29 protein-coding genes and 3 pseudogenes are annotated in these 45,983 nt (G+C 48.7%); 16 read left to right on the top strand and 16 right to left on the bottom strand.

Going from position 1 to position 45,983, the window contains the following annotated elements; genetic code table 11:
* The 3 genes and pseudogenes from EC843_RS20710 to EC843_RS20700 all read right to left on the bottom strand — a co-directional run.
* Positions 1-3,440: AIDA repeat-containing protein (locus EC843_RS20710; RefSeq protein WP_133522992.1), on the bottom strand; the 3,440-nt coding region annotated here is incomplete at its 3' end.
* Positions 3,425-3,922, bottom strand: a pseudogene (locus tag EC843_RS20705) (autotransporter strand-loop-strand O-heptosyltransferase); the annotation flags it as partial. The gene EC843_RS20710 and the pseudogene EC843_RS20705, both read right to left, overlap by 16 nt.
* Before the next feature lie 2,443 nt (positions 3,923-6,365).
* The gene (locus tag EC843_RS20700) at positions 6,366-6,992 is read right to left on the bottom strand and encodes a TetR/AcrR family transcriptional regulator (protein WP_133522991.1); all 627 of its coding nucleotides are present in this window, start codon (positions 6,990-6,992) and stop codon (positions 6,366-6,368) included.
* A 192-nt stretch (positions 6,993-7,184) separates the two neighbouring features.
* Between EC843_RS20700 and EC843_RS20695 the strand changes: the two genes are divergently transcribed.
* Both EC843_RS20695 and EC843_RS20690 read left to right on the top strand, forming a co-directional pair.
* Positions 7,185-8,324 carry a hypothetical protein gene (locus EC843_RS20695; RefSeq protein ID WP_208111335.1) on the top strand — a complete coding sequence of 380 codons (1,140 nt, stop codon included), beginning with the start codon at positions 7,185-7,187 and terminating at the stop codon, positions 8,322-8,324.
* Between the two features lie 947 nt (positions 8,325-9,271).
* Positions 9,272-9,901: a helix-turn-helix domain-containing protein gene (locus tag EC843_RS20690; protein WP_133522990.1), complete on the top strand. Its 630-nt coding sequence runs from the start codon at positions 9,272-9,274 to the stop codon at positions 9,899-9,901.
* Between the two features lie 418 nt (positions 9,902-10,319).
* Here EC843_RS20690 and EC843_RS24600 read toward each other — a convergent pair whose 3' ends face one another.
* The 10 genes and pseudogenes from EC843_RS24600 to EC843_RS20640 form a co-directional block, all read right to left on the bottom strand.
* A complete protein-coding gene (locus EC843_RS24600) occupies positions 10,320-10,673 on the bottom strand; it encodes a PapG chaperone-binding domain-containing protein (protein ID WP_166642084.1) in 354 nt (117 codons plus the stop codon).
* Positions 10,674-13,149: 2,476 nt separating this feature from the next.
* Positions 13,150-15,366: pseudogene (gene vgrG, locus EC843_RS20680) on the bottom strand (type VI secretion system tip protein VgrG); the annotation flags it as partial.
* A gap of 4 nt (positions 15,367-15,370) precedes the next feature.
* Positions 15,371-15,514, bottom strand: coding sequence for a hypothetical protein (locus EC843_RS24910; protein WP_243739172.1), 144 nt, complete (start codon positions 15,512-15,514; stop codon positions 15,371-15,373).
* Positions 15,515-18,681: 3,167 nt separating this feature from the next.
* Positions 18,682-19,260 (bottom strand): type 1 fimbrial protein, encoded by a 579-nt coding sequence (locus EC843_RS20670; protein ID WP_133522988.1) that lies wholly within the window; start codon positions 19,258-19,260, stop codon positions 18,682-18,684.
* Positions 19,261-19,895: 635 nt separating this feature from the next.
* Positions 19,896-20,477, bottom strand: coding sequence for a fimbrial protein (locus EC843_RS20665; protein WP_166642083.1), 582 nt, complete (start codon positions 20,475-20,477; stop codon positions 19,896-19,898).
* Positions 20,478-20,490: 13 nt separating this feature from the next.
* Positions 20,491-21,000, bottom strand: coding sequence for a pilus-assembly fibrillin subunit (locus EC843_RS20660; protein WP_133522986.1), 510 nt, complete (start codon positions 20,998-21,000; stop codon positions 20,491-20,493).
* A gap of 41 nt (positions 21,001-21,041) precedes the next feature.
* Positions 21,042-21,767, bottom strand: a complete 726-nt coding sequence (locus tag EC843_RS20655; RefSeq protein WP_133522985.1) for a molecular chaperone — start codon at positions 21,765-21,767, stop codon at positions 21,042-21,044.
* 77 nt (positions 21,768-21,844) lie between these two features.
* Positions 21,845-24,430 carry a fimbria/pilus outer membrane usher protein gene (locus EC843_RS20650; RefSeq protein WP_133522984.1) on the bottom strand — a complete coding sequence of 862 codons (2,586 nt, stop codon included), beginning with the start codon at positions 24,428-24,430 and terminating at the stop codon, positions 21,845-21,847.
* 66 nt (positions 24,431-24,496) lie between these two features.
* Positions 24,497-25,090 carry a fimbrial protein gene (locus EC843_RS20645; RefSeq protein ID WP_166642082.1) on the bottom strand — a complete coding sequence of 198 codons (594 nt, stop codon included), beginning with the start codon at positions 25,088-25,090 and terminating at the stop codon, positions 24,497-24,499.
* 57 nt (positions 25,091-25,147) lie between these two features.
* Entirely contained in the window at positions 25,148-25,672 is a 525-nt protein-coding gene (locus EC843_RS20640) for a fimbrial protein (RefSeq protein ID WP_133522983.1), read from the bottom strand.
* A 1,338-nt stretch (positions 25,673-27,010) separates the two neighbouring features.
* Here EC843_RS20640 and EC843_RS20635 point away from each other — a divergent pair.
* The 3 genes from EC843_RS20635 (at position 27,011) to EC843_RS24905 (ending at position 29,893) form a co-directional block, all read left to right on the top strand.
* The gene (locus tag EC843_RS20635; protein WP_133522982.1) at positions 27,011-27,760 is read left to right on the top strand and encodes a winged helix-turn-helix domain-containing protein; all 750 of its coding nucleotides are present in this window, start codon (positions 27,011-27,013) and stop codon (positions 27,758-27,760) included.
* Positions 27,744-28,202 (top strand): hypothetical protein, encoded by a 459-nt coding sequence (locus EC843_RS20630; RefSeq protein WP_133522981.1) that lies wholly within the window; start codon positions 27,744-27,746, stop codon positions 28,200-28,202. The genes EC843_RS20635 and EC843_RS20630 overlap by 17 nt, the downstream gene beginning before the upstream one ends.
* 1,460 nt (positions 28,203-29,662) lie before the next feature.
* On the top strand, positions 29,663-29,893 hold the full coding sequence (locus EC843_RS24905) for a type II toxin-antitoxin system Phd/YefM family antitoxin (RefSeq protein WP_133522980.1): 231 nt from the start codon (positions 29,663-29,665) through the stop codon (positions 29,891-29,893).
* Between the two features lie 142 nt (positions 29,894-30,035).
* On the opposite strand, the pseudogene EC843_RS24900 reads toward EC843_RS24905, so the two are convergent.
* Positions 30,036-30,204, bottom strand: a pseudogene (locus tag EC843_RS24900) (IS110 family transposase); the annotation flags it as partial.
* Between the two features lie 335 nt (positions 30,205-30,539).
* Positions 30,540-30,851, bottom strand: coding sequence for a helix-turn-helix transcriptional regulator (locus EC843_RS20620; protein ID WP_133522979.1), 312 nt, complete (start codon positions 30,849-30,851; stop codon positions 30,540-30,542).
* Between the two features lie 99 nt (positions 30,852-30,950).
* On the opposite strand from EC843_RS20620, the gene EC843_RS20615 reads away from it, so the two are divergent.
* Complete coding sequence (locus EC843_RS20615; protein ID WP_133522978.1) at positions 30,951-31,520, top strand: hypothetical protein; 570 nt, start codon at positions 30,951-30,953, stop codon at positions 31,518-31,520.
* Positions 31,514-32,902, top strand: a complete 1,389-nt coding sequence (locus EC843_RS20610; protein WP_133522977.1) for a DEAD/DEAH box helicase family protein — start codon at positions 31,514-31,516, stop codon at positions 32,900-32,902. The genes EC843_RS20615 and EC843_RS20610 overlap by 7 nt, the downstream gene beginning before the upstream one ends.
* Before the next feature lie 567 nt (positions 32,903-33,469).
* Here EC843_RS20610 and EC843_RS20605 read toward each other — a convergent pair.
* The gene (locus tag EC843_RS20605; RefSeq protein WP_064540613.1) at positions 33,470-34,522 is read right to left on the bottom strand and encodes a LacI family DNA-binding transcriptional regulator; all 1,053 of its coding nucleotides are present in this window, start codon (positions 34,520-34,522) and stop codon (positions 33,470-33,472) included.
* A 187-nt stretch (positions 34,523-34,709) separates the two neighbouring features.
* On the opposite strand from EC843_RS20605, the gene EC843_RS20600 reads away from it, so the two are divergent.
* The 9 genes from EC843_RS20600 (at position 34,710) to EC843_RS20560 (ending at position 45,565) form a co-directional block, all read left to right on the top strand.
* Positions 34,710-35,684, top strand: coding sequence for a TRAP transporter substrate-binding protein (locus tag EC843_RS20600; protein WP_133522976.1), 975 nt, complete (start codon positions 34,710-34,712; stop codon positions 35,682-35,684).
* Between the two features lie 62 nt (positions 35,685-35,746).
* Entirely contained in the window at positions 35,747-36,232 is a 486-nt protein-coding gene (locus EC843_RS20595; RefSeq protein ID WP_064540619.1) for a TRAP transporter small permease, read from the top strand.
* The gene (locus tag EC843_RS20590; RefSeq protein ID WP_064540622.1) at positions 36,225-37,532 is read left to right on the top strand and encodes a TRAP transporter large permease; all 1,308 of its coding nucleotides are present in this window, start codon (positions 36,225-36,227) and stop codon (positions 37,530-37,532) included. The genes EC843_RS20595 and EC843_RS20590 overlap by 8 nt, the downstream gene beginning before the upstream one ends.
* A gap of 12 nt (positions 37,533-37,544) precedes the next feature.
* Positions 37,545-38,402 (top strand): sugar phosphate isomerase/epimerase family protein, encoded by an 858-nt coding sequence (locus EC843_RS20585; RefSeq protein WP_133522975.1) that lies wholly within the window; start codon positions 37,545-37,547, stop codon positions 38,400-38,402.
* A 1-nt stretch (position 38,403) separates the two neighbouring features.
* Positions 38,404-39,558 carry a Gfo/Idh/MocA family oxidoreductase gene (locus EC843_RS20580; protein WP_133522974.1) on the top strand — a complete coding sequence of 385 codons (1,155 nt, stop codon included), beginning with the start codon at positions 38,404-38,406 and terminating at the stop codon, positions 39,556-39,558.
* Positions 39,559-39,713: 155 nt separating this feature from the next.
* On the top strand, positions 39,714-41,663 hold the full coding sequence (locus tag EC843_RS20575) for a protease modulator HflK (protein ID WP_237931986.1): 1,950 nt from the start codon (positions 39,714-39,716) through the stop codon (positions 41,661-41,663).
* Complete coding sequence (locus tag EC843_RS20570; protein WP_208111334.1) at positions 41,660-42,637, top strand: protease modulator HflC; 978 nt, start codon at positions 41,660-41,662, stop codon at positions 42,635-42,637. The genes EC843_RS20575 and EC843_RS20570 overlap by 4 nt, the downstream gene beginning before the upstream one ends.
* Entirely contained in the window at positions 42,630-43,670 is a 1,041-nt protein-coding gene (locus EC843_RS20565) for an SPFH domain-containing protein (RefSeq protein WP_133522973.1), read from the top strand. Before EC843_RS20570 ends, EC843_RS20565 begins: the two co-directional genes overlap by 8 nt.
* The gene (locus EC843_RS20560; RefSeq protein WP_133522972.1) at positions 43,667-45,565 is read left to right on the top strand and encodes a heavy metal translocating P-type ATPase; all 1,899 of its coding nucleotides are present in this window, start codon (positions 43,667-43,669) and stop codon (positions 45,563-45,565) included. Before EC843_RS20565 ends, EC843_RS20560 begins: the two co-directional genes overlap by 4 nt.
* Positions 45,566-45,983: the final 418 nt, after the last annotated feature.

Raw genomic sequence — 45,983 nt, 5'->3', positions numbered from 1 at the left:
ATGGAAAGCACCGCTGCCGTACTTGGCGATATCGTCATTTCTGACGGCGGTGCTGGCTCTACCGGGACCACTGGTGGGGTTGTCGGGTCTACCGGTGGTGCCGTCGGGTCTACAGGCGTCGTCGGATCTACTGGTTCTGTCGGTGGCACGATCTCAATAGGGTGCGTCGGTGTACCTGGTTCTGCCGGTCCCACTGACGGTGTAGTCGGTTCTACAGGAGGCACCACCTCAAGAGAGTGCGCAGGGTCTTGTTGTTCTATGGAGTGCACAGGTGCATCCGGTGTCGAATTGAGTGACCAGGTATCATTGCCGTTGTCCACCAGATAATACTGATACGTCCCCACATCCACGACCCCACCGGGGTTCGCCAGGGTGAATTCCGCCTCACCGCCACCGGTCTGTATCATCTGCATACTACTGTCTGACGTCGGACTCACCCCGGTATCGGCGATAAACACATCAAAGTCGCCGTTAGCCTCTCCCGTCACTGTCAGGGTGTCGCTCTGCAGCGTCGCGACTTCGGTGTTCATATAAAATGTTCCCGTCCCCTCCAGACTCGTCATGGTCAGGTCGGCATAGCCACTTTGTTCATAGTAAACACTGCCGCCATCCATGGTCATGGCACCCATGCTGTACTGCGTATTGCTGCCACTGACTGCTGAGGTGTTGTCCAGATACAGTGCACCGGAATCCGACAGGGTCATATTCGCACTGTCCGTCATTGCGCCAGCCGTCACCGTTAACTGACCACCGGACGTGACGGACACATCACCACCCAGGGTAGCACCGGTATAGATGTAGCCTGCTCCGCCGTTGACCGTCAGGTCTGTGGCTGTGCCATTAACGTTAACTGTTCCCCCGGTGTTCACTGTTGTGTCATTAGCAGTGCCACCGTTGAGGACCTTTTGCTCGCCCGTAGCATTGACTGTCGTGTTATTAGCGATGGCACCGTTTTCGACTTGCTGAAAACCACCATTCACTGTAGTCCCATTCGCTGCAGCGCCAGTGCCAGCTTTGAGTGCTTCATGGCCACCATTTAAAACGGTGTCATTGCTTATGCCATAGACATCAAAACCACCCGCGTTGACTGTGGTGTTATTAGCAACGCCCCCGGCATTAACGGTTACGTAGCCTCCGGTATTAATCGTCGTATCCGTCGCTGTGTCACCGGTGTTGACGATGAAACGTCCACCGTTCTCAAGCAGGACATTACTGGCGGTGCCTGTTGCCGCATCGATGGAAAACGCACCCAGTGCATTCGTGCCACTGACCGTGGCATCGGTATTCGTCTTCAGCGCAGCACCGCTGTTTTGTACAACCCCAACAGCAGTACCACCCGCAACAACCTCAAATAGCCCCCCGCTGTTAACGGTCGTATCGCTGGCAATACCGCCTGCATAGATATATTGCCAGCCACCCTGATTAATGGTGGTCGTAGTCGCTTCACCTGAGACGCCATGAAAAGCACCAGCATTCACCGTGGTATCTATCGCTGTACCGCCAGCCGCAACGTCCTGTCGGCCCTGTGAACCCGTCCCCCAGATAGTGGTCGATATCGCTGTACCGCCGCTATTGACGTTCATGGCGCCACCGGCATTCACAGTGGTACCACTGGCCGTGTCGCCGGTGTTGACGGTGAGACGTCCGCCATTTTCAAGCAGGACATTACTGGCGATGCCCGTTGCTGCATCAATGGAGAAGGCACCCAGGGCATTCGTGCCAACGACGGTGGCATCGGTGTTCGTCTTCAGCACGGCACCGCTGTTTTGCATGACCCCGAGAGACGTACCACCCGTTGCCACCTCCAGTATCCCTCCACTGTTAACCGTAGTATCGCTGGCAATCCCACCTGCATAGGTATATTGCCAGCCACCCTCGTTAATGGTGGTCGTAGTCGCTTCACCTGAGACGCCCTGAAAAGCACCGGCATTCACCGTGGTATCTATCGCTGTACCGCCAGCCGCGATATCCTGTCTGCCCTGTGAACCCGTCCCCCAGATAGTGGTCGATATCGCTGTACCGCCGCTATTGACGCTCATGGCGCCACCGGCATTCACAGTGGTCGATGTCGCCGTACCACCTGTGTTGACGTTCTGGCGCCCCCCGTAGTTAAGAGTGGTCAATATTGCAGCACCACCATCGTTGACGTTTTGAATGCCACCCGTATTGACCACGGTCGTATTGGCTGTACCACCGTCAATAGTTTGCAACCCAGCATTGTTAATTATGGTGTTATTGGCTACGGCATTGCCTTCAATTTGCTGGAAACCACCATTGATTGTGGTGTCGTTTGCTGTAGCACCCGCCTGGACTTCTTGTTTGCCGCCCTCATTAATGGCGGTGCCATTAGCAACACCACCGCTTTCAATAGCTTGCAATCCAGCATTGTTAATTATGGTGTCATTGGCTATACCGCCGTTGAGGATTTTTTGTAAGCCTGTAGTGTTAATTGTCGTGCCATTGGCGATGGCACCGCTTTCGACTTGCTGGAAACCACCATTGACTGTTGTGCCATTGGCTATAGCGCCAGTGCCAGCTTTGAGTGCTTCATAGGCACCATTTACAACTGTGTCATTGGAAACACCGTAGACATCAAAACCTCCCGCGTTGACTGTGGTGTTATTAGCAACGCCCCCTGTTTCGACTGTTGAGCGGCCTCCGGCAAGTGTAGTGCCATTAGCTATACCGCCGGCATGGACTGTTTCAGTGCCATTGTGATTTATAGTGGAATCATTGGTTATCCCACCGGAGTAGACGTGTATCTGTCCACCGTTATTAACGGCACTGTTAGCAATCCCGCCGTTGTTAACGTTAAGGTAGGAAGCTGAAATAAAGGTGAAGTTCGCTACACCACCGCTATTGACATTTTGAATGCCTTCACTATCGATGACGGTGTTGTATGCTACGCCAGCAACATTTTGAATAGCGTAACTGATAGTGGTGTTGTACGAGATGCCTCCACTATTGACATTTTGAATCCCCTCCCCCCAGACAGAGGTGTCGTACGCTACACCACCGCTATTGACATTTTGAATACCGTGCCAATGGACGGTAGATTCGTACGTTATACCGCCACTGTGGACATTTTGAACGCCATCGTACATCATCGTCACGGATGAAGTTGTACCGCCATTATTGACGTTTTGGATGCCACCATAGGCGACTGAAATATGAGATGCATGGCCGCCACTGTTAATATTCTGTGTAGCTCCTTGAAACACATTTTCCCAAGATACCGTCATGCCATCGTTAACGTTCTCAGTGTATGCATTCACCACCCCGGGAAGTACCGCCACCGCCAGCAACGACAGCTTTCCTGTCAGGGCCGCACGACGCGCCACACCTTTGCCGCAACTCTTGCAGTGCTCTGACACCGGCACCCACGCTTCCCTGACATTATCCCAGACCAGACGATAAATATGATTTAAACCACTGTACATTGTATTTCCCTTGTTGCTGTTGTTGTGCCGATAAAATGAGTGTGTGAAGAACGGGAGGAGGCCTCACCGTCTGAGTTCAGAGTGGCAGGCACCGTGGCCTGCCGCAGTCGGGTGATATGCCCGATAACCTGCTTGCCGGTAATAAAGCGACTGCATTCATACTGTCGCTCCGTGCCCTTGTGACGCGGGCACCAGAAAAAATCTTTATGGTCAAAATCAATACGCACGTCATCCCAGCAGCCGTTACACACATGCGGATTAAAGACGCGGTATGCGGTGTCAAACTCGCAGTTCGGCAGCGTAAAGCCGCTTATCATCACCACCGGAATTCGGCAGGCCCAGGCCAGCCAGCTCAGCTCACTGGACAGCCCGATGAAAAAATCGGCGTGCTGTAACAGCGCCACCCGTTCAGGCAGGGGAATATCACCGGTGAAATCTTCTGCACCGTGAGGGGTGTGATCCCAGACAAATCCCTGACCGACAGTGACCCGGAATGCATGGGCAGTTCAGGTGCAGGGACAAACATCACTGGTGGCGAAGTCTCGACGGCAGAAATAGAGGCAGAGGACATTAAAAATGAATACTCTCGCTAATTTGACAATAATAAAAATTGCCATACAGAAAACATATATGGCTTGTACAAATATCCTGGGCGCAGTAATAACCCCGATTAAAATAATTCGGGATTATTAACTGAACATTTAAACCACGAACATGTGCTGACATGAGCAAATGATAATCGGGATAACAGCGCCTTCAGAATAAGAAAGAAACGCCATAATGCAGTACAGTCGAATGAATGACAAAAGCAGGTTTATTTAAATTTAAATTTAAATTTAATATGCATCATCTGTAAAAAATCAGCATAATCAGAGGATTGTAATTACCCACATCTCTCGATAGTCATTTCACATCCGTATGGCGGGCTAGTGGCATAGTTAATTTGGCCACCTGACCAGAGGTGATACCCTCTTCGCAATTCAACCAGGTGATTTATTAACCAGAAAGCAAGACGAACCTTCTCTGAACTGTCCTGGCTCACAAGGACAAGCGAAGGGTTTGCATTACGTCGGCATTGATACAAATTATAAACAAGACCTCCTCAATGAGGACATTTCCAGAAAATTTTTAGTTAAAAATAAATAATTCCGTCTTTGCTGTTTACTACAAACAATCAGAAAATTGCATCTTCTGAAATCTCAGTATTAGCTGAGATTTCGAAGTTATATAATATACCATGGGCACAACACAATGAGAGGCAAGCTATTGCAAGTCAGTTGAATGTTAAATTTTTCTATAAAGAGAGCCAGAACTCAGTCTCTTTTGGGTAGTTGTATTATTTCTTTACTGCTTGCCATTTTTATCTGAATCTAAATTACAATTATTGCTTCATTAAAACTGAAAGATAGTTATGTTGCCTGGCCTGTTTTTTTCTTTGGTACGATGGCATCCATATGACAAATAAATTGTCTTGTTGTGGCTTTGTAACCAGCATTTCTGTCAAAGACTACGATGCCCTGGCTCCATGGATTTGTCTGCAACCAAATACACCAGGATGCTAATTAGTGGAACTAAATAACGTTATGAAAATTAAAAGAAACGATATTTTCTGGGCAGAAAGGCATAGAGCATTGTGGGGGTGGTATGAATGCAGACGGGTTATCTTCGAATTGTACAGAGATATCTTTGTCTGTATTACTATTTCTGTTAGCGGCGTTTTTTTAGTGCAGCGAAGCCTTGTCCTGAAATCTGACCTGCCTTTATATATGGGATGTATGCTCTACGTTATGGCTTTTCCTTTAGCCATACTTACGCATTTTACCGCACTTCAGTATATCACCCAGAAGAGGAAACATTCAAAAATCAGGAAGCGACATTTCTACATCATTCTTTTATTTACTGCCATCGCAATGGTCATTTTGGTGTGCGGGTTGTACAGAGAGTTTGAAGAGTTAGTCCGATGTTTAAAGGTGCACAGAGCGTTATCTTCCTCATAGCATGGATGATATCAGGTTATTGGTGCACTCTGCTGGCACTTTTCAGTATATCAGAACTGATAGCCGTATATCTTATCCAAATACATTCTCATGGTGAATAAAATTGAAATTATCCTGGTTAAAAAATAAAATAAAAAGCATGCTTATTCATCTAATGATGCTGTATTTTGCATCGGCACTAATGTTATTATTTTACCTTCTCAGTGGATGGCCATTCACATGGTAAATATTCGAATAATTTTTTACATTACTGATGTATTGCCTGAGAAATATATTCCTGTACACCACCATTTATTCAGTCAACAAAAGGTGTTTATGGGATAATATCTGTCGCAGGCACTCATCGCTGTTGTGCTGGTTTTTAGCGACACTGCAGCCATAAAAAAGTCATAGCTGAGTTAGTTTCGTCAGCGGATGCCGGTTCGTCTGGTTAATTATGGCATATCCGACATATTGACTCTCGCTAAATATGCACCGCCCTCTTCAGTTTGAACTGCCAGAGAAAACAGCCCCCAAGTCCACAGACAATTCAGCCTTATACTTTGAACATAGAACGTGTATATGACTTACCACAATTCATCCCTGATGTTTAAGAAAGAGAACGTCAGCCAGTTCCCCTCACCTGACGCTTCAGTACGCTCCGGAATGTCGTCATAAAATAGAAAAAGACTCCTGTTGAGTAAGCTTCATTTCAGTCTCGTCTGATGATTTTCTGACAGATCCTACAAAGTGGTATTCAGATCATAACAGAATTGTCAGCGTGACCTGCACCCGTTCGGACAAAATACCCTGACGGCTAACCTTTCCCAGTCAGGTAATGAGAGCCCCTTCATTCCCATCTTATGTTTTATAATTTTTTGCCATGCTGTCCGGCAGATATGGTGGAATGACAGAATTCAGGGGGCCACACAGCCGTCCGCACCTTCCACTACTTAAATGAGCGAAGACCAGCCAGTGAATATTTCTTAAAATACGCAACCAGCTCAGCATGACTCATCGTGTCTGCCAGGGTGTTTATCGGACTGAAAGTGAATTTCCCAGTCACCATCAGCATCATGCAAGGGCCGACGATACTCAGGAAACAGGGTAAAACAAGTGGATCATCTTCCGGTAATTCAGCAATCTGACTGATGAGCTTCAGCATCGTCTGACGCTTACCCATACCTTCTGTTTGCATAAAATCATTGAATAGTGGCGAGGGAGAAAGTAACTCCCGGGTGTACACACATCCATGCCAGCTGTTTTGTTCTGCCCGACGTGGGAGGCAAATTTCGAGGAATGCTTCCAGCTTTTCATCAGGTGCGAGTGTGCTTTCTAGCAGCGATCTCAGCTCTGTACCATCCAGATAGTACTGATGTGCTTCAGACAGTACGGCAAGATAGAGACCATCCCGGCCATTGAAATGGTAATTAATGGCTGCTAAATCCACATCCGCTGCACTGGCAACTTGCTTGCTCGTCGTCTGGGCAAAACCCTGTTTTGCTATCAACGTGCCTGCCGCTTCGAGGATCCTGGCCCGTGTTAATACGCCATCACTGCGGGATGCTCTGCTCATATTTAAACCTTTCTGGCATTAACTCTTTAAAATCAAACTGCGACACAGATCATATTTAAATTTAAACCTATTTGAACTGGTCATACTTTAAATTGAATTTAAACTCCATTTTCTCGATTGTCCAGTGATACTGGCTGTCCTCAGGATTATCACTCACAGATGCCTTTTTTCTCACCCGGAGTTTATGCTTTCATGCCTAGTGCCACTCTCTTCACTGGCTTAACCCTGGCTTTATCGATACTTACATTACCGGCTATCGCTGCCGGAACGTCCCCAGTTGAAGTGAAAAATGACGTAACAGAAGAAAGCCAGAAAGAGGACAGTCCGACAAAGGCAGACAGTCCCTCTCAGTCTCCCTGGCTGTTTGTTCCTTTGTTCAGCTCCAGCCCTAAGCTTGATACGGCGGCGGGTCTGATGGGCGCTTATATGTACAAATTTGATGAGAAGTCACGTCCTTCAATGTTTGGTGTTTCAGCTAAATACACCACTTCCGAATCGCTGATTGCCAACGCATTTGCCAGAACCTCTTTTGGTGAAGATCACCACCGTATCCTTGCGGGCATCATGGTGGGTGATATTAACAATGATTACGCAAATTACCTGGGCTCTGGTAAACCACTGGAGACCAATGACAATTACAGCTTTGCCTTTTTACGTTACCTCTATCGTGTAGAGGGAGACTGGTTCATTGGTGGTCAGGGTGTCTACTCCAACTATGAGATGAGCGGGAAAGATCTGACTTCCGACGAAATCCTCGATGAAATGGGGCTGGTCGGTTACAAATCTGGTGGCGTGGGCGCGGTTGTCATGCACGATTCCCGTGACAGCGACTTCAAAGCAACCAAAGGCTGGTATCTCAATGTGAACAACCTGGCCTATCGGGAAGGTCTGGGCGGTGAGCAGGACTTCGATATTTACCGCGTCGATTATCGTGGCTACTGGCAGCATGGCGATGGCAATGTCTTTGCGGTACGTAGCCGCCACCAGTTTTCCAGCGATGCGCCTGTCGGAGCCTACTCTCCTGTTTATCTGCGGGGTTACACCCCGGGTGAATACCTTGCTCAGAACATGTCTTCGATAGAAGTGGAAGAACGCTATAAACTGGCAGATCGCTGGACAGCGACAGTGTTTGCCGGCGCTGCCTGTCTGTATGGGGACGCCACCAATGGAGAAAGCCTCAATTGCGGCGACAGTGAAAATATCTATCCAGCATGGGGGGCAGGTGTCCAGTATTTACTTAAACCAGAAGCAGGTATCGTCGTTAACCTGGAATATGCGATGGGCAAAGATGACAATCAGGGGATCTACCTGAAGATGGGTTATAGCTTCTGACCTCTGTGGAGCAGATAAAAGTTTAAACGGGTTTGTTTTATATAAATTTTAAAAGTATCGAACACTCTGTAAACACGCCAGTGCCCCGGACAATCATTCATTCCTCCTGTCCATTGTTTTCCGGGGCAGCGATAGTGGTTGCCGTTTAAAACGGTACACCGCAGTTTTGCCCGCTTTGATGCCTGCCATGCCAGCTCCGCTGATTTTTTTCGGGTAATTTATCCCCTGCCCCACAGATCAGCGATCAGTTCACCAGGCTCAACCTGCGGGCGATACGGATGTCAGCCATCAGTGTCGGCCCTTCTGCCGGAGCTAAAGAACGCTTCCACACACTGAATGTCTGCGGCGGGCCTTTAAAGCCGGTACGAAAATGCTACTGGTTGATCCAGAAAAGCAGGATTGTGAGCAAATCGCCAATACGCTTGCGACAAAAGAATGTATCGACACCACATGAGTGCCACTGACACACCAGGGGTGGCCCCGGTGACAGCAAAATAGAAAAAGAAATTAATGTCGTGTTTGTGCTCTATGGCAATCATAGTCAAATTAGCATAAAGAGCTGTGAATTCATGAATACACAATAATACATTGATTTTAAATAAATTATTTTCTGAACTCTTTTGTTTTTTTTCATGTATTGCAAGCCTGAATACGTGAAAATAGCGATCAACCAAAATTGCACAATCGGATATCCATCATACTGCACGGCAAAAACAGGCAAGATAAAATGGATCACTCGATTTCAGAACTGTCGTCAGTCACATCACCATGGTCTCACTCACTGAACAGCCATTTTTGTGCCGATCCTGAAGCCAGAAACTGGCAAAGTAGCATAAAGACCGTCAGTCTCTATAAAATACTGGCGTTAAAGTCTGGAGTTCAGGAACAATGCAGAATTATTGAGGTCTGAACCATCAGCGAAATAGTAAGTACAGTAAGGAAAACAGATGACGACCCCTCTTCACAAGCGCCCCGAAGCCGAGATCAAACGCCTGATTTCCGCACTTGAGCCCTTTAGCACACCTTTGGAGCTTACCTCAGATGAGTCGCTACACTGGGAATATCAGGGCAGGCAGCAATTCTATATTATAAAAAGCGGTGAGCTTTCGGTGCTTAGGGAGGCTGATGGCCTGGTTATTACTACCGTAGATGGTCAAAGCTTGTTCGGGGTTGCAGAGAACCTTCATCCCCTGCGCAAACATATCCTGCGAGCAGAAACTGATTGTCTTCTCCTTCGGCTGGATGCCAGCCTTGGGCATGAATTGATATGCACTGCGGGATTGTGGCAGGATATGGCGGCCATTCTTGCCTACCATACCGCCTTTCTTCTTTATCGCGATACGCAGGTCGTAGGGCAGCGTACTTATTCTGTTATTCGTTCACTTCTCCTGGAAATGAACAATCTGATACTGGATCACCGGTTAAGAGTTTCTGTTCTTGAGTACATTCAGGAAAGAACATTGTTGTCACGCAGTAGTATTTTAAACGTGGTGTCTGCGCTAAAAACCAGGGGATATATTGAGATCACGCGCGGGAGTTATTTACTGCAAGTCATTTGTCTGCCTGAACGCCTGTGAATCAACTGGAATGCCCTGCTCCGGTGTCCACACTGAGAGGGCGGGTATTCTCCAGATAGCTTTTAGCGACCAAAAAATCTGAACACATCCACAGCTCGACGCTATCTATTTGCTGCGTCACAGAGTGATAGTCCATCATTATGGCTGGGGACAATAGCGATTGTCATAACCCGTCCATCGTTTTATATCCCGGACGGCTTTGTTTGGGTCATCATCGGAACCCTTTTGTGGCACCTACTCGTTCTTCAGACTCAACGAGTCCATTGCGCATGCTATTAACCACACGACCAGACATGAACACACAGACTGCAGTCGTTCACTGAAAGGTCAACCGCATACCGGGTCGTGCTGTTCGTCCCCGTGTGCCGAGTGCCGCGGGGTACCGGTGGTAGTCCGGATACCCAAGCGCTTCAGATGATTACAACAGTGTCATGCGTAGTACAAAACTACCAGACAGGGCACCGGGCCTGGAGTCGGCGTGCCTGGTCAGGCCGGCAGAGAGCGTTATCATTTCGCTTGACGACGTCGTGGTTTCATAAGCTGTTCCGGTGCCGGTGTCATCGAACCACACACCCGCGTCCCAACCATTGCCCAGGCCAACATTCATATACTCGGCATCATCGCTTATCGGTGGTGCAGACGGGGAAAGCATTTCCAGGCGGACAGGGACATTGTTAAAATCACAATCCACATCGACGCGTGCACTCACAATAGTGCCATCCGCGTTGTTGATTGGCAGGGAACCAAAGTCGATATGGTCAAGCACAGACATAGTACAATTCGCCTGTTTCGATATTTTAAGTTCGATGTACTCAAATTGCCCACCGGGCCACTCCCATGTTTGCGGAGAGAGCATTTCGGCATCGTCAACCCCAACGCCTTGACCGTAATACGATTTCACTGGTACTGGGATCGTATAGCTCGCCCCCACAGGTAGCTGGTTTAATCCAGCTACCGTCGTACGTATGCTTCCCCAAAAGGTGGTGGCTATATCTGGACGGTACTGGCAGGGATAGTAGTTGTTTGATGTCGACTTTACAGCCTTATGGTAGAGATAGTTTCCACTGGAATCGATGATGCGGTGAGCGTCGGTGAGTTCGGCAGATGATGACAGTGTTACGCTCCCACCCGACGGTAATGTGTATGAAAATGAGGGGCGCAGCATATAGCCCTGTTGATCCACACGGCTGTGGTCCAACTTATCAATTGCACCATTTTCTCGGCAGGTCTGGTCGTACGAATTGTATTTTTGTGGGTAGATTGTGAATGATATGCTGTCCCCGCTGACAGGACCAGGGTTGGCGCTGTTATCTTCCATAGAGAATGCAACCATGGTCAGTTGATGGGTGGCTGCGTACGCGTCTGTGCAAATAAGTAGCAGCATCGTGCGTACTACAGTGTGTAGGGTTCTGGAGAAGATATATGTAGGCATTTAGAAAATCCGTTAAGGGTATGTGTTGTTATCGCACCATAGCGGGTTCTGTCTGTTGCTCAGTCTGGTAGCGATGTACCCGGCGCCTTCCTTTCAGGGTACGAACAACAAGGTGAAATACTGTTGCCCGCGTTTCCCGCTAAGTCCGCATCGGTAATGACCAAACCTGCACCCTGAAGGAACATTGGCTTAGAAGCTATCAACAGCAGCGTCCTGAAATAAGGTTGCTTGTTGTTTTTCAATTAAAGACAAAATGAAATTGAATTTTTGTCAGCAAGAATATGGAAATTACACCAGCCAGGCAGAATTAATTATCCAAAAAAAACAGCATATTAGTCATGAAAAATAAAAAAAATAACATTCAACAATATCAATATCTTACTTATTAAATAATAAATTCATAATTCTCTTTTTTTCACAAATATAGGGACTGAGGTAAGTAGGTTAGCAGCAGATGTAAGTGTAAGCGCAGTGAACGTCGTAACCTCCGCAGCCACCCAGTGTCTCAGTGGAAAAACTAAGACACTGGGTGGCTGCGGAGGGTCTTTGGGTTTTACGCTCACGGCGTAAACTTCGGGTTTATCATCTGCGACAGATACCGGAGTCTTCTGTTCAGGTCTGGCGAATCACTGAATGTAGTGATATGCACATCCGGCTCAAAACCGTTCTGTCAATGAGAGTTCGCCGGATACTTACTAATGAACCGACTGGGGATTCTATCGTCGCCCGGCGATGTGTAGCATGTTTCAGTTGCATGATTGTCATTTTATTGTTACTGAAAAAAATAACGGTAACTTACGGTGTTACTCCGCGCTATATAGATGCTTAATTTTTCCGTTTGTACTTCCCCCCAGATACCATCAAAACAAGCAGCATTACTGGTAGTTTCCCGAAAAGTGTGGCGAATATTGCAGTACCCTACCCATTGACAACCCACCCTGTAATAGAAGTGATTATATCAAAACAGATAATGATACAATGTTAATTACAGTCTCTGTAAGCAGGATATACACCGCGTACAGGAAGGAAGCTGAACTTCTCCGCAAAAATATGGAATAGCTTTCTGTAATGCTTCAGTAAATAAATTACTAAAATTTTTATCTGAACTGCCCGTAAGATCCTTCATGTTACCTGCGTAAAAGGTTTTCATTGACTCATCTTCGGGGATATCTTCAGGGGGCTGGCCGACTCTACCCCCGCAAAAATCCAGCTTGATAATGGCATCTGCAGGCAGGTTCGTTTTTATCAGCGATTCAATTATTTTAAAACTGTATCTTCGTTTTAGAATATTCTCGACCGGTGTCGGGGACAACATATCATCTCCGGGGGAACCATGCCCGACAACATAAATAACCGGCTTCGGCTCTTCACCAAAATGGTACTTTTCTGTTGAACGATGAAAATCAATAAACTTTCCGTACACTGCTTCACTAATATCATCGTCAGAATGTTTATTACGTAGCTTAATTATCTCAATAATAATCATTTTCTCATCAGCAAGCTGGTGAAAAAATTTATCTCTTTGGCTCTTGTTAACAAAAACTATCTCTGGATGATGTTTACCATCAATAAATTTAGCCAGTGAATCGTAAAGCAACACATCAGGATTATTAACAAAAGGTGAATAGATATATCTCTTTTGTGATAATTCAGGGGAGTCCGGTCTGATTACCTCTGCATCTACATCTGGAGCGAGTGGAATATCCTCATCACTCCCTGCACCGGAGCCTGTCACATGGACACAAGTTGCGACCGGGACACATAACAGCTCCGGTAATGGTGCGGCCAGTTGTGTCAGGTTTTCCTCCAGAGAGCAGCTTCCCGCCGCCATGGTCTTTTTCACCTTACGCATATAGCTCGCGGTGGTGCCGTACTCCACCTTCCCTGCTTCCAGCTTCAGGTAACTGCCACCACCCATCAGCGTGATGCGCTTCTTCCCGGCAAACGAGATATCACTTTCTGAGGTCAGGGTCAGTTTCTTCTCTGCAAACAGCCGCAGGCTGGCGTTCTGGGCCTGCACATCCACAGGGCCTTCCCCTGCCTTCAGGCTCAGTTGCCCGGTGCGGGCAAACAGCCCCAGTTTCTCTCCGGCCAGCGCCGTCATATTGCCCATCACGCCAGCGCTGATGTCCCCACCGGCATTAATCGCCACGTTTTTCGTGGCGGTCATTTGCAGGTGCTCACCACTGGTGAATGCCATCCCGGCTGGGGCGGAGAAGTGAATGATTTCGTTAAGCGGTTTCAGCCGTTGTTCAAACATCCGTATCTGGCTGTCGATATCAGCTTTCAGGGCTTCTGCCTGCTCTGCCGCCATTTCAAGCTGTTGCAGGTGCTGGTTTAACTGGTCAATTTCCTTAAGTGCCGCGTCCATATCCAGCACCTCACCCCGGGCTTTGCCCTGCTTGTCCGCACTGACAAACAGCCCTTTTCCGGCGCGGATAGTGCCGCGTTCATCGGTGCGCAGCTCGGTGCCTTTACCTCGGGGTTTTCCCTGCGCATCCACCAGATAGCCACTGCTGAGCTGGGTTTTGCCGTATTCCGTGGCGAGCTTGATATGTTCTTCGCCGCGCTGGTCTTCCATCCGCAGTTTGTTGTTGGCAGGCGTGCGCAGAATATTGCGGGTGTGGTTGTCGCGGTTAACGTGGTCCGGGTGTTCTGAGTCGTGCATCGCATGAGCGATATACGGCAGGTCGATGTCGCCGTTGCTGTAGGCTATCGCCACTTCCGTACCGTCGGTGAGCGGCGTATGCCAGCCGAGGGTGTCACCGGAATACGGTTTTGCCTGGCGCAGCCACAGGTAACCGTAACCCTGCTCTGTTCCTTCCCGGTCAAAGTCCAGTTTTACGCGGTAGCGGCCCAGTTCATCCAGGTGGGCGTAAATATCGTTCTTCTCGCGGCTTTCAATTCGCGCAGGCAACGTGCCGTGGATTTCCGGGCGCGAGATTTCAACCGGGCGAAAGCTGTAGCGTTCGCTGTAAGGCATGCCCCACACGGAGACATGCAGACGCGAATCCCGTGAAGCAGCAAAAGTGACCAGCGTGAGAATGACACCTTCCTGCAACGCAGCAATCACACTGCCCTGCGGCTCCAGCACCTGTCCCGGCGTCAGGTTTGACGCATTGCTGAACAGGTGAATACGCGCAGACCGGTTCAGTTCACGTTCATGGTGCAGACGGGCGTAAAACGCCCCACTTTCGGTGGCCGGCTCCGGATCGGTATCATCACCGGCTTCGCGGTACGGTGCGGCGTAGCGGTAATGTTCGCCCGTGGTCACCGCCTCATGACGCACGCTGACCGTGCTGTCCAGCGGTGTGCTGGCTGTACGGTAGTTGTAGTCGCGGGTGGCGACGCTACCGGTGACCAGATGGTGCCAGATGCGCACGTCCCACACCGATTCCGCTGCACCATCGAACAGACCGGAAGGTTCACTGTACGGCAGGCGCACATCAAACTGATAATTCAGCTGGCTGTCGGCAAAAATATACATGTCCAGTTCACGGGTGTTGTCCATCTCCGTGCGCCAGTAAATCCCCACTTCAGACAGAATGCGCTGAACAAACGCCAGGTCCGTTTCCCGCCACTGGGTGATGACTTCACGCGGCGGATAGGTGCGTTCCAGACGAAATTCGAAATCAGCCCCTTCCAGCCCGTGTTTACGCAACACCTGCTCCACCACTTCCGGTACCGACTGGTTCTGGAAAACCGCACACTGGCGACTGTAGGACATCAGCGCCAGGCGCGAGCTGAGCGTAGCTTTATAGTGCGACTGGTCAGCGGAGGTAGACAGCCATTCCAGACGGGTCATGATGCCATGCACCGTTTTGCCACTGCGCATCCGGAAGGTGGCGTACTTCATCAGCACCTGTTCCGGGGCAATATTTGCCTGCGGGGTGGTGAATTCAATGTCCCATGTGAACGGCTCGCTTAATGCTTCCCGCCCGCGAAACTTCAGCACTTCAGGCTGGACGGTGCTGTCATTAATCGCCAGCAAATAGCGGGTCTGCCCGTCAAATAGCGCTAACCAGTTATCCATCACTTCACTCCTTTACCGGTACCAGGCTGAGCCAGCCATCGCCCGGTTCAATGGTGCGCGGCTCATCCGGGTCGATGATCGTCACACTACCTTTGGATATCACCAACAATACTTTCAAAATCTGCACACCCACAATTTTCAGCACCATATCGGCAATATGAAACTGCGAACTTTAATCTGATAGTTGTCATTTGGGCCAGTTCATCGCTGAGTTTGCCATTTTTCAGGCAAGGAAAATCTGTTCGCACCAGTTGCATACGCCGACCTTTTCCCATTAGCTGCTCAGGCAACAGCCGAATCAGAACGATGAGACGCAACCGTCCATGTACATCTATTCCTGTACTCACACCACACATCGGGTTTGAGTGCGTGGAATGCGGTCATTACATTCCTCTTCGTCTTAGTTACTCTATTTAAACTTTCCCCCTGTAGCTCAGGGACAAGGGCTCTCAGTTCATTATGTAATTTCTGGTCATAGTGGGGACGATTAGAGTTTTATCTGGTTTTTTCGGAAAACATCATCATCCAAAAAATAAGACGTCAAAGTGAAAAGTAAATTATTTATGGCAAACACAATGCTGACACGGGGCATTTTGTAAGCAATTTTCTCTGATTATAAATTTTTTCATTTATTTGAAATAATGTATGACCCCTCAAAAAAGCCATTGAAAAAATATTTTTTACAAAAAATTTAACTCCAGGGTTTGATTCAGGCTGGTCTCTATTAAAGTTATTGTTACTAACATCTACTTTATTTTTTAATAGCAGGTGGTTAATTTTCTATTCCCCCAAACTGCTAGTGGCTTCGGAAGTAGGCTCTCCCCCACTGGATGTTAACGTGTGTTTTTAGTCTCTCGCATTTGAAGGTTGGCTAGTAGTGGTCAACAAAAACTGACCATATCATGGTACTTGTATTGCAGTGATAAATCCCCGAATTTTGCCGTAAGTAAGGATAGAGTAAAGACCCAATCTAGATCAACCTCTCAGATAAAAGATCTGAAATTTTGATTGCATGGAGATTTTCAATCTATGTAAAGGCAGGAAATAATACCGCGCACCCCACAATCAACCTGAATATCGACTGTATTTTACAGAGATAATAGAGGGATCAGCCAAACATAAACAACACAACAGAGATTTATTTCAAGAATGGATTTTTATTGACACATATCAATAAAATTCACATTTTTCGCTTAAGGTGGTATTTCGCATCAAATATTCACCCTATTTATTTAGAATGAAATTTGGCGAACAAATAACCGAATGAAATATGTAAAATTAAACATATAAATTTATTTTAATTTTCTACTAAATATTTCTATCATTTGCGAAGTAAGGATATTACAGAACCATATTATTCGCGTTCTCGTAAAAGTTCACCGACATAAAATGATCATTGCCTTACCCTTGAGGGGGCCAGGATATCCAGGAATCAGTACTTTGCTGGCTTGCCACATTTAAAACAGTTGCATGCCAGCAGAGCGATCATGGCAGTAGTGCTACCGCTGTATGCTTCTTGCCATGTGTCTGGTGTTATATTCTTCTACGTGTATATCCACTTCCTGGTCATCCGCGGTGGATCGATGTTAAACGCGGTACCTGGCGGGAGAGCCAGGCACCTGGGCTGTTACCTGAATCGGCCACAAGTTGCAACATCTCAGCTTCGACATGACAGTGGTGGAGCGGTAGTGTAGCCATAACTACATATAACTCGCACAACTGTCAGCGCCAGTGATATAGAACCCTTAGATAAAAAATTACGCCATCAATTAAATAATCTAAATACCCTGAACTTTGATAATTTGATTTTTATCAATAAATACCAGGTATAAATTGTCACAAAATTCAAAGTATTGATTGATGTGATAACTGATAATCTCCAATAGAATAATCGATTATCTTGCCATTCATTATTGTGAATTGGGAGTAGTCATAACCTGTTCTGATTTTTGACCAGAACAGGCTATGAGACTACATGTCATCCCAATGAGCCGCAGATGGGTCATATCTGAAACAGGTTTGGTTGGCTGGGCATATGGTTCGCAGCCCAATCAACAGGCCGTGACAGACAGGGCTGCATGACGCTTGCGGACATACAACACCACCTCCTGGCTTATAGAAAAGCCCGCGGTCTTCCCCCGTGATGACAGTAAAACAACCGTCTACGCCAAATATGCAGACTGGTAACCATTACGACCACTTTTTTCAGCGGATGAACAAAATGACACTTATAAAACCATTCAATAACCGCGGTGACGGGCAGAATATCGCTGGTGTATGCGAAGCCGCCGTCTGCCGATGGCTTATGATTATTCGTACTAAGGTAAAGCTCAATCTGTTAAACGAACACTGCTTTTATCACGTGCGCTACACACAATACATGCCTTACACACAATCCGGTGAAAAGTTCGCCAGACACATCCCCTCTACAAAAGAAGCAAACGACCTTTACACCAAGTTTGACAACGGTGAATACCCTCTCCGTTTTGTGTCATACCTGGAGAAATTGTTTAGTAGCGACATCGCGGGTAACTCCAGACCTTCGGATGCGCGACGAGTAACTACGTTTGGGTGCAAATGCTCACACTATTCAGGGGAGTTCCTTGCCGGGAACTCTGAAGGATGGTATGACCTAATAGATGACATGCACAATCACGACGTATTGTTTCTTAACCTGCAACATAACAACGACGACGGAAACTTCCGAGAAGGGCACGCTGTAGGTGTTTACAAAGCAGGGGGGAAAGTCTGGATATTTGACCCACTCACAGGCCTCCATGAGTTCCATCACAAGCCTCGCACAGATGCCGGACTTACTGATGACTCCCGACCTCGAGGTTCTACGCCTTCTATCCCAAGTTTTGAGCGCGGGGTAAAGACCTTATCTGAGGATGATGCCATAGACTATATTTGCATGCTGACGCTTCGCTGGAATACGTGTCTATATTATGGATTACACTTAGCACCCGTAGCCAGATTCTTTGCAAACCTCCCGTGAACGGAACACCATGTCTCTTGCAGTTATAGTACTGTAAGTGCTCTGCATTTCTATTGACCATATATGGACGTTCCGGGTAGCGACCCAACGCGGAAAACGGTTCCGTGCCGGTCTGGCTGGCACGGATGAAATCAAGACGCTGCATGGGTCGGGTCTCATCCAGGACACAGTGAGTCGCCAGTGCTATGTCATTTATAACTGTTACCCATGTGGCTGGTCTAAAGTGTTGCTTGTGTGCTCGATTTTTACCATGTGGTTCGCCCACCGTACGACGGTGTATGAGTGGTTTAGTAGCTGTTATTCCAGGAGCAAGGCGATTACACCTGTGTCAAGATCAGTGTCACAGCAGCTGAAAAAGTCCCTTCCTCGATCGTGGTCGTACCCGCATCCACATTGAGAGCGGCAGCGTACATTACTTCGAATTGGCCAGTATAAGGGATATATGCTGGGGTCGTGCTCATTTGGCATACAGAACTGCTATTTACGTGCATCACCGTGGCGATCCCCACCACGCCCGCATTGTTCCCAGTTGTTTTGATTAGCGGACAATTTAGCCCGCTGTATTGTGTGTGTCCGTCGAAGACCCCCTGGAACCCGATCTGCAGGCCCGTGGGAGGGTTGGACCCACAATCGACGGTGTATTGTTTTCTTACTCGCGCGACTTGTGCGTTCGATATGATTTCGTGGTCACGTAACACACCAAAGTCGACGTCGGTGCCGCCGTTTGCGGTTATGCGGCATATGGATGCGGAGATCGTCCCAGTGATGTTCATATCTATCGCCTCTGCAGAGGTGGGGGCGACGTAAGAGAGAGTGATGAGACATATGAGACCGAAAAGGGAGCTGCGGGAACGGTATTTTATCCATTCGTCATTGCTGGCAGTCGTGTTTTGCATTTCGTGTGTTCCTGTATGTTTGTTTGCGTGATGCTAAGGTTGTGTGGTTTTGTAACGGTTTAGTACTGACTACGAAGGTTCCTGCCGCTGTTGCACTCGGATCAGTCCCGCATTCTCGCGGTATTTAATTGACCATCAGTTCATTGTCGCCACCGTCCTCGTAATATTGCCTTCTTTAAACCATGGCTTTCTGACTCAGCCTCTGGCGTAGAAGTTACTCCTCAAGCCGCAGTTATGGAGTCGATGGTTTTCTAACGTTCCTGCCGCTATCCCTGTGGGGCTCTGGTCCGTAAACCAGACACCCAGCCAGTCAAATCCATTTGCCTGGCTGAGCTTTTTCGGAGTAGCACACAGAGCCATAAATTTCAGCAATTGTGTCCAACCTGACGAATGTGCCACCTGCGGTATGAATAGCGCAGCAACATTGACCCAAACAAAAGCCTTAAGACATATCTGCGGCGGATACCCGTCTCAAGGAATGTATTCACCTGTAGTGGTCACGTAATACCAGCCCCGTGACATTCCGGTACACCACTGCATAAAGCTGATCCTTATAGATATACCTTTAATATCTGTCCGGTAGACATACCCCTCCCCATTGGCAAGTACGTCCGTATTTCGCCTCAATGTGTACCTTACAGGTAAGTGATGCCTAATGTTGCTGTAGCCGTGAAAGTGCCCCCCAGCAGTTGAGCCACACCTTCTTTGTAGGGTACTAACGTGAATATGAACTGACTGCTGCTTGCGTTTCCTGTCCAACCCGTATCGGTGATATCAAAACCTGCACCATTACCATTAAGAAGTAATGGTTTAGAAGCATCAACAGCAGGCCCCTGATACAAAGCTACCCCCAGATGGCCCGCATTAGGCCCCGTGGTCACCAGCACATTATCAGTCCCCAGAGTGGTGCTCATTGCATTGCCTGTCACTTTTACTTTCGCCACATTGGTGCTGTAATACGTACAGGTAACAGGAACAGCGTGCGTTTTTGAATGCGTTGTCCCGTTCACGGTAGTCGCATCGATAGTTCCAAAATCAATATTGACAGGCGTGCCATTGTTCACCACACACGGAGGGATCGTTATCTCCCCTGTGATATTTATCTGGACATCATCAGCCTGAACGCCGCCAGATACCAGTAGCGCTAGGGCCAGCAGGCCAGACAAGGTCTGTGGAGAATGAATGGTTCGCCTCGCAAACACTCCCTGTTTCATCATCTGTATCCCCTTCTCATTCATACGCCAGTCGCAGTCGCAGCACGGCATCTTTAGCATCCCACTCTTTCCTGGTGACCTGCTGTTCTTTTCTACTCATCTGATAAGTCAACTGGTTATCACCGCCCCGTAGAGTCACCGCTCCCTGCATAAACAAGTGCGCCGGGCTTAACCTCCACTCACCTTCAACAGGACCTTTCAGCAGAGCTCCATGTACAAGCTGTACTGAACCAGCACTGTTCGCTGTCATCGCTGCTCCCTCACCGCATCCGGTCAGAGTCAGTATCACAGGAACGCGGTCAGCATCAGGTGACAAAGGGACTTCATTGGTGGCCAGCATGCAGGGAGATGACAATAATGCTCCCTGGATTTCCAGAACCCCTGTGCTCGCATAATTTTCGGCAACATCCGTATTTTTGGCAAAATAGCGATCCTGGGTCAGCAACTCATCTGCTCGCAACGTACAACTCATCGACGTTGCCAGAACTAATCCCAGAAAGACCAACATTGACGTGACTCTTTTCATCTCCCTCTTCCTTTAGTCATCAACAGACGTACGGTGGTTTGTCACTTAGCCGGGGCTGACGTACAACGACTCCCACTGCACGTGAAATTCAGAACCGGACGTCCACCATAATCATTGATGTAGGCCAGATAAGGTGACGCGTGAGTGTCAGCTTTCACATTTTGCGTTGACATCGGGGCCAGCATAACCGATTCAAATTTCCCCTCCTGCGCCTGTTTCTCATTCCCGCCGATACCAATAACTGTCACATAATAGGGCGTGGGATTTTCTATCTTGTAACCCGCACTTTCTTTCGTCAGCACCAGTTTGTCCTGCCAGACGGCATTCGGCCTGGCCTTAACTGCATCAGGGCGATAGAACATTTTGACGCGAGTCTGCAGTGCAATCTGCAATACGTTAGCTTTTTCACTGCGAGGAGGTATCTCACGTAAGCTGAAGTAGAATACCGATTCTCTGTCCTGCGGCAGTTTGCTGATGTCGGGGGTTGTTGACAGCCTCAACAGGCTTTTGGCACCCGGCTCCAGACGCTGTACCGGTGGGGTCACCACTATCGGGCCGGTACTGATTTTGTTCTGCTGGGCATCCTCTATCCACGCCTGCGCCAGGTAGGGCAACTGCTTATTATCATTAGCGATATTCAGCGTCATGGACTTATCTCCACCATTAAAAATGACCCGAGTCCTGTCCAGTGAGACGGCTGCATGCGCCGTGGGAACAACACTCAGACTCATTATTGCCAGCAGCAGGTATTTCATTACAGGGTTCATAGCTATCCTTAATCAATACAGTTTTGTTTACGGCCGTCTGCCGGCATGACAGTAGATTTATGGTCGCGCCCGATATCTTATATCTGGCACGGTAATAACAATTGTTGCTCAGGCTTCATCCCGGTAGGGAGGATTACGCTACACTGCATTTTCCCATTCCAGCTCACCTTAAGCTGTTCATCCGGCGCGACACCGCTTAGCCAGGCGAGGCCATCATCACTGATCATGCCAACTTCAGTCCCTTTCTCATTAGTGACACTGGCGCCAAACGGCGGCACAGTACCGTCCTTCAGTTTCATGACGGCGAACAGTTTCGTTCCTTTAAGTACGGCAAACTTACGATAACCAATTGCACCTTCCGTCAGCACAGACTCCACAACGGAACTGGTGGCCTCGATGTCATCCGGCAGCTTATTCAGGTCAATACTCGTGGAGTTACGGTAATAACTACTCACATCTGTCACGACTCCGGTCCCCCAACGGTTGGTATAGACGCGACCACCGTCCACAGGCACCCCTGCGATACCGTCGGTATCAACCAGCAGACGGGTACCACCGTTAATCCCCCCGGAATGCAGCGCAACCCCTTGAGTTGTCAGGGTGGCCCCGCCCGAAATATTAACCCCCAGAGAGCTATACTCCCCCCCAACAACAGCAACGTTGGAGGATACGGTTGCCCGGGAACCATTGTGGCTGTAATAGCCACTAAACTGCCCTTCCGCCGACTCACCGCCCCCTGTTTCCACCCCGGCGTTGATGCTGTAGCTGTCCAGCCCCCCATTCAGGGTATCGCTGTATCCGACGGTCTGACTCAGGCGATCATCTGTAGTATTCAGGCTGTAGCTGGCCGTTCCGCTGCTGCCGGTGGGTACTGACAGGCGGAAATAAACCGAATCATTATCTTCGTCGTAATACTGAGAACGTGATGCAGAAAAACTCAGCGACACACCGCGGAAATCCCCGATATCCATATAATGGTTGACACTAAAGGTGTAGTAGTTAGATTCATCGGTATCATCCCAGTAAGTCTGGTGACTAAGTTGAAGTCCCACGGATGTCCGACCATCCTCCCCTAAATTCTTATTCAGCGTCGCGGTATAAAGCTCTTTTTCCCTGCCAGAAAAATCATCACGATAACGTGCATCAAGGTACTGTTGCATCGTCATGTAGTTCTCTTCCGAGAACCGGTAACCCGCAAAGGTGATATCTGCATTTTGCTCATCAAAACGCTTGGAATAACTCAGGCGCAGGGATTTTCCGCGTTTGGTGCCATGCTCATCGTCAATAAGAGCCACCGACTGCGTCAGGTCTACAGACATCGTGCCAAATAAGCTCATGTCGCGGCCGACCCCGAGCGCCACAGCGTTATAATCGTTACCGCTGAGAATACTCCCGCCATACAAGGACCAGAGATTGGTTATCCCCCATGAAGCTTCGCCGCTGACAAATACCGGCCCTTCCAGCTCACGTTCATGCGTACGCGACTTACCGCTGGCGAGCTTATAGCGCACCTGCCCTGGACGCGTCAGATATGGAACATAAGCCGTATCTACCTGGAACGTTTTCTTTTGTCCGTTTTGTTCGATAACTTCCACATCCAGCCGTCCACGAACCGAACTGTCCAGGTCCTGGATATTAAACGGGCCAGCAGGCACCGTGGCGTCATATAAAATGCGGCCCTGTTGTGAAATCACGACACGGGCGTTGGTATCAGCGACACCGGATACCTGAGGGGCATACCCTCTTAGATTAGGGGGTAACATCCTGTCATCACTTTCGAGACTCATTCCGGTATAATTCCAGGCGCTGAAAATATCGGAATTAATATAGTTTTCACCAAATGTCAGCCTGGATTTCCAACCCGGAATAGCCCGGTACATATAGAAGCGGTTCCAGTTAAACTGATTGTCCGTTTCCTCACCTTCGGTGTGATTCATATTGCCCTGATAATCAGCACGCAGACGCCAGGGTCCTAAGTTAGCGCCCGTAGAACCGTTAAAACTGATATTTCGGGTTTGCTCACCCTCATGAGGCTGGTTAACCGAAGCGTTAACGTTATAATCCAGTAACGCCCCGGAAATACCTTCATCCCATCGGGAAGGAGGAAGCCATGTGGCGTCAGTGTATTCCAGCCAGGCTTGAGGCATATTAATGCGCAATATACCAGCGGCTAAATCAGGTTTAATTTCAACACCGGGCAACTGGCTAAAATCGGCACATTCAGTGCCACCAAATAACACCCAGGCGACTTTACTGAGTGAGTCCTCAGTCAATCCCATAAGATTGACTACATCACGCGTCAGACAAGCTTGAGGAAGGCGTTTTGTGTCGCCACTGTCACTCTCTTTAATGACTTTGTTATTACCTGTTGTCACACCATCTTTATCCGGGATTATCGAACCTGTCGCGGGTTCAAAAAACGTAACGGGAAAAGAGGATGGCCCCAGGGGTTGCTCATTAAGCATCACCTGTAACTGATACTCTCCGGGCATGACGTAACCGGCCTGTGAAAACCGGCTAAGATTAATATTTTTACGATCACTGGCATCCAGAACATCGGTATTAAAATCGACGGCAGCAACGGTCGGCATTAACAAAGCTGACAGAGATAAGGTAGCAAGGCAATATCGGGAAAGAATAACGAATGATTTATAATATGCCATGACCAGCCACTACCTGTTATTGTTAATATTTGAGATAAAATTAATTTTCGTTGTAAGGTACAAATATTATTCGTATTCCATCTTCATACGCACAACAGCATAATAGTCACCAGCCTGTAATGTTTTTCCGTTTCGGACCAGTTGAAGCGTGTAATGAAGTTGCTGCCCATTACCTGTAAGAGACTGTGGCGGCATAACTTCACCAACGTAAGCTGTATACCCCTGATTATCCTGGATGCGCAGTTCCACACCTTGTGCCTGACCTGTCAGACCAAACCGATCCGGCTGCTGTCCGCGTACCCCGTCAAAGGTGACAAAAACAGGTGAACCTGTGAACGTTCCTTTATTCGTTTTAAGTAACCCACAATTTTCCAGTCGCAAAAAAAAGATGACTTCCGGTCCCGATGTATTGACCTGAATATTCCGAACAGGAAGCATCCCCATATCAATAGACTGCCAGGCATCTTCCATCGCCAAAGAACATGCAGCGGCTAATACCTGTCCAGAAAAACGTGTCTGACCATGCATCCACACTTTTTCTCCGTCTTCCGTTTCAGTAAAAAAACGACTCTCCGCGGAAAACGGAAACGACGACTCTACCGGCCAGGACAAACCTAAAAGCAGAGTTAACATAGCTCTGTAAACAGATTTTTTTTGCATATTGACTTGCGCCTGATGGGTAAAAAAAGCCAGACCAGTTGGTCCGGCTACATACCCTTATTGATACGCTAAGGTGAAGTTAGATACTGCGGTGAAATCACCTTCTGCAACAGTGCCACCCGTTGCTTTCTTCACGGCAGCACTGAATAGCAGTGAGTTGCTGCCATCGCCAATTACCTGCGCTGCAGTTGGTGTACCGAATGTGACATCAGAGCCATCTGGGGAGGAGATAACGATAGCAGTACCTGTTCCACCCACAGTACCTAATTCAGTCGGTGCAGAAGCGACAGTGGCACCATTGAAGGTCACATCAACGGTTTTGCCCACCAGGGCCGTGGTATCGCAGTTAACCAGCTCGATTTTAAAATCCTGCTTACCAATAAGGGCACCAGACTCAAGGTCAACGGTAGTGATCATGCCGAAATCAACAGTCTGATCGATTGTTTCTGGCGTGATACCGCAAGGTGCATCAATAACAGCCCCTTTAAAGTTCACGGTTCCTTCATTTGCCTGCGCACCGAATGCAACCATTGACAAAGCAATAACACCGCTGACAACAGTTAATTTAGACTTGATATTCATTTTATACTCTCTGGTGGATTAATTTTTATTAAAAAAAATACATATATACACTGACAACACAACAAAAACGTTTCTGTTGTGGTGATGCAATAAATTGCTAACGGATAAAGTTGCATCAACTCAACTGCGTCTATTTTTAAATAACTCGCCACATAAATCATGAAAATCAAAAAAACAAAATAATCAATTAAATCAATCCCTTGAATTGAATTCACAAGTTCACATCAATTTATTTTACTTTTTAATTTTCATGAAAATAATTTTGATATGATAATATCATTGTGAGCGTTTTATTTTATAACACATGGATTAAAAAAAGAGATCGATTGGCAGGTTGTTTTTTAACTTACCTATTTTAATACTAGTTAATTGCAGATTTTTGTCGGATAGTATGAATCTCATTGAAGCATCCTGATTTGTTCGCTGGTAGCAAACGCATTGCACCATCAGACAGGTGTCGGGGGGATATTATTCACTGAGAGTGATTTTCTGTAGGTACCAAGATCCACAACAGACAACTTCATTATCACCTGTGTGATTCACGTACTGATTTGAAGGGAACTGGCTTTCCGGCACAACCGTCTGCTTTTGTTTTTCCAGCCATAAATTTGATTTTTCGGCTCCTGAATTACGTTTCAAAGCTATAACGATTTGCAGAGGTCACTTATTTCAGTTTACGCAATGCTCAGGGATCAAGTACCAGAATCTGGACTCACCCAACTACGTTCTGCTGATATATGACAGCCAACTCGATCGATTCTTTTTAATCTCTGGAGAGAAATGGCATCTGAAATGTTTGCGATTGGTCTTTACCCGATAACATCAATTATCTGTTGCTATATTAATAGATAGTCAAGGTTCACTAATTTACGGCTCCATTACAAAGCTTCTCTTGTGCTGCAAAATGTCGAAGACCAGCATGGCCTGAGGCATAGACAGGCACTTATGAATAACCCACCTCAGTTGTGAATTTACGTTCACAATGCTGATTTTTCACACTTTCTCGATAAAAATCCGTTCTTTTTCATTTTTTTTTACACTTCCTCTGCCTGCCTGCGAGACTTTGCTCATACCTGAAGGATATGATTTAAGCGCCTGTTTTTAGTGGATTGTGTTCTTTCTATTTACCCTATTTACCCTTATTAACTTCTTTTTCATTATTTAATATTTCAACATCGCTATCATTCCGAGCATCGCATAGCCAGCAAAAATGGCATCCGCAATTGTGATAACTGAGTTTTGTTTCGCGGTACAACGCAAGATAAACCTCCGATATACGCAACGCGTACATACAAACAGTATGTGCATGACTGGGTCCTTAAAACAGAAAAATGAGTCATGAAAGATAAGCTTTATTTTAAATTCAATATAAATACCAGAACTCTCTATTATCAGGAAAATTTAGTTGCCCAACTTAATGTAGTTGAGGGCCGCATACTGACGGCACTCATTAACTCATCAACTTCTTTTATTGGAAGGAACGATCTGCTGGATATTGCGTGGCCTGACAAAGACGTTACTCCCAATTCATTAAATGTGGCCATAAAGAAAATCAGAGCGCAATTTTTTCATACCGTTGAAACAGAGGTTATCACCACTCATTTCAAAAAAGGATTCTCCTGGAATCATCAAGATGTCCAGTGTGACCTGTATGATGCAGATGCAGATGCAGATGCAGAGTTATCAGGCAGGCATGAGACGATACCCTCCTGTATCCCCGGAAAAGAGGCTTATCCCGAAAAGGCAGACAAGGTAACACCTGGCAAACCGTTGAGTAGTGCTATGTCGTTTACGTCACCTTCCATGGTTCAGACGTTCAAAAAGTCTACTGCAAAAAAATCACTCAATGGCGCATGGCTTTCTTTAGCTTTTTATCTGCTGAGCGCTTCTATGGGATTATTTATAGCACTAAATATTTTATTTTATACCACGCAATTAACCCTACTGTCCTGCGAGCATATCAAGGGTTCAAAGTTCTGTGGTTACGGGTCTGTGATTAATGAAGACATCCCTCAGTTCTTGCCGCCAGGCAATTATATTTATGTGAATTCACAATCAAATGGGTTTCAGTATGCTGAAGTTAAATAGGAAAAAAATCGTTCTTTTATTGCTGTCCTTAGCATGCTGCATTCTTCCCGCCCCTTTCATCAACAGTCTGGGTTGCAACGCCAGTTTTATTGTACGCAACCCAAGCCTGGGTAGCCTGTATGGACAGTGTGAATACGGCCAGGTGAAGATTTCTGTGAACCATTTAGTGACTCAGGAGGCCTATTCTGCATCAGGTATAATGGGTTACTGGAAAGGACGCTATTTTATCCTGCTGACAAGCAGAGATGTTCATCTGGATGAGCAAAGCACAGACCCCATGGATGTGGACACGGTGACGAGGCCTTTTTATTACCGTGATTTTTATACAGGAGACATGGTAACAGGTAAAAATGAAGAGGAGGCGTATATCATTTATCTCTACCCGGAACCCACCATTGGTCATATTTCTCTCAACGGTAAGCTGGGCTTTATTACGTGGTAGCAGACGGTTGAACGTCTTTCCCAAAATCAGACATTAAACTGCTAATCCTGGAGCCAGTGTGCCCGTAGACAAATCAACCCTGTATTTCGAGCAATGAAGCAGTCTATGGGCACACTACGATTTTCACCTGAGATTAGATTGTCACAAAATGGCGTATGCAGTTGCGGCAGGCAGTTCGTCTGATTTTACCCAACCGCAGAGACCAACACCGAAGCCATAAAGCGGACAGTGACTCTGGAGGCGTTGCGTTAAGCTGAACATGCGTCGCCTGGGAAAGTAGGTCGCGGGGAAGTTTTTCATCACTCTGATATCAACATATCTTTACCTGAGTCGTTCAGCAGCCCCGAAGGTGGGCTGAATGAGCCTGAAAAGAAAAAGCCCCTTAATATGAACCACCCCGCTTTACGGGGTCAGTCATAACAGGGGCATTAAAGCAATAATCAAAGCTCAATTCACTACGAAATGAAAATACCAGGTGAGTATCAGACTCAGTGCTGGCTCGACAGGTGGTCACTCCCTGTGCTCAGACGGATACACTCACCAGTCACTCATGCCTTTCCCATGTTTGTAGACTGGAAAGCTTTTGTAAGTGCGGTTGATAGGGATCAAACCCATCCAGGCGCTCATTGAGGTGAAAACACCTGAATATCAATTAACCGCAAAACTCTTGTATATAGTTGAAGCACTAACGTCCTGATTTTACAATCCGGCGTTCCATTAGTGGAACTTAACCGATAAAAAAAAGGCCCTTCAACAGGGCCTAAGCAAATCCGAGCTTCAAATAGTTAAACCAACGATTTTGTCTTATGTCACCTGCAAAGCAACATGGCAAACTCTATATAGTTTACATGTGTTATTATTAACATTTAATGCTGAAACGGTTCAGGGCGCTTAAATATTAAACTTGGTGGCCAACTGGCCAAGTATGGCGGTGTTGCTGGATGGAGTTCGGATGTCCTTTTAGAAGTAAAACCACCTTTTTAGGCGTCTGGTTTTTTTGCCGGGAAAGGTGAAATGTTTCCGGCTTGAACCTGCGGACGATATGCCAGAAAGAAATACAGGGGTGGGTTAGCTGCCTTATACTGCATGGGCATTACCCTTGCGGAATGTTCACGAATTACTACCACACCTTAAAACTGCCAGTCATAATAGAAGTGTTCAGTTATGCGCAAACGACAATTTATCGTAGCAGTAAAAAGTGAAGTCGTGGTTCTTGTTCTGGAGCAAAACTATACGCCAGTAGCCTATTGATACGGATATGGCGTTTCATGACATGAGATGCAGGAACGATGCAGATGTTTGACAAGCAGAGGACCTGTAAAACCTCCTGACTGTGAAAATACACCGTTTTGAAAACCATCTCTGCTGCTCTATCGCTTACCCAGGAACTCAATTATTTCTGAACCGTTCATTCTTAGTGAGCCCTACCTTTAAACCTGACACCTGACATAAGGTTAATGATGAAAACAGGAACAACCCGTCACGTGAAAAAAAATGCAACCAGGCTCGATCATGCTGAGCCTATCCTGGTTACGCAAAATGGTGTACCGGCGTATGACATTGAGTCCTGTGGTGCGCGACAGGAACAAGAGCACGCAATAACCCTGTTAAAACTGCTTACCCTTTCAGAGAAAGACAAAATAAATGGCAACATATTCTCAAAAGAGCAATTACTGGCAAATTTTTGGTGAGCATCACCACTATTCAGTTCACTCCTGCGGTAAAGGTTTGGGGTGAGAAAATAACCAGCTAGTGAGATCAGGTTAACGCAGAAACGACAGCAATAATCCCGATTATTCTCGCACACTTTGGAAGTAAGGTGAGGACACGTTTCTTGCCTTTTACCCGTTCGCACAACTTGTTGAGCCAGGGATCCAGCGCTCCTTGTTCATGTTCAGTGCATGAAAACGCGTTCACCATTTTTAAACCGAGCACATACATCGTGCTGTTTATTCGCCCAGTCCAGGTAAACATAAGCAACACACTGATTTATCGCTGTCATCACTAACCTTTTCATCGCGGATCGGATGCATTCCACAACCTTCAAAAAGGGGACAGCCAGTAGATGGTGTGTATCCCCTGAGTATTCGTTTGCGGATGTGGAACACTGGCAGTGTTCGAAAGAAAATCAGTGAGCCCATACCCGAATCAATTCAAAGTGTCATTTCCGGGTGCAAATGACTATGCTCCCGGCAGACCATAGTTGTTCAGAACTGCTGCTGGAGATAAACAGGTCATTCGTGAATAGCGAGAAAATAAAATGCGATTGGATGATCCGGGGGATGCGAATATTCAGAATATGTTAAAAAACGTTCCAGAATGGGCGCAGTGAAAAATCTAAAGCTGTTTCTTACTCAAAATATCAATTAATTCAATTTGTTGCTGCTCTGTCATATTTGCTATCAGACGAGCCAGTTCTGCGGTTGTTTCGTTCTCACAAAAGAAATAATTAATCGGTACCCCAAGTTCATCAGCCATACGTTTGAGAGTATCAATATCAGGAGTATGTCTCCCCTTCTCATAATGGTTCATACGACCACTCGCTGAACTTGGCTCCATGCCAATTCGGATACCCAATTCCTTCTGAGTGATCCCGGCTTTTGTTCTGGCTGCTCTGAGCCTCTCAGGTATCGGGTTTGGGTGGGCCACGTAGTCATCATCATTGCCTTAGGGTGCTTAGATTGTCTAAGTTTCGTTGGTTTCTGTATACTTAGCAATTCTAAGTTTAATGATTTGGATTTTTTTATAATGAAGTCTGCAGTAAAGTTGCACCCGTATATTTATAATTTATTGATAGAAAAAGATTTTGATGAGTTCGGGGCTGTCCATCTCAGGGACGCTTTGCTGAAAATTACAGATGAATATGCTGATGTGACAGAAGCCAGAAAATTCGTCCACCGACAACTTCTTCGGTTGGAGGCATTGGGCTTCGTACATAAAATTGAAAATAGTGGTGGGCGATCCAGGAACGTTTACAAGAAAACAGAAAGCTTCCATTCAACTACTTTCGTACCAAGAAAACTGCCAAAAAACTCACGCCTTGTAGCTATACCTGAAAAAGTGACCCCTCCCGTTTCGGAAGTTGATCTTTTCCTCGTAGATCTGATGAAAGAAAAAGTTGTTCACGAAGCCAAGCTTGCCGTCATTCTCAGTGAAATAGAAGAGTACCAGTCTCTGATGGAACGTTTTCCCAGCAGAAAGCGATGCTTTATGGATCTCTATCTGCAGGCAAAAAATCAGTCCGCTGCTTTACTTGGCAGGGTGGCTGCTTTATCAAAAGTGCTCGGACAGCATAACAATGAGCATTGCGTATGCTGAGGGTGTGGCAGAATAAGTGCGCTGAAGCGGCTTTAGAAAAATACCAATCTGGATCGCCACACTTCCTGTGTCTAGCCAGTCCAGGTGCTGGGAAAACGGTGATGGCGGCCGAAGTTGCCAGGAGAATGCTGGAGCTTGATCTGGTAGACCTCGTCATATGCTTTGCACCTTCATCCGCAGTGGTCTCATCCGTGGAAAGTACTTTTTCCCATATTCTGCAAAGAAACTTTAATGGTGGCCTGGGGGCGGTTGGTGCTGCGTATACTTACCATAGTCTGTTGTATTTCGATAAGAGTTTCTGGAACTCTCTACAGGGACACCGGGTGTTAGTTATTTTTGATGAAATTCATCATTGCTCCGGTGATTCTTTGGATAATGCCAACATGTGGGGCGGTGAAATACTGTCTCAGGTTCAGCAATGTGCAAGTTACACGTTGGCATTAACTGGAACCCCATGGCGAACGGATAATATACCAATAGTGCTGTCAAATTACACCGTTCCGGATGGAGAGATCTGTTGCGATTATATATATGGTTTACATGAGGCTATCGTCGATAATGTATGTCGTAAACCTAAAATTGTCCTGATAAACAGCAATAATGTTGTTTTTGCATCGAATGAGATAGTGAAAAAGTTTGCTTCCATTGCAGACTTTCTAAATGAAACCATAGCTTCATATCAATCCATAATTTGGCATCCAGATGCAATGAAGTATGTACTCAAAGCTGGATGTGAAAAACTTCGTGAAATACGCAAAGTTAATACTGATGCGGGCGGTCTGATTGTTGCTGCATCTGTCGAGCATGCGTACCAGCTAGTGAGTATGCTGGAAAATGAGTTTGCCCAAACAGCAACCATTGTGACGTACCACGATAGAAACGCCCTTACTAAGATAGCGCATTACAGGCAAGCATCAACCGAATGGATTGTCAGTGTTGGCATGATCAGCGAGGGTACAGATATTCCCCGCCTTCAGGTTTGCTGCCACCTGAGCACTGTTAAAACGGAGCTTTACTTCAGACAAGTATTGGGAAGGATTTTACGGGTGAATCACAGCAAAAATCAGGAAGCCTGGTTATTTACAATGGCTACTGCTGAAATGACATTATTCTCTACGCGGCTGGCTGAAGACTTACCAGAAGACTATAAAATTCTGCAACCACAAATTGATGACGAGTTATCCCCAACGCTTGGGACTTCATCTTCATCACCAGATTTTATGCCAATACATGGTTCAGCTCCGCTCAGAGAAATCGATCTTAAAATGGATTTCAGTGAAACAACTCCGTCAGCTTTTTCTATTTCAGAGCATACACAGCAATTAAAAATGGATTCTCTGTATCAACAAGTGATTGATGCCTTTTTGTTTTCAGCTGTTTGATTTTCAGTTTGCAGATCGCTGTAATTAGGCTCAAAAGATAGTATTTATTGATTTCTCCGTTTACGTAAAAATTGCTGTTCCAGAAGCAGTGATTATAAACCGGAATAAAACCCCTCAGACTTCTGCGGGATCAGTCTACCACTCATCGCATCACTGGCTACATGGTAGGAATAGCCTGACGGGTACATTCTCATTTGAATGCTGCAGAGAAAGATCGCTTTCATTTCTTCATTATAAAGTTATCTATTTTATGTGGAGTTGAGGGTATCACTTCTGATTAAGAGTTGACTCACTTAGTCGCGCACCCATAAAGCATGTAAAGATCATGTTTCTGATGTCGCAAGGGTGGAAACTCAATCAGTTCACCTGATAGATACTGCAGGAAATCATATTAGTATAATCAGTATACAATAAAAGTATATATACGCTATATTTTGAGATAAAAACAATTAAAAAAAACCTTAATTACATGTGAATATAAAATTAGTATACTTTTTTTCTACACATAGCATTCCCGTATGGCTATTGCGGCATTGGTGGCATTGGTGTCTGTTTACCGCCGCAAGCTTAAGCGTGCTCCCGCGGGATTGAGCGGGTAGTGCGGATCACCGAATCACGCACCAGCAAACGCCCCTGCAGCATCAGGTTGAATACCGGGGTGTGGGGGCGAGTAATACGGTTTTGTAATAAATGCACCGCTTCAATGCCCAATTCACGACAAGGCACCTGAATTGCCGTTAATGCGGGGCTAAAGGGCTCGGAGAGTGTCCAGCTAAAGTCGGTGACCATCAGCGAAACGTCCTGCGCGACAGTAAGGTTACGGCGCTGCAAGACTTGTTGCGCCCCTTTTGCCATAAATACCCCAGCGCAAAGAATGGCCGTCGGCCATTGTTCCTGGGAATGTTGTGAAAACCAGCGTTCCAGCGCCGCTTCTGATTCCACCGCGCCAAATCCTTCCGTCACCACCAAATTGAGAGCTTCATCGAATGGAGCATGGAAGTAACGCGCCGCTTCTTTGACCCCCTCCAGGCGGCTCACCATAGTGTCGCGCCGCAGGCTGGTCAGACACAGCAGGCGCCGATGCCCCTGTTGATAAAGATGACGAGCGGCACTAAAACCGATGGCCCGATGGTCTGGCGAGACGTTATCCAGAAGCATTTCCCGGTCGGTGGTATTAATAAGAATGCAGGGTTTGTTTAGTGTGGCGGCGAGTTTATGAATGGTTGGGTCGTCCACGCCAATAATGATCATCGCGTTAATATTGCTGTCGCTGGCTTTTTTAAGAAACAACTTCAAATCTGCCTGCTGCTCTTCCAGCCCACAATAACGGATATAAATATCATGCGGAGCAATAGCTTCGACGATGCCTTTGATGACTTCATTATAAAATGTGTCATCACGGCTATTAAAAGCACGGTCCGGGGCAAATATAATCACACCGTTAATTAATAAACGCCCACTGATAAGTTCATCTAATACACCAAACTCCTGAGCACTACGCAGTATAGCGCTACGCGCCTGTGGGCTGGTGTTCGATTTCCCGGCTAAAACTCTTGAAACCGTACTGACAGAATATCCTGTCATTACGGCTATTTGTTGCATCTTTAATTTACCTGCCATTTTGTGATCCCTGACACAATGCATCCATGCAAATATTATCACGGATATTCCTTTGTTTTTAAAAGATAAATATTAAAAACAAGACAGATAATTACTTAAGCTGCGAATATTATCACAAAATCCGTTTGCTGAGATTCGGGCAGTTTCTTACTGTAGCGCCAATTAACATCCAGGTGAGAAATGCACAATGAAAAAGACTCTCTTTAAAGGTTCCGTTATTAGCTGTGCCCTCGCTCTTTTGACGAGTTATTCTGCACACGCTATTACGTTAAAAGTCGCAGATAACCATCTCGCTATCGATTCGACCGTTTTAGCGCTCAAATCTATGAACGACGAATTAAAAAAAACCACTAATGGCGAAGTGAAATTACGTATTTTTGCCAACGGTGCGCTGGGCGATGAAACTCAGGTTTTACAGGATGTGCAGAAAGGGACCGTCGATATGGCGCGTGTTTCTGTGTCTAACCTGCAATCGTTCAATGACAAGTTTTCGATTCTTTCCATGCCGTATCTGTTCCCCAGCAACGAAGCTTATCTGAAGTTCAGCCTCAGCCCGTTGGCTGATACTTTCTACGCCTACCCAGAATCCAGCGGTATTAAAGGGCTGACGTTCTATACCAGCTCGTTCCGTTCGTTCTATACCCGCGATAAAGGCATCGAAAAACCCGCAGATTTGAAAGGCGTCAAAATTCGCGTCATGGCCGACCCAACCGTACTGAATATGATGAAACGCCTGGGAGCAACCGCCACACCGCTGCCGTACAGCGAAGTCTTCGGTGCCATGCAGCAGGGTGTGGTCGATGGCGCAGAAAATGCCGTTTCGACGCTAACGGATGCCCGCCATGGCGAAATGATGAAAGCCTACTCTTTTGATGAACATACGCTGGTGCCGGACATTGTGGTTATCAGCAGCAAAACGTGGGCAAAACTGACGCCAGATCAACAGGTAAAACTGAAACAAGCCGCACTGAACTCCGCCGTAATGCAGACCGAAGAGCAGGCAAAAGTACAGGCGAAAGCGAAGAAAGATGCCGAAGCGATGGGCGTGAAATTCTACTACCCAGAGAAAAAAGCCTTCCAGGATTTAGTGGAACCGATGTACTCCGAGCTTCCCGCCGACAAAATGCAGCAAGTAACCGAAATCCGTAATTCAATGCAATAAAAGCAATTAGCCTGTAAAGCCAGACGGCTGGCTTTACAGGGCGAGCTTTTCCGGAGTACTTCATGAACCTTCAAACCTTTAAGTCATACCTTGATAAAGGTATCGGGCTGCTGGTGGCGTGCCTGCTCACTGCCTTGTGCCTGATTGCGATGTGGCAGGTTTTTACCCGCTATATCCTTAACGACCCCAGCACTTATACCGAAGAATTACTGCGTTACATTATGATTTGGATGGGCTTTTTAGGGGCAGTTTGCTGCTTCTCTTCCCAGCGTCATTTAGCTCTGACGCTGCTGGAATCGAAACTCAATATCCGCCTGCGTGTAAAGCTAAACACTCTGCATCACGTGATTATTATGGTTTCCATTTTCTTCGTCATGATCCTCGGCGGCTGGCAATTTATGCTCGAAGGCATGGGTCAACGCTCCAGTACGCTGGGCATTCCAATGGGTTGGATCCACGCCATTATTCCTTTGAGCGGCGTGCTTATTATTTTGCTGGAAATCATCAATATCATCAGCAATTGCCAGGGAAAGAATGCCCATGATTGATTCCGAAATTCTCATCGCCTGCAGCATGCTGCTGGGCAGCTTTATTTTCTTTTTAGTGCTCGGATTACCGGTGGCGATTGCCATTATGGTGTCGTCGATTTTCACGCTGATTTTCAGCATGTCGGTGGGGGATATTCTCTATTCCGGCAGCCAGAAAATGTTTACCGGCATCAACAACTTTGGCCTGTTAGCGGCACCGTTCTTTATTCTTTCCGGTAACTTAATGAATAAAGGCGGGATAGCCCGACGGCTGGTTAACTTAGCGATGCTGCTTGGCGGGCGCATTCCTGGCTCGCTGGCGCATGCCAACGTTATCAGTAATATGCTGTTTGGAAGTGTGTGCGGTTCCTCCGTCGCCGCCGCTTCTGCGGTCGGTGGTTTTATGGGACCGCTGCAAAAAGAGAAAAACTACGATCCGTACTTCTCCGCCGCCGTTAACATTGCTTCAGCACCTACCGGTTTGCTTATTCCCCCAACCGGTTTGTTTATTGTCTTCTCATTAATGACCGGGACGTCGGTAGCAACGTTGTTTGTTGCCGGTTATGTGCCGGGGATTTTAATGGGCCTCGGTGTGATGTTTTATGCGTGGATCTATGCCAAAAAACATAACTATCCGGTAGAAGATAAAGTGCCGTTAAAACAGGCGCTGCGTATTGTTTTTGATGCCATTCCTAGCCTGTTAATGATTGTGGTGGTGATTGGCGGAATTATTGTTGGCATATTCACCGCGACCGAAGGCGGCGTCATCTCGGTTTTCTACGGGCTTATTCTTTCGCTGTGTTATGGCACCATTAAGCCGAAAGATTTACCGGCAATTATGATCGAGTCGGCGATTATTTCCGGCATGATTTTATTCCTGATTGCCGCTTCGTCGTTTATGTCGTGGGCGATGACCTGGCTGTCTATTCCGGATACCGTCAGCGAACTGCTGCTGTCTGTTTCGGAAAACCCGATTATTATCTTGCTGATCATGAACTTGCTGCTGGTGATTGTCGGCACCTTTATGGATATCAGCCCGGCATTACTGATTTTCACACCGATCTTTTTCCCGATTACACAAAGCATCGGCATGGACCCGATTCACTTCGGCGTGATGCTGGTCTTTAACTTGTGTATCGGCAATATCACACCGCCGGTGGGCAGCGCCTTATTTGTGGGTTGCAGCATCGCCAATGTGCCGATGGAAAAAGTCATTAAACCGTTATTACCGATCTTCGCCATCGAATTTATTTTATTGCTGGTGGTGACTTATATTCCTGAAATTTCATTATTCCTTCCCCATTTATTTGGCATGAGCTAAGAGGTTTATCTGATGCACCAATTTACTTTATCTGCCTTTGCAGATGAGATTTCGCCGTGGCTGGAAACACAAATGGATGTGCTGGATAAATTCAATATCCGCCATATCGAGATGCGCGGCGTGAATGACCGCCCGCTGGTAGAACACACCTTAGATGAAGTGAAATTAATTAAACAACGCCTGGATGAGCGCGGCTTTGCTATTTCCTCTGTCGGTTCGCCCATTGGCAAAATTGGCCTCGATGAAGATTTTGACGCGCATCTTGACCTGTTTCGTCACACCTTAAAAATCGCCCAAATTCTTGAAGCGCCATACATCCGCATGTTCAGCTTCTGGATGCCGAAAGATGAAGATCCGCAGCAATACTGGCCGGAAGTGTTGCACCGCTGGCAGCAACTGGTTGCCGCCGCCGAAGGCTATGACGTCACGCTACTGCACGAAAACGAAAAAGACATTTTCGGTGATACCGCCGAACGTTGCCTGCAACTGCTGGAAGCGCTGAATACGCCGAAAGTCAAAGCGGTTTTCGACCCGGCAAACTTTGTGCAGTGCGGCGTCACTCCCTTCCCGGATGCGTTTACGCTGCTGCGCAAACACGTCGTCTATATCCATATTAAAGACGCTCTGTTCGCCACGGGCGATGTCATGCCTGCGGGCCTGGGTGACGGGCGCATCGGCGACATGCTGGCAGAACTGGCAGCCTGCGGTTACCAGGGATTCTTGTCCCTTGAGCCCCATCTGGCCGATTTCAGCGGTTTCAAAGCATTAGAAAATAGCGCGATAACCAGTGACAAAATGGACCATGGTGAAGCCGCATTTACCTGTGCGGTGAACGCCCTGAATAGCGTCATTAATGAGCGAGGCCTGTAACATGGAAAAAGTACGCTTTGGCATTATTGGAGTTGGCAATATGGGCACCGTACACGCCCGTTATTTGCTGGCAGGTACGGTGAAAGAAGCGGTTCTTAGCGCCGTTTGCGATAACAATCCGCAAAAGCATGAGGCGATTCGCCTACTGGTTGGGGAAAATATCCCGCTATTTAGTGACGCAGAAGAAATGCTGCAAAGTGGGCTTATCGACGCGGTATTAATCGTCACGCCCCACTACGACCACCCGGCGCTGGCCATGTTGGCGATGCGCAACGGCATTCATACTTTGTGCGAAAAGCCCGCAGGCGTCTACACCGCGCAAGTGCGTGAAATGAATGAATGCGCGCAGCAGTGCGATGTACTTTTCGGCCTGATGTACAACCAGCGCCCTAACCCGCTGTACCAGAAAGTAAAAGACCTTATCGACAGCGGCGAGCTGGGTGAAATCCGCCGCTCAAACTGGATCATTACTAACTGGTATCGCTCGCAAAGCTATTACGATTCCGGAAGCTGGCGCGCCACCTGGAAAGGCGAAGGCGGCGGTGTGCTGCTAAACCAGGACCCGCATCAACTGGATTTGTGGCAGTGGCTGGTGGGGATGCCGGTTCGCCTGCGCGCTTTTTGCCAGTTTGGTAAACATCGCAAGATTGAAGTGGAAGATGAAGTGACCGCTTACGCGGAATACGCCAACGGCGCGACCGGCGTGTTTATTACCACCGTGGCAGAAACCCCCGGCACCAACCGCCTGGAGATTATCGGTGATAAAGGCAAAGTGGTGGTTGAGGAAGGCAAGCTTCGCTACTGGCGTTTGCGGGAATCCGAAACCGAGTTCAACGCCCGCTGGACCGGCGGATTTGGCGAACCGGAGTGCTGGGAAGTGCTGATCTCTACCGCGTCTGAATGCAGTGAACATCATGTGATTACCCGTAACTTCTGCGCCGCCGTGCTGCGTGGCGAGCCGCTCATCGCACCGGGTGAAGAAGGGATTCGCGGGCTGACGATTTCCAACGCCATGCACCTTTCAAGCTGGACCGACGGTTGGGTAACATTGCCACTCGACGAAGAGCTGTACAAGACACTGCTTGACGAGCGGATTACGCAGTCTGTTGAAAAACAGACCGAAAGCAAAACCCTCGACGCCAGCGGTACCTGGTAACACAGTCACCAAACGCGGGTATCCGTTCTGGTTGCCCGCTCATTCCCCCTTCACATCAGACTGTACAAACCGTTACCCGCGTTCCGTTTACGAATAATTGCTGGCCGTGATATGTTATATGGTAACAATAAACCTCAATGACACAGCCCTCCCAAATGACTGAACCCACCAAACGCTCGCCGTTTAGCTCCCAGGCGCGTGACTCTCTCGCCCCCGCGCAAGCCAGGCTGACCGGCAGATTGGTCGGCGGATTAAGCGCCGCGATCTTCCTGATGATTTTAGTGGCGCTGGTTGTCAGTATGTTCGAGTCATCTTCCCGCTGGCCGGTGCTATTAAGCAGCAATGCCGCAGCCCTGATTTTGCTGGCGATCTCTTTATTTAATGCGCAGCGGATTTGCCAGTGGCGCGCCGGGAAGTTCGCCCCCGTGCCAGAACCTGAAGCACAAACCGAACCCGCTCCCCCGCCGACCATTTACCAGCGGCTTGGGGCGCTGATTCCTGTCAATTTCAGCCGTATCAATGCGTTGCTTAAGAGTGATGGCATTTGGCTCGCTTCGATGGCGCTGTTTGTGTTGTTTGTCGCGCAAGTGGGTTTTGCCACGCAATACCTGGCGCTGGATGAAGGCAACTTGCGCTGGGTGGCGGTTGGGATAATTACCACGGCGATGTTTACCACGCTGGTGGCTGAACGCCATCTGGCGGCCACCGTCGATGAAGCCTGGCCGGAAGCAAAATTTATTGCGCCGCTATTACGCCTGGCTCTGGCGGTGCAATGTCTCACCCTGATCGCGCTAATTTTCCCGGCGGCTAACCTCCCGTTACTGGTCGATCTCCCTGCCATGCTGGTGATTCTGGTCGCGCTTGAGTTCCTGCTGCGCGGCCTGTTTTCCCTGTTTACTCCGCCAAAAGAAGCAGATAGCGAACCGGATTTCCTCGCCAAAAGCCAACTGGCCGCGCAGCTCGTTTGGCCGCCTCGCCCGCTGCTTTTTTTACAGCGCGAGCTGCATCAACACTTTGGGATAGATTTGCGCCAGCTGTGGGCGTTTACCGTGTTGCGGCGGGCTTTTTTACCGGTGCTGACGGTGATGCTGATTTGCGGCTGGTTGCTGACCGGCTTGCAGCAAATTTCTGCCACGCAGCGTGGAATTTACGAACGCTTTGGTAAGCCGGTAAAAGTGTTGTCATCCGGCCTGCATTACGGGCTGCCGTGGCCATTCGGGCAAGTGGTGCTGACGGAAAATGGCCAGGTGCACGAGTTAGCCACAGGTGAAGAACCCGGCACCACCGCGGAACCATTGACCAGCGCCGAAGGTGAAGCACCGCAAAGTGCCGATCGCCTGTGGGACGCGGTGCATAGTTTTGATAAAGCACAGATTATTGCCAGCCAAAGTGGTAGCCAGCAGAGCCTGCAAATCATTAATAGCGATGTGCGTTTTATGTGGCGCATCGGCCTGACCGACAACGCGGCGCTGGCAGCCACTTACAACAGTGCCAATCTGCCAGAACTGATTCGCAGCGCTGCCAACCAGGTGCTGGTGCATCAGTTTTCCTCTCAGACGCTTGAGCAGTTATTGGCTGAGCAACGCATCGCCTTAGCCAGCCAGATTAACCGCGCGGTGCAGCAAAAACTCGATAGCCTGCAGTCCGGCGTCGAACTGTTATCGACCGTGGTCGAAGCCATCCATCCACCCGCTGGTGCAGCGGATGCTTTTCATGGCGTACAGGCGGCACAAATTTCTGCCCAGGCGCTGATTTCCCGTGAACGCGGGCACGCGGCGGAACTGGCGGCCAGCGCACAAACCACCGCGACCACCCGCCAAAATCAGGCACAGATGAATGCCAGCGATGTGACCAGCAAAGCACAAGCCACAGCGGTGCGTTTCGCCGCCCAAAAACAGGCGGTGGCGCAGTCGGGTCAGGTGTTTATTGATGAATTATGGTACAGCCAGCTGCACCAGACGCTCGGCCACAGCCCGCTGTTAATTATCGACCAGCGTATTGGCGCGGGCTCGCCACCGACTATCGACCTGCGCGAGTTTCCTTCATTGAACGATGCAGCACGGCGCGATGCGCCATCCAAACCGACACAGGAGTCTTCCCGTTGAGCCATTCACATCATCATGGTTGCGGTTGCCATCACAGCCATCACCCCGATGCACCCAAAACCAAAGCCTGGAAGCGTATTGCGGGTGCGGGATTGCTGGTTGCTTTGCTGGTCGCGGCGGCAAGCCTGGTGCAGGTGCGCTCTGGCGAATCGCTGATCATTACTCGCTTCGGTAACCCGGTGCGCGTGCTGCTCAACCCTGGGCTGGCGTGGCGCTTACCCGCACCGTTTGAGATGGCGACCGCTGTGGATTTACGGCTGCGTACCACATCGAGCGGGTTACAGGATGTTGGTACGCGTGACGGGTTGCGGATCATCGTGCAGTCTTATGCGGTCTGGCAGGTTGATAACACGCCGCAACATGTGCAGCGCTTTATGCGCGCGGTGCAAAACCAGCCCGATGAAGCGGCACGGCAAATCCGCGCTTATTTAGGTTCAGCGCTGGAAACCACCGCCAGCGGTTTTAGCCTCGCGCAACTGGTCAATACCGATAGCCAGCAAGTGCAACTGAACCAGTTTGAAAGCCATTTGCAGGCGCAAATCAGCCAGCCGCTGCTCGAAAGTTACGGCATCCGTTTAGTGCAAGTTGGCACTGAACGCCTGACATTACCGGCGGTCACGCTTAACGCGACAGTCGACCGGATGCGTGCCGAACGCGAAACCATTGCCACCGAGCGCACCGCCGAAGGCAAACGCGCTGCCGCAGAAATCCGCTCGGCAGCAGAACGGGATGCTCGCATTGTTGAAGCTCAGGCGCAGGTTCAGGCGGCAGATATTGAAGCGCAGTCTCAGGTGCAAGCCGCTGAAATTTATGGCAAGGCGTATGCCAGCTCGCCTCAGCTTTACAGCCTGTTGCGCCAGCTTGATGCGCTCAGTGGCGTGGTGAATTCCAGCACTCGCCTGGTGTTACGCACCGATGCCGCGCCGTTCCACCTGTTAGTTGAAGGGCCGAAACTGGATAAAACCCATGAGTGAGCATCAGGTTAATAAACCCGCTGGCCCGTGGACGCAATCCATACGCCTTGCCTTTTATGCGCTGTATGCGCTGACGTTGCTGGCTGCGGCGTCGTGGTTGTTCTCGAACATCCGCCAAATCCCCGCCGACAGCCGCGCGGTGGTGCTGCACTTTGGCGCACAGCAGCGCGTGGATGAAGCGGGTTTGTTGTTAACCTGGCCGAAGCCGATTGACGATGTGGTGATGGTTCCTGCGCCCGACCGCGTTATCGAACATCACGTGACCGCACTGTTACGCTCAGCCGATGCGCAGCGCGGCGATGACAGCAGCGATGCGCTGGCGGGTTCCGGTTACTTGTTAACCGGCGATGCGGGCGTGGTGCAACTGGATATCAGCGTGTTTTATCGTGTGGTCACACCAATGGCTTATGTCTTGCAGGGCGAGCATGTGATGCCAGCACTCGACCGCCTGGTACAGCGCGCAGCCATTGCCGTTTGTGCCTCGCGGGATTTGGATACAATTCTGGTGGCGCGGCCAGAAATGGTCAGCGGCGATTCGAATGTCGCCCAACAGCGCGAACGCCTGCGTGCCGATGTGCAGCACAATATCGAACAGAATCTGCAACGCCTGGCGCTGGCGGGCAGCCCACTTGGTATTACGCTTGAGCGCGTAACCGTGCAATCAACTTTGCCGGAAACCACCGTCACCGCCTTCAACGCGGTATTAACCGCCAGCCAGCAAGCGTCACAAGCGATTGCCAACGCAAATACCGACGCTTCGTTAATACGCCAGAAATCGACACAGCTTGCCGACCAGCTACGCCAAACCGCACAAGCACAGGCACAAGAAAAAGTGGCGAAAGCGCAGTCTGACACCGCGTTGGTCAACCGCCTGGCCGGTAGCCATAACGATCCGGATTTGTTAGCGCGAGTGTACCGCGAACGCATTGCGGCGATTCTGGCGCAGGCCGAATCGGTGGTCACCGTATCCCCCCAGGATGATGCCAATTTGATCCTGCAAGCGGCCGGGAAAAAGGAACCGTCTAAACCATGACAACTCATTCAGTGAACCCCGGCAGCGCGCTGTCGCATCAAGAACAACGACAAATCACCCGCCAGTTAATCCTCGCGCTGGTCGCCAGCGGCACGCTCATTTTGGGTTTGCTGTGGCGCTGGATGGCACCGGAGCAAATCGCCGTAGCCGACATTTTATTAGGCTGCGCCTCGTTAATGGTCGCCATCCCCGTCTTGCGCCACGCCTTTTACAGCCTGCGTTACCCGAGCTTGCACGGCATCACCGATCAGCTGGTAGCACTCGCGCTGATCGGTTCGTGGGCAACCGGAGATTTACTCACCGCCGCACTGTTACCGCTGATTATGATCGTCGGCCATATTCTTGAGGAGCGCAGCGTAATTGGCTCGCAGGAAGCGATTGAATCACTGAGTAAACTGACGCGCAGCCGGGCGCGACGTTTTGATGCCGAGGGGCATTTGCATGACGTCGATAACCATCAACTGGTGGCGGGCGATATTGTAGAAGTGCGCGCGGGCGACCGCTTGCCTGCCGACGGACGCGTGCTGGAAGGCCAGGCGAGCCTCGATACCGCGCCGATTACCGGTGAATCGGTGCCGCTGGAAGTGACACCGGGCATGGAGGTGTATGGCGGTGCGATAAATCTCGACGGGCGGTTGCGTATCGAAGTCACGCGCACCGGAGAAACCTCAACGCTTGGGCGCGTGATTGCCCTGATGCAAAGTGCCGAGCAAGCCAGCCCGCCAATTACCCGTTTGCTTGAACGCCACGCGGCGCGTTATCTGCTGCTGGTGTTGTTAATCGCTGCCAGCACCTGGTTTTTGACGCAAAACGCTCAGGCGATGTTAGCGGTGTTAGTTGCCGCTTGCCCGTGTGCGCTGGTGCTTTCCGCGCCCGCGACCTCCATTGCTGGGCTTACCGTCGCAGCACGCCACGGTATTTTAATCCGTGGTGCGGCCTTCCTCGAAGAACTAGCCGAACTGAACGCGGTGATCATCGATAAAACCGGCACGCTGACGCACGGCAAACTGCAACTTCATGAGTTACGCCCGCAAGCAGGAGAATCACCGGAAATGATCTCTGCTCTGGCGGCAAGTCTTGGCGCAACCAGCAACCATCCGGTCAGCCGCGCGCTGGTGAATATCGCCCCGCAAAGCGCATGGCCGCAGCTTGAAAATGTTTATGAACATCAAGGATTAGGCGTATCAGCGACGACAAGTTCGGGCGAAGCGTTTCTCGGCAGGCATGAGCTTTTAAAAACGCAGCTGGCTGATTTACCCGAAGAACCACCACACGATGGGCCGATTGTCGGGCTGGTGCTGGCAGGCCGCTTCCGTGGCTGGATTTTACTGGCAGACAGCCTACGTGACGAAGCGGCCAGCGCGATGGCAGAACTGCGTGAACTGGGCTTGAATCAGCAATTATTACTGACCGGCGACCGCCAGGCTGTGGCAGAACGCATCGCCAAAAAGGTCGGCATCAATGACGTGATCGCCGGAGCGCTGCCCGCCGATAAACTGCAACAGGTCAGCACGCAAATCGACAACGGCTTCCGGCCCATGGTGGTCGGTGATGGCATCAACGATTCACTGGCACTCAAAGCGGGCGTAGTCGGCGTGGCGATGGGCGCTGGCGGCTCGGATATCGCTATGGCATCCGCCGATATCGTGTTGATTGGCGGTGACTTACGCCGCCTGGGAACCTGCGTGCGCTTAAGCCGCCTGTGCCGCCGCACGCTGCAAGTGAACGTGCTGATTGGCCTGGGCTGGACAGTGGTGATTGTTGCCGCCGCCGCTTTCGGCTGGCTCGGCGCATCCGGCGCGGTGATTGCCGCCATTCTGCATAATATGAGTACGTTGCTGGTGCTGGGCAATGCCGGGCGGATATTAAGGTTTGAAGAAAAATTGAGCGGGTGATGGAAATTGGCGTTGGCAGTTGTAGGATGGCTAAGCGACTAGCGTCATCCACCATTTACACCTTTTCCGGCGGGGGCGCTACGCTTGCCCGCCCTACGAAAACGGTTTGTAACCTGTATCAGTAGTTGTAGGGTGGATAAGCGACTAGCGTCATCCACCATTTGCACAGGTTCCGGCGGGGGCGCTGCGCTTGCCCGCCCTACGAAAGCGGTTTGTAACTTGTATCAGTAGTTGTAGGGTGGATAAGCGACTAGCGTCATCCACCATTTGCACCGGTTCCGGCGGGGGCGCTGCGCTTACCCGCCCTACGAAAGAGGTTATGTGACCTGTATCAGTAGTTGTAGGGTGGATAAGCGACTAGCGTCATCCACCATTTGCACCGGTTCCGGCGGGAGCGCTGCACTTACCCGCCCTACGA

Origin of the sequence: Buttiauxella sp. JUb87 (assembly GCF_004361975.1) — a bacterium.
GTDB lineage: Bacteria > Pseudomonadota > Gammaproteobacteria > Enterobacterales > Enterobacteriaceae > Buttiauxella > Buttiauxella ferragutiae.
The sequence above is the reverse complement of the archived record's forward strand: the minus strand, read 5'-3'. Positions and strand labels throughout refer to the sequence as shown.

Excerpts from the sequence above, each read along its gene's own strand:
- EC843_RS20700 (WP_133522991.1), bottom strand. The coding sequence starts at position 6,992 with ATGAGCAGAGCATCCCGCAGTGATGGCGTATTAACACGGGCCAGGATC.
- EC843_RS20695 (WP_208111335.1), top strand. The coding sequence starts at position 7,185 with ATGCCTAGTGCCACTCTCTTCACTGGCTTAACCCTGGCTTTATCGATA.
- EC843_RS20690 (WP_133522990.1), top strand. The coding sequence starts at position 9,272 with ATGACGACCCCTCTTCACAAGCGCCCCGAAGCCGAGATCAAACGCCTG.
- EC843_RS24600 (WP_166642084.1), bottom strand. The coding sequence starts at position 10,673 with ATGTCTGTGCTTGACCATATCGACTTTGGTTCCCTGCCAATCAACAAC.
- EC843_RS24910 (WP_243739172.1), bottom strand. The coding sequence starts at position 15,514 with ATGGTGCTGAAAATTGTGGGTGTGCAGATTTTGAAAGTATTGTTGGTG.
- EC843_RS20670 (WP_133522988.1), bottom strand. The coding sequence starts at position 19,260 with ATGCAAAACACGACTGCCAGCAATGACGAATGGATAAAATACCGTTCC.
- EC843_RS20665 (WP_166642083.1), bottom strand. The coding sequence starts at position 20,477 with ATGATGAAACAGGGAGTGTTTGCGAGGCGAACCATTCATTCTCCACAG.
- EC843_RS20660 (WP_133522986.1), bottom strand. The coding sequence starts at position 21,000 with ATGAAAAGAGTCACGTCAATGTTGGTCTTTCTGGGATTAGTTCTGGCA.
- EC843_RS20655 (WP_133522985.1), bottom strand. The coding sequence starts at position 21,767 with ATGAACCCTGTAATGAAATACCTGCTGCTGGCAATAATGAGTCTGAGT.
- EC843_RS20650 (WP_133522984.1), bottom strand. The coding sequence starts at position 24,430 with ATGGCATATTATAAATCATTCGTTATTCTTTCCCGATATTGCCTTGCT.
- EC843_RS20645 (WP_166642082.1), bottom strand. The coding sequence starts at position 25,090 with ATGCAAAAAAAATCTGTTTACAGAGCTATGTTAACTCTGCTTTTAGGT.
- EC843_RS20640 (WP_133522983.1), bottom strand. The coding sequence starts at position 25,672 with ATGAATATCAAGTCTAAATTAACTGTTGTCAGCGGTGTTATTGCTTTG.
- EC843_RS20635 (WP_133522982.1), top strand. The coding sequence starts at position 27,011 with ATGAAAGATAAGCTTTATTTTAAATTCAATATAAATACCAGAACTCTC.
- EC843_RS20630 (WP_133522981.1), top strand. The coding sequence starts at position 27,744 with ATGCTGAAGTTAAATAGGAAAAAAATCGTTCTTTTATTGCTGTCCTTA.
- EC843_RS24905 (WP_133522980.1), top strand. The coding sequence starts at position 29,663 with ATGAAAACAGGAACAACCCGTCACGTGAAAAAAAATGCAACCAGGCTC.
- EC843_RS20615 (WP_133522978.1), top strand. The coding sequence starts at position 30,951 with ATGAAGTCTGCAGTAAAGTTGCACCCGTATATTTATAATTTATTGATA.
- EC843_RS20610 (WP_133522977.1), top strand. The coding sequence starts at position 31,514 with ATGCTGAGGGTGTGGCAGAATAAGTGCGCTGAAGCGGCTTTAGAAAAA.
- EC843_RS20605 (WP_064540613.1), bottom strand. The coding sequence starts at position 34,522 with ATGGCAGGTAAATTAAAGATGCAACAAATAGCCGTAATGACAGGATAT.
- EC843_RS20600 (WP_133522976.1), top strand. The coding sequence starts at position 34,710 with ATGAAAAAGACTCTCTTTAAAGGTTCCGTTATTAGCTGTGCCCTCGCT.
- EC843_RS20595 (WP_064540619.1), top strand. The coding sequence starts at position 35,747 with ATGAACCTTCAAACCTTTAAGTCATACCTTGATAAAGGTATCGGGCTG.
- EC843_RS20590 (WP_064540622.1), top strand. The coding sequence starts at position 36,225 with ATGATTGATTCCGAAATTCTCATCGCCTGCAGCATGCTGCTGGGCAGC.
- EC843_RS20585 (WP_133522975.1), top strand. The coding sequence starts at position 37,545 with ATGCACCAATTTACTTTATCTGCCTTTGCAGATGAGATTTCGCCGTGG.
- EC843_RS20580 (WP_133522974.1), top strand. The coding sequence starts at position 38,404 with ATGGAAAAAGTACGCTTTGGCATTATTGGAGTTGGCAATATGGGCACC.
- EC843_RS20575 (WP_237931986.1), top strand. The coding sequence starts at position 39,714 with ATGACTGAACCCACCAAACGCTCGCCGTTTAGCTCCCAGGCGCGTGAC.
- EC843_RS20565 (WP_133522973.1), top strand. The coding sequence starts at position 42,630 with ATGAGTGAGCATCAGGTTAATAAACCCGCTGGCCCGTGGACGCAATCC.
- EC843_RS20560 (WP_133522972.1), top strand. The coding sequence starts at position 43,667 with ATGACAACTCATTCAGTGAACCCCGGCAGCGCGCTGTCGCATCAAGAA.